We start from the raw sequence: 57478 nt of genomic DNA on the forward strand, positions 1-57478 counted from the left end.
GCCTGTTCGCTTTGCGATTCGGCGGTCAGCGTGCCGGCGATGGCGGCCCGCCCGGCAAGTTCGGGATGGGCGCGGATCACCGACACGCGTTCGTCCGGCGAGGCATCCGCCAGCACCGCGACGATCCCTTCGGCAAGATCGGCGAAGGGCCGCCGGGCCGCCGCGCGCTCGACCACCCAGGGCGAATGCTCGACCACGCAGGCATAGCGCGCGACGAACGCTTCGGACGACAGGGTGTTGAAGTCCTGATCGGTCATGATCCCGTCCCTTCGATCGAGACATGGGCGGCGACGACCTTCCACCCGTCGGCGAACCGGACCCAGGTCTGACTCTGGCGTCCGCGCCGGGCATCGCCGTCGCGGAAGAATTCGGCATTGGCGGTGGCATGATCGCGGCCGAACGCATGGATGGCGACCGTGCCCAGCCGCCGCTGCGGTGATCCGCCGCGCCCTTCACGAAACGCGCGGATCGCGTCCGCGCCGTACAGCACCTCGCCCACGCCGTAACGGATCGTGGTCGGATGGTCGTGGAACAGCCGGTCCATCGCCGGCACGTCATCGGCCATCAATGCCGCTTCATAGGCGGTGAAGGCGGCCATCACCTCCGCCACCACATCGGGTTCGTCGATGATCATTTCGGGTGTCATGCCGGGTGCACCTGTTGCCAGTGGTGGGCGATATCGATGCGGCGCGCGATCCACGCATCGCCGCTGGCGACCACATGATCGACGAAGCGGGCCAGTGCCGCCGCGCGGGCCGGCCGGCCGGCGATGCGGCCGTGCAAGCCGATCGACATCATCCGCCCCCCCTCGGCGCGCAACTGCTCGAACGTGTCGCGCAGGTAGCGGAAGAAGGGCTCGCCATCGGCAAAGCCGTTATAGGCGACGAACTTCATGTCGTTGGCATCGAGCGTATAGGGCACGACCAGTTGCGCCCGCCCGCCATTGGCGGCGGCATGGCGACGATCCCAATAGGGCAGGTCGTCGGCATAGCTGTCGGCATCATAGACGAACCCGCCCTCGGCAGCGACCAGCGCTGCGGTCGCCGGCGAGGTGCGCCCCTGATACCAGCCGAGCGGGCGCGTGCCGGTCAGCCGGGTGTGGAGCGCGATCGCCTCGGCGATGTGCGCGCGCTCCAGCTCGGCCGGGACATATTGATAATCGATCCAGCGCAGGCCGTGGCTGGCGATCTCCCATCCGGCGGACAGCATCGCATCGACCGCCGCCGGGTTGCCGGCCATCGCGGTGGCGACCGCAAAGGCCGTCACCGGCACCCGCCGCTCGGCGAACAGCCGGTGCAGCCGCCAGAAGCCGGCGCGCGCGCCATATTCGTACAGGCTCTCCATCGCCATCGCGCGCGCGGGGTGGCTGGCCGCGCCGACCATTTCGGACAGGAACGCCTCCGACCCGGCATCACCGTGCAGGACGCTATTCTCCGCGCCCTCCTCGACATTGACGACGAACTGGACCGCGACGCGTGCGCCGCCGGGCCAACGCGGATCGGGCGGCGACGCGCCATAGCCGATCAGGTCGCGCGCGGCGCTCACGCCGCATAGCTTTCGAGCGCGGCATCCACCCCGGCCCCCGAGGGCAGCGCCAGCCCCTCGGCGCGCAACACCGCCTCCAGCGCCGCCAGCGTCAGCAGCACCTTATGCTTCATCGCATTGTAGCCCATCGCGCCGATCCGCCAGACCTTGCCCTGCAAGGGTCCGAAGGCGGTGCCGATCTCGATCTCGAAATCCTCGCGCATCCGGGCGCGGACCCGCTCGCCGTCGACGCCGTCCGGAATGACGATGCCGGTGACGTTGGTCATGCGGAAACGATCGTCGCCGAACACCTCCAGTCCCAGCGCGCGGGCCCCTGCCACCACCGCCCGCCCCGCGGCTGCATGGCGTCCGAACCGCGCCGGCAACCCCTCGCCCAGCGCGACGCGGGCGCATTCGCGCGCGCCGTACAACATGGTCGTGGCTTCGGTATGGTGGTTCAGCCGCTTCTCCGACCAATAATCCATGATCATGGCGAGATCGAAATAGTTGGTGCCGATGCGCACGCCGGCGGCGTCGGTCAGGTCGGCGCGGCGGATGCCCTTTTCGACATGGCGGCGACCCAGGATGTGCTCGGCGGCGCGCGCAGAGATGGTGATCGGCGCCGACCCCGACGGACCGCCCAGGCATTTCTGCAAGCCCCCGGTGACGATATCCGCACCCCAGGAGTCGGTGGCGATCTCCATCCCGCCGATCGTCGCGGTCGCATCGACATAGAGATAGGCCCCCGCCGCGCGACACAATGCCCCGACCCCGTCGAGCGGCTGCGCCATGGTGGTCGAGGTATCGCCATGGACGCAGGCCACGACCATCGGGCCGGTCCGTTCGATCGCGTCGGCGATGACGTCGATCGGCACGGTCTGCCCCCAAGGCACCGACAGCCGCTCGACATGTGCGCCGATCCGTTCCCCAATCTCCTGCAGCAGCAGCCCGAAGCGCCCGAAATCGATCACCAGCAACCGGTCGCCGGGAGCCAGCAACGACACCAGCGAGGCCTCGATCGCTGCACGCGCGGTGCCGTCGACCAGGAAGGTCCACTGGTTTTCGGTCCCGAACACCGGCCGATACAAGGCCATCACCTGGTTCATATAACCGGTCATTTCCGGATCGAACTGGCCAAGCAGGTCGGCGCTCATCGCTCGCAGCACGCGCGGATGGGCGTTGACCGGCCCGGGTCCCATCAGCAGGCGCTGCGGCGGATCGATCTCGCCGAAAAAGTCAGGCGTCACGATATTCGTCTCCCAATCGGTCGATAAAACCGCGCATGGCGGCAAAGGCGGAGTCGGCGTCGGCCGGATCGACATGCTCGGCCGGATGATGGCTGATCCCGCCGGCGCAGCGGATGAACAGCATCGCGACCGGCCCCAGCGCGACCATCGCCATCGCGTCATGCCCCGCCCCCGACATCAGCCGTCGCGACGGCTGCCCCGTGGCGACCACCGCGTCGTCGAGCAGGTCCATCAGCCGGGGATCGCACGGGCATGGCGGCAGGTCGTGGATCGTCGCGACGGCCAGGGTCACGCTCCGCGCCCGCGCGATGGCCCGCATCGCCTGCCCGATCGCCGTGCCCGCCCGGTCGCGACGGTCGGTGGCTCCCGCGCGGATGTCGACGGTAAAGCGAACCTCGCCCGCGATCACATTGGCGGCCCCCGGCGCGACCTCGATCCGGCCGACCGTCGCGACCAGATCGGATGCGGCGGCGCAGGCGATATCCTCGATCGCCGACACCATGCGCGCAGCGGCGGCCAGCGCATCGCGGCGCAGGGGCATCGTCACCGTCCCGGCATGGCCCGCGACGCCGGTGACCGTCACTTCCAGGCGCAACTGGGCCGCGATGCCGGTGACGGTTCCCAGCGCCAGCCTGTCGGCTTCCAGGACCGGCCCCTGCTCGATATGCGCTTCCAGATAGGCGAGCATCGTGCCGGGCGCACGGCGCGCGGTGGCAAGCGTGGCGGCGGCGCTGCCGAACTCCCGCAACGCGGCGTCGACGCTGATCCCCGCCGCGTCGGCCATGTCGGCCGCGTCCGGATGCAGCGTTCCCGCCACCGCGCGGCTGCCCAGCATCGCGGCGGGAAAGCGCGACCCTTCCTCGTCGCCGAACCCGATCACCTCGATCGCGAAGGGCAGCCGGCGCCCGTCCGCATGGAGCGCGGCCACGCATTCGATGCCCAGCATCACGCCCAGCGGTCCATCATAGGCACCGCCGTCGCGCACGCTGTCGAGATGGCTGCCGATCACCAGCGCGGGTGCGTCCGGCCGCGTTCCTTCATACCGGCCGATCAGGTTGATCGCGGCGTCGCGGCGAACGGTCATGCCCGCCGCGGCCATCCATTCACCGACCCGGTCGATGGTCGCGCGATAGGCCGGTGTCAGCCAGCCGCGAAACAATCGGTCCGCCCGGTCGCTATAGGGTGACCGCGACAGTTCGAGGCAGCGTGCCACCGCGCGGGCACCGGATGCGGCCACCGTCACCATGTCGCCACCATCCCGTCGCTGCGCGGGTCGGCCGCGCCTTCGATCGCACCGTCCGGATGCCGCACGATCGCCCCGGCATGGCCCATCATCGACGACCAGGCCGACACGGGCTCGACGGCATGGCCCGCCGCCGCCAGTTGCGCGTAGAGCGCCAAGTCGAACCCCGCCTCGATCTTCAGCGTCGTGCTCTGGTCGCCCCAGGTGCGGCCCAGCAACCAGCGCGGCGCATCCACCGCCGCCTGCAACGGCGCGCCGAACAGCGCATAGCGGGTGAAGACCGCCGCTTGCGTCTGCGGCTGCCCCTCGCCCCCCATCGTGCCATAGGCCATGACGCGACCATCATCGAACCGCGCCAGCGCCGGATTGAGCGTATGGAACGGCCGCGCGCCGGGACGCAGCCGGTTGGGGCCGTCGCCGTCCAGCGCGAAGGAGCATCCCCGGTTCTGCCAGACGATGCCGGTCTGCGGCAGCACGATGCCCGATCCGAATTCGAAATAGGTGCTCTGGATGCAGCTGACGACCTGCCCCCGCGCGTCGGCGGCACCGAACCAGGTCGTGTCTCCCAGCGCCGGGGGATGGGGCCAGGGCGCGGCGCGGGCCGGATCGATCGCCGCCGCCATCCGGTCGAGCGCCGCGCCGTCGTCCAACAGGGCCTGCGCGTCAGCGACCATCGTGGCCGGATCGCCGACATGCGCGTCGCGCCAGCGAAACGCCTGTTTCGTCGCCTCCACCAGCCGATGGACATGGTCGAAGCCCTCGCCCTCGGCGGCACGCAGCCGGTCGAACAGCGCGAGGATCAGGAGCGACGCTACCCCTTGCGTCGGTGGCGGCAGGTTGAACAGGCGCGCCCCCTCGATCCCGACCGACAGTGGCGGGACGGTCCGTGCGGCAAAGGCGGCAAGGTCGGCGGCCGCGACAGGGCTGCCGACCGCAGCCAGATCGTCGGCGATCGCCTGCGCCAGTGCGCCGCGGTAGAACCCGTCCAGCCCCTCACCCGCCAGCCGTTCCAGCGTCGCCGCCAAGGCCGGCTGCCGCAGCAAATCGCCCTCCGCCAGCGGCCGCCCGTCCGGTTCGAAGATGTGGGCATAGTCGCCGGGAAGCGCGCGCAGCGCGGAAGAGACGGCCGAAGCGACCTGCGCGCCGCCGCTGGTCACGACCACGCCGTGGCGCGCATGATGGATCGCGTCGCGCAACAGCCGGTCGGGCGGCAGCGTCGCGTGGCTGTGCTCGAGCGCGGCCAGCCATCCCGCGACCGTCCCCGCCACGGTGTTCGCCGCCAATGCCCCGCGCCACGGGATCGTCGCAAGGTCGCGGTACAGCGCGCGATCGGCCGCCAACGCCGCCGCGCCGCATCCGTCGATCGCCCAGCTTCGCCCATCCGGCTCGGCGACCAGCCAGAAACCGTCGCCGCCGATGCCGGTCATGTGGGGATAGACGACCGCGAGGCAGGCGGCGGTCGCCACCGCCGCCTCCACGGCGGAGCCACCGTCGGCCAGCACGTCGCGGCCGGCCTGCGCCGCGAGATGATGGGGCGCGCTGACCATGCCGCGCAGCGAACGGGGGGTCGCGCGCATCATGCCGCCTCCGCCTCTTGCGGGGCGGGCGTGCAGGCGACCAGCCCCGCCGCGACCAGCGCCGATGCCGTTTCGAACAGCAACGCCTCCCGGCCCGGCGCGGCGATCAATTGCACCCCGATCGGCATCGCGTCCTCCGGCAGGGAGAGAGGCACCGACAGGATGGGCACGCCCGCCAGGCTCAGCGGCTGGGTATGCAGACCCAAATCGGCCCGGGCCGACAGCGTCTCGCCATCGACGACGATCGTCGTCGCATCGATGCGCGGCGCGGACATCGGTGTCGATGGCGCCAGCAACAGGTCGTGCCCGGCCAGTGCGGCCAGAAGCTCGGCGGTGAAGCGCTCCGCGACCGCCTCCGCCTCGCGCACCGCCGCCACCGGTTGGAGCGCGCCGGCGATCAGCCGGTCGCGCGTCGCCGGTTCGAACGCCACGGCGTCGCGGCGCAGGGCCGCCAGATGGCGATATCCCCCCTCGGCCCCGGTCAACACGAAGCCGGCGGAGCGCGCGGCGGCAGCGGAGGGCAACACGATCGGCGGCCCTGCACCCAGATGTGCGGCGATACGGTCGATCCCGGCCAGGACCATCGCATCGGCCCGCGCCGCGAACCAGCCGCCCAGCACCGCGACGCGCGACGCGGCTCCCGCGGGTCGGAGCGCCTGGCCAAGCATCACGGCATGGGCGATGGCGAGGTCCTTCGGCGACCGCGTGAAGCCGCCCACCGTGTCCAGCCGCTCGACGAAGGGATAGGCTCCCTCGACCGACACGGCGCCGAAGCTGGGGCGCAGGCCATAGACGCCGCACAGGCTGGCCGGCACCCGGATCGATCCGTTGGTATCCGATCCCAGCGCCAGCGGCACCAGCCCCGCGCCGACCAGCGCCGCCGCGCCGCCCGACGATCCGCCCGCCAGTCGTTCGGGATCATGGGGATTGCGGGTGGTGCCGTAATGGCTGTTCTCGGTCGAGAAACCATAGGCGAATTCGTCCATGTTGGTCGTCGCGACCAGCACCGCCCCCGCCGCGCACAAGCGCGCGACGACCTCGGCATCGCGGGATGCCGGCGGGGCCGCCGCGCGTTGGCGTGCGCCGGCGGTGGTCGTCTCCCCGGCAACGTCGAACAAATCCTTGACCGCAAAGGGTACGCCGGCCAGCGGCCCCGGATCGCCACCGGTGGCGACCACCGCATCGACCCGCATCGCATCGGCTAGCGCCCGCCGATGCAGCAGCCGGGTCGACGCGTTCATCCGGTCCTGCGTCGCGATGCGGTCCAGCGTCTCGGTCGCGATCGCCTGCGCGGACCGTCGTCCGGCCCGGACGTCGGCGGCGATGGCGCGGGCCGTTGCGGCGGGCCGGGTCATCGCCCCTCCTCCGCCAGCGCGTCGCGCACGACGCCATGATGCCGCGCCAGCAACCGCTGGTTGGCGATCACGCCGTCCAGCGCCGCTGCCGGGATGACCAGCCCGAGCCGCTCGGCCAGCAGGAGGGTGAGACGGCGTTCGTCGTCGCTCGACTGGGTCATGCTATCGTCGCTCCCTCGGCTCGCATCAGAAACTGTACCGCGCGCGGGCGATGACGGTGCGCGGTGGAATCAACTGGTCGAAGGTCGCGTTGACCCCGAACACATCGGTGAAGCGCGTGCTGATCCCGTCGCGATCGAACAGGTTCTGCACGCTCAGGCTCAAATCCCAGCCGCTGTCGAACCGGATGCCGCCCGTCAGGTTGACCTGCGTATAGCCCGGTACATGGTCGATCGCGGGATTGTTGAACACGCGCGCCTGCATCGCGCCGCGCCGGATCACCAGGGCGGACGCATAGCCGCTCAGCCCGGTGTCGAAGCGGTGGTTCCAGTTCGCGCCGGCCGTCGCGCTGAACCTGGGCGTCTTGGCTAGCTGATTGCCGTACAGGTCCTCGATGACCGCCGCACGGGCCAGCGTGACGGCGGGCGCGAAGATGCTGAGCCGCCGATTGACGACCAGGTCGCGTTCCGCCGCCACGGCATCGATGCTGTCGAGCGCGCGGACATGGCCGCTGATCCGGCTGTCGAGGAAGGTCAGTCCGGTCTGGAACCGCAGGTCTCGGCTGGCCGCGAAGGTCAGTTCCGCTTCCGCACCCAGGATCCGGCTGCGCGGAATATTCGCCACGCCGCTCGACCGGTTGCGCGGGTCGCTGGTCATATATTGCAGGTCGCGATAGTCATAGCCGAACCCGGCCAGATTGGCGCGCAGCCGCCCGTCGAGGAGGTCGGCCTTCAGCCCCAACTCATAGGCGTCGATATGCTCCGGACGGAAGGTGCGCAGCACCAGATCCTCCGCCACGTCGGCAATGCCGAAGGTCAGGTTGTTGCCGCCCGGCTTGAACCCCCGCGTATAGGAGGCATAGGCCATGCGGCCGCGCCCCAGCTCGAACTCCACCGCCGCGCGACCGGTCACGGCCGTCGCCTGCGACGTGATGTCGGCGGTCGGCCGGCCGGTCGACAGGGTGAAGAAGTTGAAGTTGCGGTTGGTCGCCCGGTCATCGGTATAGCGCAGGCCACCGGTCACCCGCAGCCGCTCGGTCGCGTGCCACGTCGCCTGCCCATAGAAGGAATAGGAGCGGCGTTCGGGGAAGAAATCGCTCTGGAAACCGATGTCCCCGGCGGGCGGCAGGCCGTTATTGGCGATCGGGTTGAACGGATCGAACACGCCGTTGCGATTGCGGTCCACCCGTTCGAGCGAATGCGCCTCGATCTTCTGCTGGAACCAGAAGGCGCCGAGCACCCAGTCGACGGAGCCGAACAGCGACTGCCGCGACACGAGGTTCAGCTCGGAGGTGTAGGAGCGGTGCGCCTGATCCTGCCGTTCGTAGAAGCTGCGCTCGACCGTCAGCGGGCTGACGACCGCGACGTTCGAGAAGTCGTTGTCGCGATATTTGCGAACATCCTCGCGCTGATGGCTGCCGAGATACTTGACCGTGAAGACGGGCAGATCCCAGGTCACGACCGCGCTGTACAATTGCGATCGCAGGAACAGCCGCGATGGCGAATCCTGCGACAATTGCCGGTGCCCGTCCGCAGCGCGGCGTGGGGTGGGATCGAATAGCCCGAAACGCGCCGGGCCGTTGGTGTCACTGCGAAACTGTTGCGCGGTCAGGTCGATGCGCAGGTTGTCGGCCGGCGCCCAGAGCAGCTGGAACCGCCAGGCCGCATCGTCGCGCTGGTCCAGCGCCTGGTGAAGGGCGACGTTGGTCGCGGTGCCGTCCTGCTTCAGCCAGCTTCCCGCTGCGCGGATCGCGATGGTCTGCCCGATCGGCAGGTTCACCGCCGACCGCAGGTTCCGGTAATCGAACGATCCATAGGCGGCATCGACATAGCCCTCGGTCCGCCCCAGCTTCGGCGCCGCCGTGACCAGGTTGATCGCGCCGCCGGTCGAATTCTGGCCGAACAGCGTCCCCTGCGGCCCGCGCAGCACTTCGACCCGACCGACATCGAGGAAGTTGCCGCCCAGGGCGAAGGGCGACACGATATAGACGCCGTCCTGATGATAGGAGACCGAAGGGGCGGCGACATCGTTCTGGTTCGCCTCCTGCCCGACGCCGCGGATCGAAATCGTCGTGCGCTCGCCTTCGGCATTGCCGACGGTCAGGCCGGGGGCCAGCGCGCTGAGATCCTGGAACGTATTGATGTTGTTCGCCAGCAAGGCATCACTGGTCAGCGCGGTGATCGCCTGCGGCACTTTCTGCAGCCCGGTCTCGCGCTTTTCGGCGGTGACGACGACTTCGGGGATATACTCGTCCTGCGCCGCATCGGTCGTCGCAGCTTGCGCTGTGACCTGCTGCCCCGCGCAAGGATAGGATATGAGTGCCGCGCACGACAGCAGCGGCCATTTCGTCCAGTTCATCACATGCCCCCACAAGCGATTTTGCGTGGGGCGGCGCGCCCTCCTCCGATCATCCGCCGGATGGCCCGGCCGTGCACCGCCCGCCTTCGAATGCCGTGTTAGCGGCGACGAATTGGCGATCAGAAGCACAATATTACGCTTCCGGTGCGCGCTTTTTTCGCTCGCTTCGTGCGGGTGTCCGATCAATCGAACGACTGCCGCTCGAACCGGTCGAAATCGCGTTCCAGCCGCGCCTCGAGCCGGGCTTTGGCATGGGTGGCGAGGAAGGTCCGGCAGGCGGCCGTGTCCAGGACGCGGCAGGCGGCGACCCGGGGGCCGCCGGCGCGATCCTGCCAGAGGCTCGCGCCGGGCAGGAACGCATAATGGAGGGAATCGCGGGCGATCTGCTTGAGGTCCCGGTAACGCAACTTCTGTTCGGTAACGGCGCGCAGATATTCGTTGGTCATGTCGGTGCGCGAGACGCCTTCGTCGTCGGTCGACAGCACGACCGGGACACCGGCCTGGCGATAGAGCGACAGCGGGTGATCGCGCCCCTTCACCCCCAGGATCACCGCATTGCTGGTCAGGTTGATCTCCACCGCCACCTGCTCGCGCGCCATCCGCGCCAGCAGCGCCCGGGCGTCGGTTTCATAAGGGATATCGATGCCATGCCCGATCCGGCGGGCACCGGCGACCACGACGGCATCGCGAATGTGGAAGCGCAAATCGCGCGGCGGCACCAGTCCCAGGGTCAGTTCGCCCGCGTGCAGCGACAACGGAATTGCGGGAAACCGGTCCTTGAGGAACCGCAGCATCCGCATGTGCAACGCATAGTCGCGCAAGGCGACCGGATGATGTTCCGGCGCGACGATGTTGACCGCGACGAAGCGCGGATCGCCCTGTACCAGCGCGAACCCCAGGGCGAGTTCGGCGAAGACCTGAGCCGGTGGCCGGGTGCGGAGGGCGGCGAACTGATACCGGATCTCGGTCGCGCAGGCGGGTTTCGGCATGGCGGTGCGACATCCGTCGATCGCCGCCATTTCCGCGTCATATCCGTCATATTGCGCCCGGGTCGCCCGCACCGCAGCGGGCAGTTCGGGAGCGATCCGGTCGTACAGGGCGGCCAAATCCTGCACATCGCCATCGCCGACCTTCGCCAGCAATGGCTGCGTCGCGGCCGAACCGGTACTCAGTTCGCCATAGGACACGCCGTCAGCCGCGGCTTGTTGCCGCGCGATCGCCATCACCTTGCCCCCGTGGCGGGCGACGATCGGCCAGAAGGCGTCGAAGGTCGAGAAGAAGCGATCATAGCCTGACACCTGCGGGTCACCCGTGCCCGCCTCGAAACCGCGCGTGGAAAAGGCGTCCACCAACGCCGCATAGCGCGGATAATCCTGCACCAGCGTGGCGGCGGAGATGCGGCCGGGGGCGTCGCAGGGTGCCGGTGCCAGGCCGGCCGGATTGACCGACAGACACAGCCCTTCCGCCGCCGCCCAACCGAGCATATCCTCCGCATAGATCGCACCGCCGGCGTGATTGTGGAGGTCGCCGCCCTTGGGCATGGTTTGCAGGAAGAGGCGCAGCCGCGGCGGGCTGTCGGCGATCCGGTCGAAATAGGCCGCCGTTCGGGCTTCGGCCGTCGCCGGCTCGGGCGGCGGCGTCGCCCCGCCCAGCATCGCGGCGACCAGCACCAGGCCGACCCCCGCCGCGCCGAAGCGCATGCGGGCGCGGCCGCCATTCCAACGGACGTTCATCGCTATCCCCCAGGTGATGGCCGCGGCTCGTGGCGCAGGCCCCCTGTCGGCCTGTCTATGGAAGGTCTGGCGGCTCGCCCATCGCAATATCCGGCACGTTGCGTTGCCGTAAACCGCGCGGTCAGGGGGCCGGCCGTTACACCACGCCGACCCTGGTGCGCTCATTTTTGCAACGGGGAATGCCGATCATTGCTGTAGATCGGGCGGCTGCCCGCTGGCATGACGAGCCTCAAGGCGGGTCCGGGGGATGACATGACACAGACGGCAGGAACGGAACGACCGGCCACAACCCTTTGGGAACGCCGGTTCGACCTGACCGCACGCGGCACCTCGGTCCGGACCGAGATACTGGCCGGAACCACCACCTTTCTGACGATGGCCTATATCGTGCTGGTCAACCCGGCGATCCTGGGACAGGCCGGGATGCCGGTCGCGGCGGTTGCGGCGGCGACCTGCTTTGCCGCCGCCTTCGCCTCGATCCTGATGGGTATGGTCGCCAATGTGCCGCTGGCCCTGGCACCGGGCATGGGCCTCAACGCCTATTTCAGCTTCACCGTCGTACAGCAGATGGGCATTCCCTGGCCGGTCGCGCTCGGCTGCGTGCTGATTTCCGGTTTCTGCTTCCTCATCCTGACGCTGACCGGTGTGCGACAGCTGATCGTGTCGGTCATACCACCGCATCTTTTCGCAGCGGTGGCGGGCGGGATCGGCCTCTTCATCGGCTTTATCGGCCTCCGAAATGCCGGCATCGTCGTCGCCAGTCCGGCGACGCTGGTCGCGCTCGGCCCGCTGACCACGCCCGGCGCGGCCTTGGCGCTGCTCGGGCTGCTGGTGATCGCGGTGCTGAGCGTCTGGAACATACGCGGCGCGATGCTGATCGGGATCATCGTCACCACCGCCGTCGCCTGGATGACGGGGCAGGTCACCATGATCCCCCAGCCCTATAGCCTGACCATGTTGACCGAAACGGCGTTCCGGGTCGACCTGGCCGGGGTGTTCGGCGCGGGCGGGCGGCACGGGCTGGGCCTGTTCGAGATCCTGTTCGTGTTCCTGTTCGTCGACCTGTTCGACAATATCGGCACGCTGGTCGCGGTGACCAAGCGCGCCGGGCTGGTCGACGCATCGGGTCGCATCCCGCGACTGAATCGTATCCTGCTCACCGATGCGGTGGCGACCATGGTCGGCGCGGTGGCGGGCACCAGCACCGTCACCAGCTATGTCGAAAGCGCGGCGGGCGTACAGGCTGGCGGACGCACCGGCCTGACCGCGATCGTCACCGGGCTACTGTTCCTGTTGGCCATGTTCGTCGCCCCCTATGCGCAACTCGTGCCGCTGGCTGCCACCGCCCCCGCTCTGATCGTCGTCGGCGGGCTGATGCTGTTGCCGCTGGTCGAGGTGCAGTGGGACGATCCGCTGGCGGCGATCCCGGCGTTCCTGACCGTGGCGCTCATCCCGCTGACCTTCTCGATCGCCAACGGGCTGGCGTTCGGCATCACCGCCCATGCCGTGTTGAAGGCGATGCGCGGACAGGCGACGCGGGCCGACTGGTTCCTGTTCGTCCTCGCCGCGCTCTTCATCGCCCGCTTCGCCTGGATGGGGACCGCGTAAGCCGATGACGACCCGTTTCCTCCTCGACGAGGCGATCGTCGAAATCGCCGATGCCGCGCCGACCGCGACCCTGCTCGACCATCTCCGCTATCGCCTGCGCCGCACCGGCACCAAGGAAGGCTGCGCCGAGGGGGATTGCGGCGCCTGCACCGTGCTGGTGGGCGAATTGGCGGGCGACGGCATCGCCTGGCGGGCGGTCAATGCCTGCATCCTGTTCCTGCCGATGATCGACGGCAAGGCGGTGCTGACCGTCGAAAGCCTGTCGCAGGGCGGCGCGCCGACCCCGCTCCAGTCGTGCATGGCCCGCAACGGCAGCTCGCAATGCGGTTTCTGTACGCCGGGCTTCGTCATGTCGCTCTATGGCCGGGCCGTCGGGGCGGCGGGCCATGCCCTGCCCGTCGCCGATGCGGTCGCCGGAAACCTGTGCCGATGCACCGGCTATGGCCCGATCCTCGCTGCCGCGCGCGACGTGTGCCGGATCGAACGCGACGACCGACCATTGGCCACCGCGTTGCGCGACCTGCGGGCGGCGGATGCCCCCGAACCGTCGCAAAACTGGTTCGCGCCCCGATCGGCCGACGCGCTCGCCGATCTGCTGATCGAACGACCGCACGCGCGGCTGATCGCCGGGGCCACCGATGTCGGACTATGGGTGACGAAGGGGCTGCGCGACCTCGATACGCCGGTCTTCATCGGCGACATTCCGGAATTGCGCACGATCGAGGAGGACGCCGCCGGGGTCACGCTGGGCGCGGCGGTCCGCTATGCCGAGGCGCATGACGTGCTCAACCGGCTGCATCCCGATCTGGGGGAGCTGGTGCGGCGGATCGGCGGGTTGCAGGTGCGCAATGCCGGCACCATCGGTGGCAATATCGCCAACGGCTCGCCGATCGGCGACGGACCACCCGCGCTGATCGCGCTCGGCGCATCGCTGACGTTGCGCCGCGGCGACCAGCGACGCACGCTGGCGCTGGAGGATTATTTCCTCGCCTATGGCCAACAGGATCGCGCACCCGGCGAGTTCGTCGAGTATGTCCACGTCCCCCGCCCCGCCCCCGACGCCATCGTCCACATCACCAAGCTGTCGCGCCGGTTCGACAGCGACATTTCGACGCTCTGCGGCGCCTTCCACCTGACATTGCGCGACGGGACCATTGAGGAGGCACGGGTCGCGTTCGGCGGGATGGCGGCGACGCCGCGGCGCGCCCCGAACTGCGAGGCGGCGTTGACCGGCGCGCCCTTCACCGACGCCACGATCGTTCGCGCCGCTACAGCCTTGCGGGAGGATTTCGATCCCTTGACCGATGTGCGCGGCAGCGCCGGCTATCGCCAGGAGGCGGCCGGCAATCTGTTGTGGCGGCTGTGGCACCGCGAACAGGGGGAGCCGGTATCGGTGCTGGGCGCGCTATGATGACCGACCGTGCCGCCGCCGCCCCCGCCGCACCGGTCGCTAAGCCATCGCTGCCGCATGACAGTGCCCTTCTGCACGTCACCGGGGCGGCCCGCTATATCGACGACGAAGCCGAGCCGGCCGACCTGCTCCACCTCGCCTTCGGCCAGTCGACCGAAACCCATGCCGGCATCGTCGCGGTCGACCTGTCGGCGGTGCGAGCCGCACCGGGCGTCGTGGCGGTCTTCACCGCCGCCGATATTCCGGGCCATAACGATGTCAGCCCGGTCGCGCATGACGACCGACTGCTCGCCGATGGCGAAGTGCTCTATCGCGGTCAGCCGATCTTTCTGGTGGCCGCGACCAGCCGGGGCGCGGCGCGGCGGGCGGCGCGGCTCGGAAAGATCAGCTATGCGCCGCGCCCCGCCCTGCTGACGATCGCCGATGCCCAGGCCGCCGCCTCGCTGATCGAGCCGACCCAGCGCATGGCCCGCGGTGACGCCGTCGCCGCGCTGGCGACCGCACCGCATCGCCGCTCCGGCGGCTTCGCCATGGGCGGACAGGATCATTTCTACCTGGAGGGCCAAGTCGCGCTCGCCCGTCCGCAGGAAGATGGCCAGGTCCATATCAGCAGTTCGACCCAGCATCCCAGCGAGGTGCAGCATCTGGTCGCCGACCTGCTGGGCGTCTCGTCAGCCGATGTGACGGTCGAGGTCCGCCGCATGGGCGGTGCGTTCGGCGGCAAGGAGACGCAGGCCGCGCCCTTCGCCGCGGCCGCCGCGCTGGTCGCGGCCAAGACCGGTCGGCCCGCCAAGTTCTGCTGCGACCGGGACGACGACATGGTCCTGACCGGCAAGCGCCACGACTTCGCCATCGACTATGATGTCGGCTTCGATGATGACGGCCATATCCTCGGCCTGGTCTTGCGTCTCGCCTCGCGGTGCGGCGCGACGGTCGACCTGTCGCCGGCGATCAACGACCGGGCGATGTTCCATGCCGACAACAGCTATTGGCTGCCGGCGGTCGAGATCCTGTCCGAACGGCTGAAGACCCACACCGTCTCCGCCACCGCCTTCCGGGGTTTCGGCGGTCCGCAGGGGATGCTGGCGATCGAACGGGTGATCGACGTCGTCGCCGCGTCGCTGGGCCACGATCCGCTCGATGTGCGTGTCGCCAACCTCTATGGACCGGGTCGTGACGTGACGCCCTATGGCATGACGGTCGCAGACAATATCGCCCCCGCCCTCATCGCCCGGCTGCGCCGGGACAGCGACTATGACGCCCGCCGCGCGGCGGTGCAGGGTTTCAACGCCCGCCACACGATCCTGAAAAAGGGCATCGCCCTTGCCCCGGTCAAATTCGGGATCAGCTTCACGACGACGCATCTGAACCAGGCCGGCGCGCTGGTGCATGTCTATGCCGATGGCAGCATCCAGGTGAACCATGGCGGCACCGAAATGGGTCAGGGCCTCTACATCAAGGTCGCCCAGGTCGTGGCGGACGTCTTCGCCGTACCGGTGAGCGCGGTGCGCATCACCGCGACGCGCACCGACAAGGTGCCCAACACTTCCGCCACCGCCGCCTCGTCCGGGGCCGACCTGAACGGCATGGCCGCGTTCGAGGCGGCGCGGACGATCCGCGACCGGCTGGCGGGCGTGGCCGCGTCGATCGGTGGCGGCGAACCGCATGAGGTGCGCTTCACATCGGCCGGCGTCGTCGCGGGGACGGAGGCGATCCCCTTCGCCACGCTTTGCCGCAAGGCGCATCTGGCGCGCGTCTCGCTGTCGTCGACCGGCTTCTACGCCACGCCGCACATCGCCTATGATCGCGCCGCCCATCGCGGCCGCCCCTTCTATTACTTCGCCTATGGCGCGGCCTGTGCGGAGGTGGTGGTGGATACCTTGACCGGCGAACATCGCGTGCTGGCGGCCGATATCCTCCATGACGTCGGCCGGTCGCTGAACCCGGCGATCGACCTCGGCCAGATCGAAGGCGGGTTCCTGCAGGGGCAAGGCTGGCTGACGACCGAGCAGCTGGTGTTCGCCGACGACGGCCGGCTGCTGACCCATTCGCCCGCGACCTACAAGATCCCGACCGCCGGCGACCGCCCGGACCGTCTGTCGATCGCGCTGTGGGACGGCGAGAATGTCGAACCGACGATCAACCGGTCCAAGGCGGTCGGCGAACCGCCGTTCATGCTGGCCCAATGCGTGCTGTCGGCGCTGGGCGCGGCGATTGCCGCCACCGCACCCGACCGGCGCGCCTTTCCGCCGCTCGACGCCCCCGCCACGCCAGAGGCGATCCTGCGGGCCATCGCCGCGCATCGCGCATGACCGTCCCCTGGATCGACCGGCTACGCATGGCCGCGCCGGACACGCCCCTGGCCCTCGTCACGGTCCTCGCGACCGAGGGCTCGGCCCCGCGCGGAGCCGGCACGCGGATGGTGGTCGACCATGCCGTGTCGGTCGACACGATCGGCGGCGGTGTGCTGGAGCATCAGGCGATCGAACAGGCGCGCGCGATCCTCGCCCATCCGCCGGGTAACTGGCGGATACAGGATTATCCGCTCGGCCCCCTGCTCGGCCAATGCTGCGGCGGGCGGGTCCGTCTGTTGATCGAGCGGGTCGACCCGGCGGCGCTCGACTGGATCGACGCGGCCGCGAACGGCACGACGCTGACCACGACGCTGCATCCGGCCGGCATCGCGCGCGCGCGCGATCCGATGGCAGCGATCCTGCCGCTATCGGCGCATGGCGAGCGCCCCGGCGTCGGCGCGACCTGGTCCGAACGGCTCGGCCGGGAACAGCGTCCGCTCTACCTGTTCGGGGCCGGCCATGTCGGTCGGGCGATTGCCCGCCGCGTAGGGGGATTGCCGCTGCGGCTGGCATGGTTCGACAGCCGGCCGGACCTGGCCGAGATGCCGGGTGTGACGGTCGTCGACGCGGATCGCCTGCCCGCCTGCCTGTCCGATGCGCCGGACGAGGCGGCCGTCGTGATCCTGACGCACGATCACGGCCTCGACTATGCGCTGACCAAGGCCGCCCTGCTCCGCCCGCCCCTCGCCTATGTCGGGCTGATCGGCTCGGCGACCAAGCGCGCCCGGTTCCTGTCCCGGCTGACCCGCGAAGCCGTGCCGGCCGACGCGCGCGCGCGGCTCACCTGTCCGATCGGGCTGGCGGCGATTCCGGGCAAGGAACCGGAGGTGATCGCCCTGTCGGTCCTTGCCCAGCTTCTCAGCCTCGGCCAAGCCGAGGCTGCGGCAACATCAGAGTATCCATGACCCTACGCCTTTTCCGCGCCGAACTGCTGTCGGTTTCGGCCGATCCCCGGGACGATCCGGGTGCCATCCGGTACGAGCCCGATGGCCTGCTCGCGGTGGAGGACGGGCTGATCGTGGCACGCGGCGATCATGCGACGCTCGCGCCGCGCTTCGCCGGATTGCCGGTCGAACGCCTGCCCGGCATCGTTGTCCCCGGCTTCGTCGACGCGCATGTCCATTATCCGCAGATGGACCGGATCGCGTCGCATGGCGAACAGCTGCTCGACTGGCTCGAACGCCATATCTTCCCGGCGGAGATGGCGTTCGCCGACCCGCTCCACGCGACCAGCGTGGCGGAGGCGTTCCTGACGGAGCTGCTCCGCAACGGCACCACCAGCGCGCTGGTGTTCCCGACCGTCCATCCGGGATCGGTGGATGCGCTGTTCGAGGCGGCGCTCGACCGGCGGATGCGGATCGTGTCGGGCAAGGTGCTGATGGACCTTGGCCCCCAAGGCCTGCGCGACACGCCGCACGATGCCCGCGTCGATAGCGAAGCGCTGATCCGGCATTGGCGGGGGCGTGGCCGGCTGGGCTATGCGGTGACGCCACGCTTCGCCCTGACCTCGTCCGACGCACAGCTGCACCAGGCCGCCGCCCTGCTGGACGCCCATCCGGACGTCCTCCTCCACACGCATCTGGCGGAGAACACCGATGAATGCGCGGCGGTGGCCGAACGCTTCCCGCACGCGCACGACTATCTCGACGTCTATGAGCGGTTCGGGCTGGTCGGCCCCCGCTCGGTCTTCGCGCACGGCATCCACCTGAACGATCGCAGCTGCGCCCGGATCGCCGAGGCGGGGGCCGGGATCGCCGTCTGCCCGACATCCAATCTCTTCCTGGGATCGGGCTTTTTCGACTTCGGACAGGCCGACGCCCATCGGATGCGGCTGGGCCTGGGCAGCGATATCGGGGCCGGCACGTCCTTTTCTCTGCTGCATACCGCCGGTGTCGCCTATCAGGCCGCGCTGGCCCGCGAAGTTCGGCTCGATCCGTTCCGGGCACTGTACTTGGCGACCGGGGGCAGCGCCGCGCTGCTCGGCATCGGCGACCGGGTCGGGACGCTGTTGCCGGGACAGGAGGCGGATTTCGTCGTGCTGGACGACGCGGCCACGCCGCTGCTGGCGCGGCGGACCGGCGGTGCCGATCTGGCGACGCGGCTGTTCGCGATGCAGGTGCTGGGCGACGACCGGGTCGTGCGGCGCACCTATGTGCTGGGCGAATGCGTCTGGGATCGGGAGACGGGATGATGCGGGTATTGGGCCTTCTGCTATGGGGGCTGGCGGCGGTGCTGGGCGCGGCGGCGCCGGTCCAGGCGCAGGCGGCGGAGGATCGCCGGATGGTGGTCGTCGACGACGAGGGCTTCGGCCTCGGCCATGTGATGCTGCTCGACGCCCCCGATGTCGAAGTGCTCGGCATCACCACCGTGACGGGCAATGTCTGGGTCAATCGCGCCACCGCCATGGCGCTGAAGGGGGTCGAGCGGATGGACCGGCATGTCCCCGTCGTGCCGGGCGCCACCTATCCGCTGGTCAATTCGGAGGTTCTAACCGAACGCTGGGAAAGCCTGTACGGCAAGCTGATCTGGAAGGGGGCGTGGATGCGCCAATGGGTCGAGCCGACCCAACAGAGCACGCCGCCCTATCACCGCGCCGACGATCCGGTCGACCTGCCCGGCGGCAATCCGACCGCCCGCCCCTCGCCCGAGATCGCCGCCAATTTCCTGCTGCGCATGGTCCACGAACATCCCGGGCAGGTGACGATCATCGCCATGGGACCGCTGACCAACCTCGCCCTGGCTCAGCGGCTCGACCCCGCATTTGCCGGGCTGGCCAAGGAACTGGTCTATATGGGCGGCAGCTTCAATCCGCGTCAGATGCGCGCGGGCGTATCGGCGGACCAGTTCGCGCGCGAGTACGTCCACTCCCCCCGCCGCGAATTCAATGCGCGCTTCGATCCCGAGGCCGCCAGCATCGTTTCGCGCAGCCCGTGGCGGCGCATCACCGTGGTGCCCGCCGATCCGGCAACGGCGACCGAGCTGACGCCGTCACTGATCGCCCGGCTGCGCGCCGTGTCGCCGCCCGCCGTCGCCGCCTGGATCGGTAGCCTCGAACCCGGCTTTCCGATGTGGGACGAGATCGCCGCCGCGATCTGGCTCGACCCGAGCATCGTCACCGGGCGGCAGAATGCGTTCGTCGATTACGATACCCAGTTCGGACCCGGTTATGGCGACACGCTGTCATGGAACGAGGGCTATCAGCCCGGTCTGGGCGAGCAACGCGCCGAGCTGGTCCGCACCATCGACCCCAACCGGCTGGAGGCGCTGATGCTGCGCCTGCTGGCGCGACCCGCCCGGCGTCAGGCCGGAGGGGGGATGTAGGCGAACTGGGTGAAGCGCGCCTCGATCTCGCGCAGCACCATCGCGGCGGCATAGGAGGGCGTCCGCGCCGTCGCCGTGCACAGCGCCAGCGTCATGGGGCGCAGCACCTTGTCGACGATCCGGGTGAAGGCCAGCGTCCCCGCCCGGACCTCGGTCGTCACGTCGAGCGAGGTGAGGATGCCCAGGCCGCCCCCCTGCTGCACCAGCGAGGCGATCATCTGGATATTGTCGGACGTCACGCGGCGGTGGAGCGTGACGCCGGACGTGCCCTCCAGCACCGCCACCTGCTGGTGCACCGCCAGCGGCGCGGCGGGCAGGATCACCGCCTCGCCGTCGCAATCGGAAAACCGGACACCCGCCCGGCCCGCCAGCGGATGGCCGGGTGGCGAAACGACGCCGAGCACCACATCGACAAAGGCGCGCACCGTCAGATCCTGATAGGATTGCGGATCGAACAGGATGCCGAAATCCACGTCGTTGGCGGCGATCGCGCGACGCACCTGCTCGTTGCCCAGCACGTGCACGCCGATGGTGATGCCGGGATAAGTCTGCTGGATCGCATGGATGGCCGCCGGCATATGGCCCTTCGAAAGCGCATCGATCACCGCGATGTCGACATGGCCGCGCTTCAGCCCGCGCAAATCCTCGATCTGCGACAGCGTATCGCCCAGCTGCTTCTGCCAGCGCCCGCCCGCCGCCATCATCACCTCGCCCGCCGCCGTCAGCCGCAGCCCGGTGGGCAGCCGCTCGAACAGCTGCACGCCCAGCCGCGCCTCGGCATTCAGGATCTGCCGGTCGATCGCCGAGGCCGAGACGGACAGTTCATCGGCGGCGCGCCGGATCGACCCCAGCCGCCCGACCGCCATGAAATACCGGATGAAGCGTGAGAGTGCTGGCATGCGCTAATTTTTGCAACGGATCATCGTGATCATTGCGTTTGAATGCAACGAAGGCGCGCCGTAGGTCAATCGCCAAGTCGGCCTGCCGCGCGCGCCAATCGGCGATCACCCCCCATGGAGGGGCGCGTGGCTTCGGACCGACCATGATCATGGGAGAGGCGGGGAACATTGGCGACGGACCGAGCCGGGGAAACGGATCGGACGTCGCAGGGGGGCTCACCATGACCATAGGCGCTTGCTCGCATTCCACCATTTCGGACGTCCCGAAGCCGCCGCGCGGTGCCGGGCTCGCCCTTGCCGCGTCGCTGCTGTGCGGGACGGCGCTGGCGACGCCGGCCTTCGCGCAGGACAAGGCGTCCGTGACGACGGCCGCCGATTCTACGACGCAGGAGGGTGGCGAGATCGTCGTCACCGGCTCGCTGAACGCCCTGCCGGTCAAGGATGTCGGCTCGGTCTTCGGCTTCGACAAGACGCTGGTGGAGACGCCGCGCTCCGCCTCGACGATCAGCGACGAACAGATCGAACGGTTCGGAATTACCGACATCTACGACCTGGTCGCCCAGTCGCCCGGCACCTTCACCAACTCCTTCTTCGGGGTGGGCGGCGCGCTCGACATTCGCGGGACGCCGGGCGAGACCTATTTCCGGGGTGTCCGACGCCTCGACAATGCGGGCAATTATCCGACGCCCATCGCCGCCGCCGATCGGATCGACATCGTGCGCGGTCCCGCCTCGCCCATCTATGGCCCGTCCAAGACCGGCGGCTATCTGAACTTCGTGCCGAAATCGGCGCGGGTCGCGGGTGGCGCGCTGCTGAGCAAGCCGACGGGCGAGTTGAGCTATACCGGCGGCAGCTGGGACCGGAACAATTTGCGTGCCGAAGTCCGTGGTCCGGCGCGGGTCCTGGGTGCCGATCTCGGCTACAGCCTCTATGCCGAAATCGAGGATTCCGGCAGCTATTACCGCAACATGTCGACCAAGCAGACGATCCTGCAAGGCGCGTTCGACCATCGGCTGACCGACCGGATCCGGGTCGAATTCGGCGGTCAGCACCAGAATTTCAAAGGGCAGCAGAATGGCGGCTGGAACCGCCTGACCCAGAAGCTGGTCGACGACGGCACCTATATCACCGGCACCGCCAAGCCGCTCGATACCAATGGCGACGGCCAGATCTCGCAGGGCGAGATCCGGGCGTCGGTGCCCAACGGGCTGTCGATCTTCGGCAACTTCACCTGCCACAACAGCAGCTTCAGCCCCTTCGCCACCGGCTTCACCAATGCCTGTTTCACCCAGACCTATCCACAGCTGAACCTGGTCGACACCGGCACCACCACGCTCAGCCGCCGCGACGTGCTGACCGGCGTCAACGACAAGCTGCACAACAAGCAGACGACGCTCTACTACGACATCACGTTCGACGGACTGGACGACCTGACCGTCAAGAACCAGCTGTTCTTCGACAACACCCGTAACATCAACAGCAACGATTACGGCTTCTCCCAGCGCGTCCATTCCTATGTGATCGAGGACAAGATCGTCCTGGCCAAGTCGGTCCAGACCAGCGCCGGCAAATTCTCGGCGCAACTTTCACCGTCGGTCCGCTACGTCAATTTCGACTATGGCGACGATTTCGACTTTGAGTATTTCCACCGCGTCGACCTGACCCGGGGTTATACCCCGGCATCGAACCGACTGCTCTCGACAGAGTGCAATTGCGGCTACACCGACCGCGTCTTCGGCCATACGACCGACTATGGCATCGCCGCGCTGGTCGACCTGGACTTCTCCTTTGGCCTCGATCTGCTGCTGGGCGGCCGCTACGACAAGGTCGATGCCGCGTCACGCTATGATCCGACGGTGATGGACCGGGCGCCGACCGTGACATCGGCCAAGGGCAGCGACGATGGCTGGTCGTGGACCGCCAGCGCGTCCTACAAGCTGCCCTTCGGCCTCATCCCCTATGCGACCGCGTCGCAGCAATCCACGATCGTCGTCGGCCAGGGTGCAGAAGTCCTGCCCGAGGCGGTGCAATCGGGCTTCATGTCGACCTCGCGCCTGTACGAAGGCGGCGTGAAGGGCAGCTGGCTGAACGACAAGCTCTATGCGGCGCTGTCGGTCTACAAGCAGAACCGGACCGACTTCAACATCCAGTCGATCACCGTCAACCAGGCGGTCGAGACGAAGGGCGTGGAGGCCGAGGCGCGCTGGGCGGTCGACCGCCATCTCCTGGTCACCGCTGCCTATACCCATACCGAGGTCGTCAACCTGACCGGACTGAGATCCGGCACGCTGTTCAGCTTCTTCGGCATCGAGGATCTGGTCAACGTCACCGATCCGACCCTGTATCTGGGCGGTCAGCCGACCGGCCTTATCCCGATCGGCAATCGCAATGCCGCGCGCCGGGCGGGCATTCCCGCCAACCTCTATTCCGCCACCGCCACCTATGGCTTCGACAACGGCCTGTCGGTCAGCGGCAGCATGGTGAAGGTGGACTCGGTCTTTTCGGGCCAATCCCAGGCGGTGCGCCTGCCCGGCTATACGCTGGTCGACCTGTCGAGTTCGTACCAGACCGGCCCGTGGCTGTTCCGCGTCGTCGTCAAGAACGCGACCAACGCACGCTATTTCCGCGCCAACTTCACGGAGTTGTTCGGCAGCACCATCGTCCTGCCCGAACGCCCGCGCAGCTTCCTGGCATCGGCCGTCTATAAATTCTGATGGTGCAGGCGGGGAAGCGGACACGCCGCCTCCCCCGCCCCGCCGGAGTATCGATCATGCATGCTTTCGTCACCGGCCTGCTGCTTGCCGCCGCCGCGCCCGTCCTGCCGCCCCAGGCCGCACCCGCACCCGCCGCCACCGCACCACTCTGCGCCATCGCCGCGCCGTGCGCCAAGCCGCTGCCCGTGCGGATGGTCGTCGTCACCATGTTCGAAATCGGCAAGGACGAAGGCGATACCGCCGGCGAATTCCAGTTGTGGAAGACGCGGCGCAACCTGCACCAGCGCATTCCCTTCCCCCACGGCTTCCACGACATCTATTACAACCCCGAAACCCAGATTTTGGGCATCGTCACCGGCGTCGGATCGATCCGGTCGGCGGCGGCGGTCACCGCACTCGGTCTCGACACCCGGCTCGACCTGTCGCGCGCCTATTGGCTGGTCGCGGGCATCGCCGGCATCGATCCCGCGGATGCCTCGATCGGTTCGGCTGCCTGGGCACGCTATGTCGTCGACGGCGATCTCGCGCATGAGATCGACGCGCGCGAAATCCCCGCCGACTGGAAGAGCGGCTATTTCCCGCTCGATCGCAAGGGGCCGAGCGACCCCGCGCCGCCGCGCACCGATGGCGGCGAGGTGTTCGCGCTCAATCCGCGCCTCGCCGAATGGGCGTTTCGACTGACCCGCGACGTGGCGCTGCCCGACGATCCCGGCATCGCCCGCGAACGCGCGCGCTATACCGACCATCCCAATGCGCGAAAGCCGCCCTTCGTGCTGATGGGCGATCAATTCTCCGCCATGACCTTCTGGCACGGCGCGCTGCTCAATCGCTGGGCGAACGACCACACGCGCTATTTCACGCGGGGCAAGGGCAATTTCGTGACCAGCGCGATGGAGGAAAGCGGGACGCTCCAGGCCATCGCCTATCTGTCGAAGATCGGTCGCGCCGACAAGGATCGCGTCCTCGTCCTGCGCACGGGCAGCAACTATACCATGCCGCCCCCCGGCGTCACCGCAGCCGATTATCTGCTGCGCGAGAATGAAGGCTATGCCGGCCTGAACGCATCGGTCGAAAGCCTGTACCGGGTCGGGGACCGGGTCGTGACCGAGCTGCTGGCGCATTGGGATCGCTACGGCACGACCCCGCCCCAATGACGCTGACCGTCCTGCATTCCGCCGCCGCACTCGTCACGATGGACGATGACGGGCGCGAGATCGTCGATGGCGCGATCGCGTGGCGCGACGGGATCATCACCGCCATCGGCACCACCGAGGCGCTCGCGCAGCTTCGGCGGAGTGCCGACCGCACGATCGACGCGCGGGACTGCGTGGTCACGCCCGGACTGGTCAACACGCACCATCATCTGTTCCAGTCGCTGACCCGCGCCGTACCCGGCGCGACCGACGCCTCGCTGTTCGGCTGGCTGCGGCGGCTCTATCCGATCTGGGCGCGCTATCGCCCCGACGATGTCCATGCCGCCGCGCGCCTTGGCCTGGCCGAACTGGCCTTGTCCGGCTGCACCCTCAGCACCGATCATCTCTATCTCTATCCGAACGGCGTCACGCTCGACGACACGATCGCCGCCGCGGGCGAGGTCGGCCTGCGCTTCCATCCGACGCGCGGCAGCATGAGTGTCGGCGAAAGTGCCGGCGGCCTGCCGCCCGACGCGCTGGTCGAACGCGAGCCCGCCATCCTGGCCGACACGATACGGGTGATCGACCGGTTTCATGACCCTGCCCCCGGCGCGATGGTCCGGATCGGGGTCGCGCCCTGCTCGCCCTTCTCGGTCAGCGAGGGGCTGATGCGCGATGCGGCGCTGCTCGCCCGCGACAAGGGCGTGATGCTCCACACCCACCTGGCCGAGGATGAGGACGACGTCGCCTTCTCCCTGGCGCGCTTCGGCTGTCGCCCCGGCGTCTATGCCGAACGGCTCGGCTGGACCGGCCGGGACGTGTGGATGGCCCATGCCGTCAAGCTGGATGCCGACGAGATCGCGCTGTTCGCTGCGACCGGCACCGGCGTCGCGCATTGTCCCTGCTCGAACTGCCGGCTCGGTTGCGGGATCGCGCCGGTAAGGCAGATGCTCGCCGCCGGCGTGCCCTTGGGGCTGGGCGTCGACGGATCGGCCTCCAACGACAGTGGAAACCTGTTGCAGGAGGCGCGGCAGGCGCTGCTGCTCCAGCGCGTCACCGGAGGCGCGGAGGCGCTGTCCGCCCGCGCGGCGCTCAGGCTGGCGACGCGCGGTGGCGCCGAGATGCTGGGACGCCAAGACTGCGGCGCGCTGACGGTCGGACGGCGCGCCGATCTGGCGGTGTGGGACGTGGCGATGGCCGCCAATACCGGCGCATGGGACCCGGTGGACGGGCTGGTGCTTTGCCCGCCCGCCGGCGTGCGCGACCTGGTCGTCGAGGGACGGACCATCATATCGGGCGGTGAGCTGCGGTGCGCCCCGCTCCCCGCGATCCTGGACCAGGCCCGCCATTCGATCGCGCGGCTTCGCGACCGCTGATCGCTACGCCATCGGGTCGTCCGTGCTGGCCCGGCCGGAGAAGAAGGCGTTCAGCCCGACCGCGCTGATCGACGCCAGCACGATGCCCGAATGCAGCAGCGGCGCCAGCGCATCCGGCATAGCCTGGAAGAACCGATCGGACAGGACGGGGATCAGTCCGACGGCGATCGACACCGCGATGGTCACCAGCCGCTCGAACGTCAGTTCGACCGACCCCAGGATGCGGATGCCGGTCGCCGCGATCATCCCGAACATGACCAGCGCGGCACCCCCCAGCACCGGCAGGGGCACCGCCGCGACCAGCGCCGCCAGCTTCGGGCAAAAGCCGAGCGTGAGCAGGATCACCCCCGCCCCCGCACAGACGAAGCGCGACCGGACGCCGGTGATGCTGAGCAACCCGATATTCTGGGCGAACGAGGTATAGGGGAAGGTATTGAACACGCCGCCCAGCAGCGTGCCCGCCGCATCACCGCGCAGGCCCCGCACCATCTGGCGACGGTCGACCGGTCGGCCGACCATCTGCCCGGCCGCCATGAACATGCCGAACGATTCGATCATCACGGTCATCATGACGAGGCACATCGCGATCGATGCGGGCAGTTGGAAGCTGGGCAGGCCGAACTGGAACGGCCGCACCAGCGCGAACCATGGAGCCTCCCGCACCGGGGTCAGGTCGACATGCCCCATCGCCCCGGCGATGATCGTGCCCGCGACCGTGCCGACCAGCACGGCGCCGCTCCGCACCAGGCCATGGCCGAACCGCATCAGGCACAGCACGACACCCAGCGTCAGCAGCGCCAGCAGCAGATGGGCCGGCGCGCCATAGCCGGGATCGGTCGGCTGCCCGCCCCCCGCCCAGTTGATGCCGACACGCATCAGGCTGAGGCCGATCGACAGGATCACCGTCCCCGTCACGGCGGGGGGAAACAGCCGCGACACCCGGCCGACGAACGGCGCGATGAAGAACCCGAACACCCCCGCGACGATGACCGCGCCGTAAATGCCGCGCAGCACCTCCTCGGCCGGCGCGCCATCAGCCTTGCCGGCGGCGATCATCGCCAGCATCGGGCTGATCGATGCGAAGGTCACCCCCATCACGATCGGCAGGCGAATGCCGACCAAGGGCAGCCCCAGCGTCTGGATCAGCGTGGCGAACCCGCAGGCGACCAGATCGGCGCTGATCAGCAGACCCAGTTGCGCCGGCGGCAGATCGAGCGCGCGGCCGACAACCAGCGGCACGGCCACCGCCCCGGCATACATGACCAGCACATGCTGCAAGGCCAGCGGGACCAGGCGCCGCGCGGGCAGAACCGCGTCCACGCCATCGTCGATCCGGTGGCCGGCGGGCGCGGCGGACGGCTCGGCCCCCGCCTGTCCTGCCAGGGGCAACTCCGTTGTCGCCGATTGCATGGGCTGGGTCTCCGTCGATCCGCTATGTGATGACGGTCATCGTATCGACATCGAACCTGTCGCCACCAGCACCGTTTCTGGAACGAAGCGATCGAGAAAAGGCATCACTCGCCATGGTGCGGCTTGGGGGCGCGGGTACGCGGGATGGTCGGACCGGCGGTGTTCGTGCCCGGAAAAGAAGCGCGCTCGTCGCGCCCCATCGGCAGTCCCGGTGCAAAGACGCTGAAATTCGGATGGAAATCCGACGGTCTTAGCGGGCGGTTAAATATTGGTCGGGCATGTAGCGCTGAACGTGGAGTGCTTGTGCCGGTGTCAGACGCTAGTTTTGAGACGGTCGCGATCGGCGACCTCGATGGAATGACCGCCGAAGAGCGGGATGCCCTGCCTTACGGGGTGGTCGGCTTCGACGCAGACACGATCGTCACCATCTATAACGCGACCGAAGCGCGCATGTCCGGTCTCGACCCGTCCACGGTGCTGGGCGTGCCCTTTTTCGAGGCCGTCGGCCAGTGCATGAACAACTTCATGGTAGCGCAGCGGTTCGAGGACGAAGCCGCGATCGACGACATCATACCCTATGTGCTGACCTTGCGGATGCGCCCGACCAAGGTCCGCCTTCGCCTGCTGGCTGATCGGGACGGGCCGCATCATTATATCCTGATCGAGCGATGAGGCGATCGTGATGAGCGAAAAGTCCAGCGAGGAGCAGCTTCTCGAATTCCTGTACGCCTGTCCGGTGGGCTTGATCGAATGCGACCCGACCGGCGAGATTGCGATGATGAACCCGCATGCGATGCAGCATCTGTTGCCGCTCGCCGGTCCGCGCAATGCCAGCAATCTCTTCGCCGCGCTGGAACAGCACGCCCCCGAGTTGCGAAGCCTGGCAGCGGCCTATACGCCCGCCACCGGCAAGATCTGCGACGGGCACCGCATCTTCGTCGATCTGGGCTCCGGACGACGCAAACAGGCGCCGCAGGTTCTCTCGTGCACGATGGTGAAGCTCGGCGCCGATCGTCTGATGGTGACCCTGTCGGACATCAGCCAGCAGGTGGTGCAGGAGGACCGGCTTCGCCAGGCCGATACCTGGTTTGCGACGCTGCTGGACGGCGTCAACGAATATGCCGCGCTGGCCATCACCCCGGCCGGACATATCGCCTCCGCCAACCTGTGCTTCACCCGGCAAACCGGTCATGACTGCACCGCGGTGATCGGCCAGAAGCTGGCGGAGGTCCTCCATTCGGACAGCTCGGGCGGTGACCTGCGTCTCGAGGAGCAGGTGGAGATCGCGCAACGGGACGGCTGGCATCTTCAGGAAGGCTGGCAGCAGCGCCGCAACGGGACACGCTACTGGTGCCAGCGTCTGGTGGTCACACGGGCCGATGGCGGCTCGCCGAGTCCCACCGGCTTCTCCGTTGTGCTTCGCGACGTGCCCCGGCGTGAGGCCGCTGCCGAGGACCTACGTCGCCTGCTCACCTGCGATCACCTCACCGGAGCCTCGAACCGGCGGCATTTCAGCCAGGCGATGGAACGGGAGCAGGCGCACTGGCGGGAGCTGCGCCATTCACTGGCGCTGGTGATCCTCGACCTCGACCATTTCAAAGCCGTCAACGATACCTATGGGCATCCCGTCGGTGACGCGCTGCTGTGCCAAGTGGCGCAAGCCTGTACGGAAATCCTGCCGCCGCGTGGGATTTTCGCCCGCTTGGGCGGTGAGGAATTCGGCGTGCTGCTGCCGCGGTTCGACCTCGACCAGGCCTTGAACCTCGCCGAAGAGATGCGCGTCGCCGTGGCGGGCCTGTGTATCGATACGCCGACGGGCCAGCTGCGTGCGACGGCCAGTCTCGGCTGCGCCACGCTGGAGGAAGCCGATGGTTCGATCGACGCGCTGATCGCCCTGGCCGATCGCCGTCTCTACGCGGCCAAGCGGAGCGGCCGGAACCAGGTCCACCAACCCCAGGCCTGTGCCGCATGAGCCTGAAACTTCCGCGCTCGGCGGCGCGGCGGATCGCCTGTGCCGTCGTCACGGCGGAAGTCGGCCGATTGCGCGAGCGCGACCGGCCCAACCTGCCAACGGATAGCTGGCCGGAGGCGATGCCGATCGGTGACGATGGCCTGGGCCTCGACTCGCTGGAGCAATTGGGGGCCCTTGGCGCGCTGGCGGAGACGTTCGGGCTGGACGACCGGCTGCTCGCGCCCGAGCCGCCCCGCACGGTCGGAGACTGGGTGGACTGGATCATGTCCAGCCACGAGGATGGTCATGGCGAACTGACCGTGATGACGTCCGGTTCGACCGGTCGGCCTCGGCCCTGCGTCCATGCCGTCGCGGATCTCCTGGCAGAGGCGCGGTTCCTTGCCACGCAGTTGGACGGGCGTCGCCGCGTGGTGTCGTTGGTGCCCGGCCATCATCTCTATGGCATCGTCTGGACGGCCTTGCTGCCTGTCATGCTCGATGTCCCGGTGGTCGCGCGCCTGATCGGCGGCCCTCTCGAACTCGCGCCGGGGGATCTGGTCGTTGCCGTTCCCGATCAATGGCACGCCATGCGCCGGTTGGTCCGGTCGTTCCCGGAGGACGTGGTCGGGTGCAGCTCGGCCGGCCCCCTGGACGATGTTCTTGCCGAGGAGCTGCTCGCCTCCGGCCTCAGCCATCTCCTCGACATCTATGGGTCGTCCGAGACCGGGGGGATTGCCATTCGCCGCCTGCCCGCCGATGCCTATGATCTCCTGCCTCGCTGGCGGTTGCTGCCGGAGGGGGACGATGATTGGCGACTGGGCGATGCCGGGGGGAACAGCCACGACCTGCCCGACCATGTCGAGGTCATCGGAGAGCGCCGGCTCCGGCCGCTCGGCCGACGCGACGGGGCGGTTCAGGTCGGAGGCCGGAACATCTGGCCCAGCCATGTGGCCGACACGTTGCGGCAGATCGACGGGGTCACCGATGTCGCGGTCCGTCAGCATGCGAATGGACGGCTCAAGGCCTTCATCGTGCCCGACGGCAGCCTGGAGGCCGCCGACCTCGCCGCCCGAATTGACCGCGTGTGCGATGATCGGCTGTCGCCGCTCGAACGCCCCCGCAGCATCCGCTTCGGCAATGCACTGCCCCGAAACATGATGGGTAAACTGGAAGACTGGGTATGATACACGCTCCTATTTCGACCAAGGATGTCGAACGGTCCATGCCCATGACCTTGCACGATGCCTGTCACGGCTGCCGTACCGGCGCCCCCTTGCCCCTCGCCATCACCATGGCGTTCCAGCCGATCGTCGATGTGACGACGGGTTCGGTCTTCGCCTATGAAGCGCTGGTCCGCGGTGTCGGCGGAGAGGGCGCGGCCACAGTTCTGGCCGGCGTCGAGCCGGACATGATCTACAAGTTCGACCAGGCCTGCCGGGTCAAGGCCATCGAGCTGGCCGGTCACCTGTTCCGACCCGACGATGGGGCCAAGCTGTCGATCAACTTCATGCCCAATGCCGTCTACGAGCCGGACGCCTGCATCCGCGCGTCGCTGGCGGCCGCCCGACGGGTCGCGTTCGATCCGACCCGGCTCATGTTCGAGTTCACCGAGAACGAACGCATGCAGGACGTGGCGCATGTCCGGCGCATCGTCGAGGCCTATCGCGCGCGGGGTTTCACTACGGCGATCGACGATTTCGGCGCGGGCTATGCCGGCTTGGGACTGCTTGCCGACCTTCAGCCGGATATGCTGAAGCTCGATATGGCCCTGATCCGTGGAATCGATGGATCGGCTGCGCGGCGCACGATCGTGGCCGGCGTGGTGCAGATTGCCGATGCTCTGGACGTCCGATGCATCGCCGAAGGGGTCGAGACCGCAGCCGAGCTGGAAATTCTCCGGACGATCGGCATCGAGCTGTTCCAGGGATATCTGCTGGCGCGGCCCGAACGGGAAGCCTTGCCACAGCCGGCGTTCAACGCGGTTTGACCAGTCCGGCCCGCTACTCGGCGACCGGTAGACCGAATGCCGTCACCATTGCCGGCGAAGCGCGCGGATCGCGCTGACGCTGGTCCGTCGCGCTTCTGCTCGACCTGGGGAGTCCCCGGCTACAGCAACGGCGTCCATCGATCGCCTGGCGGGCTTCGCGACCGCCATATCCGTGTCCGTCAGGTCTGCTGGCGGTTGAGCGGCGGCCATAAATCGGGGGGCATCGATCGACGCCGGTATCGGCTCGATCGACGGGGCTACAGCATCCGGATGCAGCCGGGCGGGACGTATCGTTTTGACCTGTCGCAGGGTTTCCAGTTTGGATGGCGCATCGGCCAGCCTTGCCCCTTCCGCTGATATGCGACGCGACCTTTGAGGGACCGGCATCGACGACGCAAGGACATCGGGCGATGGGGCGCTGGCCGAGCCGGATAGGACAGGCGGCTGCGATGGGACCGAACTCCGACCGTCGCGCAGCGATGCCAAGGCCGGCGTTTCGTCGCGCGAAACGGTCGTCGCGCCGTTCCTATGATCGAACCGATCGACGGAACTGGCATTCAGATAAAGGACCGCGAACCCGCATGTCATAGCCGCCAAGGAAGCCGCCACCGCAGCCGATGCCTTGCGGGAGGATCGCAGGCCGGCGGGTATGGGCGACCATCCACGAAAATCTTTGGCGGGCTTGGCGGAAAGAGTCTCCTGCTCAAGCCCCAGGATCGTAACCAGGGACGCATTCAGGCGCGCATCCTCGAAGGCAACAAGCTGGTTCATCATATTCCATCCTGTCCGGCTGACGTTCCTCCCAAACCGGTCGGCAAGGGGTAACGCTCGGGATCCTCGGAAGAGCCTTTGGTGTCAGCAGCCGTGCTCAATATCCAGTGGGACGGCCCTTCGATGCCGAGCGCGGTCAGCCGTTCGGATCGATAGGCCCCGGTATCGATGCCGATCCGATTGGCGCGGACGACGGGCCCGCCCTCCGCGATCGAATGACCGTGCACCACGGTCACACCATGACCGACGTCGGAATCGAGGAAATCCTCCTTGATCCAGAGCAGATCACTCGCCTTCTGCCTGCGAAGCGGCACACCCGGGCGGATGCCGGCATGGACGAACAGATAATCGCCGTGCTGATGATATAGTGGCAGCTTGGACAGCCAGGTGATGGCCTCGCTTCCGACGGCCTCGGCCGCCCGATGCAGCGTTCCCATGGTGGGTGGATCGGTCAGCTCCGCTTCGGACATGCCCCAGCTCAGCAGCGTTTGCGTGCCACCAAAGCGCAGCCATGCGGCAAACGCCTCCATGTTGCCGGTCAGCGCCTCCACCATCATCTCCTCATGATTGCCCTTCAACACCATGAAGCGGTTACTGAGCGCGGCGAGCTTCATGCAGCCACGGACCATGTGCGCGGAGTCCGGCCCGCGATCGACGATGTCGCCGAGAAGGATGATCTGCGTGGATGCGGGAGGCCGCCGGGCGTGATCCTGCTCCACGATGGCGATCAGCTGTTGAAACAGGTCGAACCGGCCATGCACGTCACCGATCGCGTAGACGCGTTCGATCGGCTCATTGGAACGACGATGGCTCACGGAAAATGCGTCTCCCTCATGCTGCTTCATCCTGGATCAGCGTCGTTGCCGAGGTCCAAGGCCGGCAGAGATCGCGATCCCCGCCGATGCGCCCGCTGCGCCATGCGACAGACCCGCCGTCGTGAAGCCCGTCAGTCGCATCGACGTGCCGGCGATACGCGTCGAGGCTCCGGCGAAAAGTTCGTGGGCATCCGCGACCTGGCGGGTCGCAGCGCGCGCATAATGGTAGGAGACCAACAGGAACGTGTCCGTCCCCAAGGCATAGGACGCACCTGCCGATGCCGCAGGGCCATCCCGCAACGTATAAGTCGCGGTGTTTCCCAGGAACCGATAGGTGAATGACGTGAACGGCGTGATCTTGCCGAGCGGAAGCGACAAGTCCGCGCCCACCGCATAGTCATTCTCACCGCTCGACAAGCCGCTGCGCTTCGATGCCGTGTTGAGCTTCGCCCGTCCCGACAGTTCCAGCTCGACGGGCGACGAGGCAGGCGCGATCGTATAGGCGGCCCCGAGGGTCAGGTCTCCGAAACCGTCGATCGTCCGCTTGTCCGCCCGGGTGTTGGGCGCCACCAGCACCGGCGTCGCGTCGATGCCGGTGAAGATGGTCGAGCGGCTCCGGATGCGCATCCAGGGCAGTGATGCCGTCAAAGTAAAGTCATTGTGGCGCAGTCGCGCACCAACTGCCGAGCTCCAGATGCTTGTGTCGGAGCCAGTCCCGAACGTACCGCTGGCGTAGATCGTGCCGAGCGAAAGCTCGGCTACTGCCCCGTCGGGAGCGAGCTTGTCCATCGCTTGAGGAACGCTGCTGGGTGATATGGTCGATGTGGCACTGGATGGTGAGATCAGACCGGTGGCGTCATAGCCTATGTCCCGGACCGTGGCCGAATCAGTTTCGCCCGTTTGCTGACACGCCGCAGGCTGGGCCATGTTCGCGGTGATGATGGTGCCGCACAGGCATGCCAGCAATTTCATCTCTGTCTCCCTTGAGACTCGATTTACCATATTTTTCTGGTTGTTAGCGCCCGTAAATTCTCCGCAGTTCGGCAAGTCACGCAGTGACGCAGGATTGATGCTTCACATCATATTGCCGTGTTAGGCGGATCGGTGACGAACATGCCGCCCAGCACCCTTGGCTGGAGGGGTGCCAGAGCTACCGTCATGATTTTTGTCAACAAACGACAGTTTGCGACGTTCCGGCTTGGCTTGTCGGCCCGCACGGCATAGAGGCACGGGCCTGAACCTAATTTCCGTCCCTGTTGGAATCGTCACCCACCATGCAGATCATCGTCCGCGAAAACAATGTCGACCAGGCGCTGCGCGCGCTCAAGAAGAAGCTGCAGCGCGAGGGCGTCTATCGCGAGATGAAGCTGCGCCGGCATTATGAGAAGCCGTCCGAGAAGCGCGCACGCGAGCGAGCCGCCGCGATCAGCCGCGCCCGCAAGGCCGACCGCAAGCGCGCCGAGCGGGACCGCTGATCCTTCGGCCGCAGCCCGGATCGAGCCTGCCAGGATTTAGACGATGCTGAAGACACGGATGCGCCGCTTGGCGGCTCAGACCGACTCTGCCATAGAGCGGCTGGCCCAGATCGAAATGTCGGTCACGGGCCTGGCCGACGAGGACCTTCTCGATCTGGCCGATATCTTCCAGGCCACGTCGGGCAGCCCCTTGGGAGCCATGGCCCGGAGCGAGATGACCAGGCGCAATATCCGCCTGTAATCAGCCCGGGCTTCAAGGCGCGACCGCAACAGCATCTGGGCCAACGCCTTTGACGTATCCGGACATTGGCCGGAGGCGCGGGAGAGTGTGTCGACTGAATACCGGGACCGCTATCCAACGCTGACGGATCACGTGACAGCATGATCTACACCCCCGTGTTAGGTTGAGGCCATGGCGACGCAGAAACGGACGGTCGACGATTTCCTCGAACAGACGGTCGGCGCGGGCGCGGTGTCCGCCAAGCCGATGTTCGGTGAGTATGGCGTCTATGTCGACGGCAAGATGATCGGCTTGATCTGCGACGACCAGCTCTATGTGAAGCCGACGCCATCCGGTCGCCGCCATGCCGAGCCGGTCACGGATGCCCCGCCCTATCCGGGAGCCAAGCCGCACCTCCTGATCGCGGCCGATCGCTGGGACGATGCGGCGTGGCTCGGTGAACTGCTGCGCCTGACAGCGGCGGAACTGCCGATGCCGAAGCCTCGAAAGCCGAAGAAGGACGCGTAAGCGACCGCTCATGGCGGCCTATCGGGATTGGCCGTCATGGATTCCCCGTATCAGTCGCGCGGGCCGCGAGGCAGCGCGCCCGTCACCATCCCATGCTGCCCGGCACGCCCTTGAATGGCCCGGTGAGATCGGACGTGATCCATCCGCCGTAGAAACCGCCGGGCTGCGGGACCACCTGCTCGCCATCGACCGTACAGCTATCGAGTGGAGCAGCGTAGAAGGCGACATGGTCGCGCAACGCTGCAAAGGCCGGAGACGGCTCGGGATAGCTCCAGGCCACGTCGCGCAGCAGTTCTCCGCCGATGCGAAGGTGCCAATAGGTCGCATGGCCCTTCCATTCGCAGAATGAGCGCCGGTCCGAACGAAGCAGCAGGCCGGGCGTCAGGTCGGCCGGCGGCAGATACCAGCTTGGCGGATGGCTGGTCTCCAGCGTCCGCACAGCCGCACACGTATCCGCGACCAGGATGCCTCGGTGCTGAATGCGAATCCGACGATCGCTGGGTTCGGCAACGGCCGGACGGGGATAGCGCCACACGCTCTCCTGCCCGGGCGCAACGAGATCGGGCGTCGGCCTCATGCCCGTGCCCCCCGCCGGGACAGCCATCGTTGCAGATATGGTCGGACACGCAGGAAGCGCAGGTACAGATGCTCAAGCGCCGACAGGACCAGCCGGCTCCGCGCCGCCTCGCCAAGCGGCCGCAACACCGGAATGGCACGCCACATCGCGGCGAAGGCGGCCGCTCCCGACAGCAAGGGTCCACCCGCCTCGCGTGCGTGGAACCGTGCCAGCATCTCGGCGCGGTCGAGCGGGCATGTGGCCGGACCGGCGACGTCGACGAACTCGATGGCGCCCGTACGGTCCAGCCGGCGCATCAGGGCAATCTCTCGCCGGCAAAGCGGGCAATCGCCGTCATGCCAAACCGTGACCCGCCTCATTGCCCCTCTCCCGGATTGTCGCGCCAGATGCGCCCGGCCAGCAGCGTCGCGAAGCCGAGCCAGGCGACGAACGGGATCGCCATCGCGGCGGCCGGCCGGTCCACCTTGGCGGCGGTCGCCACATAGGCGGCGCCGGTGACGACCATCGCCCCCGATGCCGCCGCACTGGCGCCCAACCGCTTTTCGCGGAAGAACAGCTGCGTCCAACCACCGACCATCGCGCTATTGACCAGCCACAGACCGACCGCCGCGTTGCGCGTCCGCCCCGATGGCTGTCGAAGCAGGCGATATCCTCCGACGGCAAGGCCGGTTTCCAAGACAGGCCAGACCGCGCCGAATGCCGCGTCGGGCGGGGTGTAGCCGGGCTTGTGCAAGCGGTGATACCAGCGGCGGATACCGGGATGCGACGGGTCGGGTGCGTTGCGCCGGCCGACGATCGCGCTGGCGCCGAGCACCACGCCGAGCGCGCCGAGCGCCAGCAGCGGCGACAGGCCGGTGGGTGCCGGTGCGCCCGGGGCAACCGCCAGTCCATCGGACGCCACCATGTCGTAGCGCGAGAGGTCGACGTCCTTGGAACGGCCACCGAACAGCTTGCCGGCGACGCCACGCACCGCGGGGCGGCTCGCCACGCTCAGCGCGGTGTGCAGCAACCGGATGCCGATCCTGCTATGGGGATTGGCCAGCCGCGGCGCGATCTTGGGGATGCCCTGCGCATCCTCGACCATCGGCCGCATCGCCTGCTCATAGGCCGCCAAGGCCGCACGCACGCACGTCGATCGGATGAGCTCCTGCGCCAGGACATAGGCGCCGGTGATCGCCAGCGTCGTGCCATAACCGGCGATCGGCGTCGCACACCAGGCTGCGTCGCCGGTCAGAACGACCCGGCCCGTCGACCAGCGGGGCATCCGCACCTGTCGAAGGACGTCGAAATAGAAATCGCCGGTCCCCTCCAGCCCATCCAGCACGCGGGCGCTCTGCCACCCCGCATCGGCGAAGCGCTCGCGCAGCCATGCCTTCTGCCGATCCGCGCCCCAATCCTGCTCACCGCCGGGCGGCTGCTGCACCGACAGCATGGCGCGCGCGGTGCCGTGCCGATCGGGGCGAAGCGACACGCTACGCCCCCCAGGCGCATTGTACCACCGCCACAACCGGTCATCCTCGGGCCGGCGCGGGATGGTGAAATAGGCGATCGTCAGGTCCATCCAGCGGGGATCATTCTCGCCCGGAAAGACCAGTTCACGCGTTCCGGACCCCACGCCCTCGGCGATGATGACCGCGTCATAGCGTTCGGTGATCCCTCTCGCGAAGGTGACGGTGGCACCATCCTCGTCCTGGTCGACCCTGGCGATCGCATCGCCGAACCGATAAGCCGCATGCTCGCGGGCAGGCTCGTACAGCAAGCGGGCCAGGTCGCCGCGCAGGATCTCCATCTCGGCGGTCGGCCCGTCAGCGCCCGTATCGCCGGCGAGGAACTGCGCCGCGATCGTGCCATCATCCTTGATCCACGCGGTACCCTCCTCCCCGGTTCCCTGCTCCAGCGCGACCTGCTCCAGCCCCATGCGGCGCAGCACCTCACGCCCGACGCCGCGCACATCGATATTCTGGCCGCCGGTGCGAAATTCGGGCGATCGTTCGACCACGGTGACGTCGAAGCCAGCACGGCCAAGCCACCATGCCGCGATATTGCCGGCGATGCTCGCGCCGGTGATCAGGATGGTACGAGACATGGACTTGCTTCTCCTTGCCTGCCCAACGAACGAACGCGCATAAGTCGCGCAACCAATGCCCTTCGCGGCTGAGCCTGCGCGAAAAAGCGCCCTCCCCGAAACCGTGTTGCCGTGACGACACAGGCTGATGTCAAAAATCCGTCACACCGGCGGCCACCTTGCCGGGCTTCGCGATCCTCATACACTGGTTGCCGATCGGGGGCTCGGGAAGGCCCTCGAAACAGGGGGATCTATGAAACACGGGAAGCTGCTCGCGGGCCTGTCGCTGTCTGTCTCAAGCCTGGCGCTCGCCTGTCCGGCTGATGGCCAGACGATCCAGTCGGCACCCAGCCGGGAACCCGCGTCGGAGACGCCGGCCGCATCGGACGCGGACGCGGGCAACCAGATCGTCGTGATCGGCAGCCGCGTGTCGAACCGCACCGTGTCGGACAGCCCGGTGCCGATCGACGTGATCTCGGAAAGCGCGTTGCAGGCATCGGGAACGGGCGAACTGAACAAGACGCTGAACCAGCTCGTCCCGTCCTTCAACTTCCCGCAGCCGTCGATCGCCGACGGGTCCGACGTGACCCGCCCCGCGACGTTGCGCGGGCTCAATCCGGACCAGACGCTCGTCCTGCTGAACGGCAAGCGCCGCCACGTATCGGCGCTGCTCAACATCAACGGCACGGTCGGGCGCGGCGCGGCGGCCGTCGACATGAACATGATCCCGGCCCTGGCGATCCAGCGGATCGAGGTGCTGCGTGACGGCGCATCGTCGCAATATGGCTCGGACGCGATCGCGGGCGTGATCAACGTCCAGCTCAAGACCGCCAGTTCGGGCGGCCGGGCCCAGGTGAGCTACGGGCAATATGTCACGACGCTGGATGGCGTGTCGGATTTCGACGGTCTCGTCACCTCGGGCGGCCAGCCGGTGCTGGGCACGGCGGACACGCGCTATCTGCAGGCCAACAGCTCGGGCGAGCGCAAGGCCCGCGACGGCGGCTACACCACCTTCGGCGTGAACGTCGGCCTGCCGGTCGGCGATGGCGGCTTCTTCAACTTCACCGGCGAATATCGCGACCGGAACTACACCAACCGGCAAGGCTATGACCTGCGGCCCAATTACATCCGGCCGACATCGACGACCTTCGACGCGCGCGAGACGACGTTCGACCGGCTGAACTTCCGCTACGGCGACGCCAAGACGGAGGACTTCAATTTCCTCATCAACACCAGCGTGCCGCTGGGCGCGGCCGAATTCTACGGCTTCTTCACCTATGGTCATCGCGACGGGCAGTCCGCCGCGAATTTCCGACAACAGTCGGCCGCCACCAACCGCGACTTCTCGACGCTGACGCCCTCGACCGTCCCCAATAATGGCAATTTCGTCGGACTGACCCCGGACGGTTATCTGCCCAAGATCCAGTCGAACATCGACGACGTCTCGGCGACCGGCGGCGTCCGCGCCGACATCGCCGGGTTCAAGGGCGATTTCTCGCTCGGCTTCGGCCGCAACGAGTTGAGCTACCGGACCGAGGACAGCATCAACGTATCGTTCGGGCCGCAGAGCCAGCGATCGTTCGATGCCGGTCATCTCGCCTTCTCGCAGATCCTGGCCAATGCCGATCTGGCGCGGCAGTTCGACCTCGGCCTGGCCGGGCCGCTGTCCTTCGCCTTCGGCGGCGAGTATCGTCACGAGATCTACCAGATCCGGCCGGGCGATCCGCAATCCTATCAGACCGGGCCGTTCTTCACCCCGGCGCGCGCGACCAGCGCGGAGAACTGCACCGTGATCGGCGGCGTCTTCGCCAACGGCATCTGCTCCTTCCCCGGCCGGGCGGCGGCAGCGGGGGCGCAGGGCTTTGGCGGGCTGCCCGCATCGGCGCGGACCGATGTGAACCGGGACAGCTTCGCCGGCTATCTGGAGTTCGACGCCGACCTGTTCACCGGCCTCACCGCCACGGCGGCCGGCCGCTACGAACATTATAGCGACTTCGGCGACACGCTGAACGGCAAGCTGGCGCTGCGCTACGAACTCGCGCGGGGCTTCGCGCTGCGCGGGTCGGTGTCGAACGGGTTCCGTGCGCCCTCCCTGCACCAGCAATTTTTCACCACCACCTCGACCAATTTCCTGGCGGGCGTGCCGGTCGACGTATCGACGGTGCCGGTCAGCAGCCCGGTCGCCCGCGCGCTGGGATCGCAGCCGCTCAACCCGGAAAAATCGTTCAACCTGTCGGGCGGCGCGACCCTGAACCCGTTCCGGGGCTTCAACCTGACCGTCGATTATTTCCGGATCAAGATCAGCGATCGCATCGTGCTGTCGGAGAATCTGGGCGCGGCCGGCGTCGGCACCGCCACGCAGAATGCCGCGGTCCAGGCGATCCTCTCCGCCAACGGCTTCAGCAATGTCGGCGCGGCGCGCTTCTTCATCAACGGCCTGGATACGACCACCCAGGGCGTCGATGCGGTCGCGACCTATCGCGCCAATCTGGGCGGACTGGGCATGTGGAACCTGTCGGCCGCGTATAATTATACGCAGAACAAGATCGATCGCCGGCTCAACAATCTGGGTCCGCTCGCCCAGATCCCCGGACTGGTGCTGTTCGGCCGGGTCGAGGGCATCCGCTTCGAACGGGGCCAGCCGCGGACCAAGGCGGTGTTCGCCACCGATGGCAAGATCGCGGGGATCGGCATATCGGCCCGGACCACGCGGTACGGCTCGGTCATCTCGCCGGAGACGACCGCGCCGCTCGGCGCCAATGCCACCAGCCTGACCGCACTGGGTCCGGACGACCAGCGCCTGCGCCCCAAATGGATCACCGACTTCTCGCTGAGCTACGAGCTGCACGGCGTGCAGTTGACGCTGGGCGTCGACAACGCGTTCGACGTCTATCCCGATCGCCGGCCCTTCGGCCCGCGCCCGGCCAGCGTCGGCGGGGTCTATCCAGCGACTTACCAGTTCCTGCCCTATAGCGGCTTCTCGCCGTTCGGGTTCAACGGCCGGTTCCTCTACGCCCGAGCCGCCGTCAATTTCTGATGGTTCGAGGATGGGGGCGCTGCGCCCCCGTCCTCAACCCATATCGACCCGGTCCCGGTCCTCCACGGCGTCCACCGACCGGCCGAAAGGGGACGTCGGCCCATCCGGCATATCGGACGCGTTCCCGACCGCTGAAACGAGTCGAACACGACAAGTCGCTGCCCGAGACGGCCGTTTATCGCCTGCTGCCGATCACCTGACCGATGCGGAACGCCGATCCGCCGTCGCGCCGAATCCCGTCCACGATACCGAGCCGCCTGCCCCCCGGTCGCAGGCGACCACGACCGGACAGCCGCGACGCCCTGCCGCGTTTCGAATTCCTAGTCTGCCGGCAATTTCATGGACATCGTCCCTAGCCGATCTGCGCAAACGGCCGCATGATGCACCCTCGAACCGGGCGACGACGAAAAGGTATGCAAATCATGTGGTTACGAACCTCCGCGGCGCTCCTTCTGGCTGCCGCCACGCCGACCGCCCTGCCTGCGGAAGACCCGGCCCCGGTGCAGCAACCGGTGCAGAAAGGGCATCCACTATGGCCGGATGGGGCCCCCGGTTCGAAAGCCCGGCGCAACGAACCGGAGGTCGGGCGGGACTATTGGCTGCGCAACATCCACGATCCCTCGCTGACCGCCTTCCCCGCCGACCCGAAACACCGGAATGGCGTGGGCATCATCATCTTTCCCGGCGGCGGTCACCGCCTGCTGGTCTGGACCAATGAAGGCACGAAGGTCGCGACGGCGCTCAACCGGATGGGCATTACCGCCTTCGTGCTGAAATACCGTCTCGCGAACGAGCCGGGCTCGACCTACACCGTCGCCGGCGACGCCGCCGATGACGCGCGTCGCGCCGTGCGGTGGGTCCGGGCCAATGCGGCGGCCTATGGCGTCGATCCCGCGCGACTGGGCGTGATGGGATTCTCGGCGGGGGGAGAGCTGGTTTCGCTCATCGCGGACAATCCCGAACCGGCGGGACGGCCGGTCACCGACGCGACCGACCGGATCAGCGCGCGGCCGGACTTCCAGATCCTGGTATTTCCCGGCCCCGGGGGATTGCCGGCGCGCGATGCGGCCCATGCGCCGCCCGCCTTCATCACCGCGGGATCGCTCGACCAATGTTGCGCCGCGCCGTCGGTGGCGCTGTACCAGCAGCTCCGCGAGGCGCATGTCCCGGCCGAGCTGCATATGTATGCCGGAGCCGATCACGCCTTCAACCTCGACGAATCCAACCGCATCTCCATCCTGCACTGGCCCGACCGGCTGGCGGATTGGCTCGCCGATGAAGGCTGGCTCGACGGGAGCGCATCGAAGCGCCCGCCGGCCCGGTAGCGGCTGACTTCGTTGTGGAGCATGGGCCGCCGATCCGTCCTTCAGCAGGTGGAACCTAGAAGCCCATGTGGCCACCAACAAGCCGATCGCGCGTTGAGCGGCCAGCAAGGAGTAGGCGATGCCGCAGCTTGAAGGTGTTCTGGAGACCGCGCTCTATGTCGACGACAAACCCAGGTCCGTCGCATTCTTCCGCGACGTCATGGGCATGACCATCGTCCGTGACGAAGATCGCCTGACCGCTTTCGATGCGGGCGGTCAGAGCATTCTTCTCGTCTTCGCGCGACAGGCGTCGCTGGACGGAGAGGATACGCCCGGCGGCCACATCCCCGGTCACGACGGTGCGGGGCCGTTGCATATGGCGTTCAAAGTCGCGGCTGGAGACTATGAGGCCTGGCGCGATCACCTGCGGAGCGCTGCCGTCCCGGAGCTTAGCGAAGTCACCTGGCCGACCGGGGGCCGGAGCTTTTATTTCAACGATCCCGATGGCCATGTCCTCGAGATCGCCACGCCCGGACTTTGGCCGAGCTATTAGCACGACACGCGCCGCCGACAGGCCCGGCCGCTTCACGTCCCGTTCGAGGAGCCGCCGGGTCGATGCAGGACGGGGCCACTCGGCGCCGGCCGCACCTTTGCTCCAAGCCTTTGAAAAAAGGGCGTACGTCAACGAGCGATCTTCCGCATTGGGCGAGAGGATGCTCTTATCCCCGGATGACGACCCTTCACCGATCCGCCGTGGCAGCGTTGCTTGTCGGCTTCGCCGCGACGGCGCTATCTGCGCAATCCACGTTCGAGCAGGTCGATCCGATGATCGGCACCGGCGGGGAGGGCCACACCTTTCCAGGAGCGGTTGCGCCGTTCGGCATGGTGCAATTCTCGCCCGATACCGATACCGGTTGCATCCTTCGCGCATGCTACGGCCATGCCGCCGGCTATCGGTATGACGATCCCACGATCCAGGGATTCTCGCTGACCCACTTCTCGGGCGCCGGGCATTCGGACCTCGGTGACTTTCTGATGATGCCCATTGCCGGAAACGACGTGCCGCTCGAACCGGGCGATGCGGGCAAGCCCGGATCGGGGTACCGGTCGCGCTACGATCACGCCGCGGAGACGGCGCGGCCGGGCTATTATTCGGTCGTGTTGCAGGACCACGGCGTCCGCGCCGAACTCACCGCCGGTACGCGGGTCGGGATGGCCCGCTACCGTGCGGCGTCATCCACCCAGCCGATGCACCTGATCCTCGACCTGCGCAGCTCGCTGTACAATTATCCGGGCAAGATCCTGTGGTCGTCGATCCGACTGCGCCCCGACGGCACCGTGACCGGCTGTCGGCAAACCCGTGGCTGGGCGCCGGATCGGACGCTCTGCTTCGCCCTGCGCTTCTCGGTGCCGCTCCGGGGGCACGCCTTCGTGTCGACCGAGACGGACGTCGCCTATAAGGGTTTCCAGGGACCGGGGCGCGGCAGCGACGCAGTGGCCGAACGCGCCGGACGGGCCCTGGTGGCGCGCTTCGATTTCGGCGCGGTCGACCGCCCCATCGAGGTGAGGAGCGCGATCTCGTCGGTCGACGAGGCGGGCGCGATCGCCAATCTTGCGAGCGAGCCCGGCGACTTCGATGCCATTCGCGCGAAGACCATGGCGGCGTGGCGCGCCGCGCTCGACGTGCTGAAGATCGAGGCGCCTGCCCCGATGCAGACATCGGTGGCGACGGCGCTCTATCATGCCTTGCTCGCGCCCGCCGTCGCCGGCGATGTGGACGGCCGCTATCGCGGGCCCGACAATCAGGTCCATCACGCCCAGGGTTACACCTTCCGCTCGACATTCTCGCTCTGGGATACGTTCCGGGCCGAGCATCCGCTGCTCACCATCGTTCAGCCGCCGAGCACGTCGAGCGACATCGTCCGATCGCTTGTCGCGAGCCGGCAACACAGCCCCGATGGCATCCTGCCGGTCTGGCAGTTCCAGGGACGCGAGACCTGGACGATGATCGGCTATCATGCCGCGCCGGTCATCGCCGACGCCTATCTCAAGGGCATCCGGGGATTCGACGCGGATGCCGCGCTGGCGGCGATGGTGGCGAGCGCGACCTATGCGCCATATGGCGGCCTCGGCGACTATATGAAACGCGGCTATGTGCCGATCGACCGCGAACCGGAAGCGGCCTCCAAGACGGTCGAATATGCCTATGACGACTGGACGATCGCCCGGATGGCGCGCGCGATGGGCCGCACCGACATCGCGGCCAGGTTCGGACAGCGCGCGGGCAACTGGCGCAACAGCTTCGACGCCAGGACCGGCTTCATCCGGGCGCGCAAGACCGACGGGACGTTCCGCGTGCCGTTCGATCCGACCGCGATCAATTACGGATCGGACTATACCGAGGGCAATGCCTGGCAATATGGCTGGTTCGTGCCGCAGGATCAGGCCGCGCTCGTCCGCGCGCTCGGCGGTGACGCGGCGACCATCGCCAAGCTGGATGCGATGTTCGAATTCGACAATTCGAAGCTCGACTACAGCCATGCCGAGGATATCGCCGGGCTGATCGGCCAGTATATCCATGGCAACGAACCCAGCCACCATGTCGCCTATCTCTACAGCTATGCCGGCGCGCCGTGGCGGACGCAGGCACGATTGAAGCAGATCGTCGAAAGCCAGTACCACCCGACGCCCGACGGGCTGTCCGGCAACGACGATCTTGGCCAGATGTCGGCATGGCTCGTCTTCACCGCCCTGGGCTTCTATCCGGTCACGCCGGCCAGCCTGGAATATGTCATCGGACGGCCGTTCGTGAACCGCGCGATGCTCGCCCTGCCCAATGGTCGGCGCCTGACCATCATCGCCGATCGGCTGGACGACGGGCATCCCTATGTCGGGACGGTCATGCTGAACGGCAGGCCCGTCACGCGGGCCTATCTACGGCACGACGAGATCATGGCTGGCGGTGAACTGCGTTTCACGATGCAGAGCATGCCCAACACGGCGTGGGCAGCGGGACGCGCGGATCGGCCATATTCCGCCAGCATGGTGCGAACGCCTGCGAAGCCGGTGAAGCGCGAACTGGCCAAGCGCCTCGGGTGATGGCGGCACCGCCACCCGATCATCGCTGCCAGCCACATTGACTAAGAAAGCGTTCGGATTTCATCAACGAACGTCTTCACCGCACCGCCGGTGGCAACTGCCGGCCGCCCCGACCATTGAGCAGGCAGCGTTCGGATCGGAGATATGACATGAAGACCCGCAAGCTCGGCCGGCAGGGCCTGGAAGTTTCGACCATGGGGCTTGGCTGCATGGGCATGTCGGATTTCTACGCCGGTCGCGATGAGGCGGAGTCGATCGCCACGATCAACCTCGCGCTCGATCGCGGGGTCACCTTCCTGGACACGGCCGACATGTATGGCGTCGGCGCCAATGAGGAGCTGGTCGGACGCGTGGTGCGCGAACGGCGCGAATGGGTGGTGGTCGCGACCAAGTTCGGCATCGTCCGCAGCCCCGATGGCGACGCGCGCGGCATCAACGGCCGGCCGGACTATGTACGCCAGGCCTGCGACGCCAGCCTGAAGCGCACCGGCCTCGACATCATCGACCTCTATTACCAGCACCGTGTCGATCCCGACGTGCCGATCGAGGAAACCGTCGGCGCGATGGCCGAGCTCGTCACCGCGGGCAAGGTGAAGTATCTCGGCCTGTCAGAGGCGGCGCCGGACACGATCCGCCGCGCGCATGCCGTGCACCCGATCACCGCCTTGCAGACGGAATATTCCCTGTGGACGCGCGACCCGGAAGACACGATCCTACCGCTGGTACGGGAACTCGGCATCGGCTTCGTGCCCTATAGCCCGCTCGGACGCGGGTTCCTGACGGGGCAGATCAGGACGCCGGACGATCTGGCTGCCGATGACACCCGGCGCAATCATCCCCGCTTCCAGGGCGAGGCGTTCCGGCGCAATCTCGACCTGGTCCGCGAGATCGGCACCATGGCCGCCGACAAGGGCTGCACGCCCGCACAGCTCGCGCTCGCCTGGGTGCTTGCGCAGGGTGAGGACATCGTGCCGATCCCCGGCACCAAAAGGCGCACCTATCTGGAGGATAATCTCGGCGCGATCGACGTGGCGTTGCAGGCGGCCGACCTGGCGCGGATCGACGCCGTCCTGCCACCCGGCGCGGCGAGCGGCACGCGCTATCCCGCCGCGACGATGGCGAGCGTCAACCGGTGATGACGTCCCCTTGCGCTCCGATCGCGCCGGGCGGGCATTCCAGTCATGCGGCGCAGTTCGCCGACCATCGGGAGGAAGGCGCATGAAGATCGGCTTCATCGGGCTGGGCCAGATGGGCAGCGCCATGGCGGCCAATCTCCTCAAGGCCGGTCATGCGGTAACGGTCTGGAACCGTTCGGCGGCGAAAGCCGATGCGCTTGTCGAGGCTGGTGCGACCCGGGCCAAGCGACCGATCGACGCCGCCCATGGCGATGTGGTGATGACCATGCTCGCCGATGACCAGGCGGTGGTCGACACGGTGTTCGGCGAGGGAGGCATTGCCGGCGCCCCCGCGCTCCATATCGGGCACAGCACGATCAGCGTCGCGCTTGCCGACCGACTGGCCGCGGAAAGCGGCACGGGCGGATATGTCTCGGCCCCGGTCTTCGGCCGCCCGCCGGCGGCGGCGGCCGGTACGCTGTTCGTCGTCGCTGCGGGGCCGGCGGCGGCGCTGGACCGCTGCGAGCCGATCCTTGATGCGATCGGTCAGCGCATCTTCCGGATCGGCGACATGCCGTCCGCCGCGAACCTGGTCAAGCTCAGCGGCAACTTCATGATCATGGCGGCGGTGGAAGCCATGGCCGAGGCGATGACCCTGGCGGAAAAAGGCGGCGTCGATCGCCGCACCCTGTTGGAGGTGCTGACGGGAACGCTGTTCGGCGCGCCGGTCTATCAGACCTATGGCGAAATCCTGGTCGAGGACCGGTTCAGGCCGGCCGGCTTCGCGGCACCTTTGGGGCTAAAGGACATGAGCCTGGTCGATACCGCCGCCACCACGTTCGGCGCGTCGATGCCGCTGCTCGGAATCGTTCGCGACCATCTCCGCACGGTGATCGCGGTGGAGGGGCCGGAGGTCGACTGGGCGGGCATCGCCCTCGCGGTGCGTGCCAGCGCCAAACTCTGACGGCCGAACGCCTGGATGATGGGGCACCGTGCCCGAGGTCGCGGCGATCCGCCGATCAGGATCGACGCTCTTCTTTAGCCGCGTATGTTCTTCCTGGACCGAAGGCGTCACCAAACCGTTCCGTGACGATGCAAGCGATCGAGACACGGGCATTGGCGAAGACGGTCGGTCGCGACCGCCGGCTCTTTCACGACCTAGCCATGTCGGTGTCGCCGGGTGAGCTGGTGGCGATCACCGGGGACTCCGGCGTCGGCAAGTCGACGCTGCTCAACATCCTCGCCGGCCTCGACGACGCCGATGCGGGCGAGGTCCTGATCGAGGGAACATCGCTCGCCCCCCTTTCCGAGGCGGCCCGCACCCGGTTGCGACGCGAACGCATCGGCTTCGTTTTCCAGGCCTTCCACATCCTGCCCTACCTCACCCTCGAACAGAATGTGGCCCTGCCCCTAGCGCTGATCTCGTCCGATGGCGCCGCGGCGCGGTCCCGTGCGGGCGCAATGCTGGCGGAGGTCGGGCTCGCGGATCGCGGCCGCGACTATGCGCGCGACCTGTCGGGTGGCGAGTTGCAGCGGGTGGCGATCGCCCGCGCGCTGGTCCACCGCCCGGCCGTCATCCTCGCCGACGAGCCGACGGGGAACCTCGATCCCGACACTGCCACCCGTGTGCTGCATCTCCTCGCACGCGCAGTGCGGTCGCGCGGGGCGGCGGCGGTGATCGTCACGCATTCCGCCGCCACCGCCGCAATCGCCGACCGGGTGCTTCGGCTGACCGCGAATGGACTGGTCGAACAGGTGCCGATGCCAGCGCATGGCTGAGGCAGGACTGTTCCGCTCGCGCCTCGCGCTGGCCTGGCTGGTGCTGGGCGAGTGGCGTTCGCATCCGGGCCGCTTCGCCGCCACGGCCCTGGCGATCGCCGTCGGCGTGGCGCTCGGCTTCGCCGTCCACCTCGTCAACGGGTCGGCGCTCGCCTCGTTCGAGGCGGCGGTGACCGGCTTGAACGGCGCCGCCGACCTCCAGGTCAGCGCCCGCACCCCGCTCGGCTTCGACGAGCGGCTTTACCCGCGCGTCGCCACCGCACCCGGCGTCGCCGATGCGAGCCCCGTCATCAGCCTGCCCGCGCGCGCGGGCAATGGCCGCTTCACCCTGCTGGGTGTCGACGTAATCCGCGCCGGCGCGGTGACGCCCAGCCTGGTCGGCGCGCGGCCCGCCGGGCCGGATGCCCGGAGCGATGACATCTTCGCCGAAGATGGCCTGTACCTGTCACGTGCGGCGCTGGCGGCGGTCGGTGCCAGCGTCGGCGACCGCGTTGCCGTCAAGGCCAATGGCCGCACCGCCCGCCTCAGGGTCGCCGGAACCCTTCCCGGCGCCCCGGCGGGCCAGGCGCTGGGCACGATCGACATAGCGGCGGCTCAGTGGCGCTTCGGCCGGCTCGGCCGGATCGACCGGCTCGACCTGAAGCTGGGCGACCGCGCGGTCGCGGAACGCGCCCTGCTCGATCTCCTCGGTGCGGATGCGACCATCCGATCGGGTGAAAGCCAGGCACGGCAGGGCGATGCGCTCAGCCGCGCCTACCGGGTCAATCTCGACATGCTCGCGCTCGTCGCGCTCCTCACCGGCGGCTTCCTGGTCTTCTCGGCCCAGACGCTGTCGGTGACCCGCCGGCTGCGCGCCTTCGCGCTGGTGCGGACCCTCGGACTGCCCCGCGCCGGCATCGTTGCCGCCGTGGCGCTGGAGGGGGCCATCATCGGCATCGTCGGCGCGGCCTTGGGGCTTGCGGCCGGCTACGCCATGGCGGTGGCAGCGCTGCGGCTGCTCGGCGGTGACCTGGGCGGCGGCTATTTCGGAGGCGGCGCGGCGCACATCGTGTTCCAGCCGGTCGCCGCCGCGACCTTCTTCGCCCTTGGCGTGGCGGCCGCGCTTCTCGGCAGCGTCCTGCCGGCGCGATCGGCGGCGCGCGCGGCCCCTGCGGCCGCGTTGAAGAACGCCGGCGACATACTCGATCCGCGAGCGCCGGTGCCATGGCGGCCGGCGTTGGTGCTGCTCATCGCCGGCGGCGGCGCGGCGCTCCTGCCGGCGATCGGCGGCCTTCCCCTGTTCGGCTTCGCCAGCATGGCGCTTTTGCTGGCGGGCGGTATCGCCGGCGTGCCGTGGCTGGTGCGGTGGCTTCTCGGACCATGGCGGGGACGCGATATCGCGTCGGTCCCCCGGCTGCTGGCCATCCGCCACGTCCAGGGCGCACCGGGCCAGGCGGCGATCGCGTTGTGCGGCATCGTCGCATCCACCGCGCTGATGATCGCGATGGCGACGATGGTGACCAGCTTTCGGGGCGCCGTCGACGACTGGTTGGGCCAGGTCCTGTCGGCCGATCTCTACCTGCGCGCCGACAGCGGCGATCTCGACTCCGCGACGCAGCGCCGAATCGCCGCCGTTGCGGGGATCCGGGGCGCGGCGTTCAGCCGACAACTGCCGCTGACGATCGTTGCGGATCGCCCGCCGGTCACGCTCATCGTCCGGCCGGTCCGTGGTGACGTGGCGGACCCGCTGCTCGTCCTGCTGGAGCAGGCGAAGGTTCCCGCCGGCGCGACGCCGATCTGGGCGTCGGAGCCGGCCGCCCGCCTCTATGGCTGGTCCCCCGGCCGCTCGGTCATGCTCCCGGTCGGAGGGCGATCGACCCGCTTCGTGGTCGCCGGCGTGTGGCGCGACTATGCCCGCCAGCAGGGCGCGGTGGTGATCCGTGATGTCGACTATGTTCGACTGACGGGGGATCGCGGCCGTGACGAGGCGGCGATCACTCTCGCGCCCGGCGCGGATCCCGCGACCGTGCGCCGCGCCGTGGCGGCGATGCTACCGCCGGGCATATCGGTGGCGGAACCCGCCACGCTCCGCCGCTTCGCCCTCCAGCTTTTCGACAGGAGTTTCGCCATCACCTATGGACTGGAGGCGGTGGCGATCCTCGTCGGCCTGGCCGGGGTGGCGGCGACGATGTCCGCCCAGACGATCGCACGATCGAAGGAGTTCGGCATGCTCCGCCATCTCGGCCTGACCAGGCGACAGGTGACCGCGATGCTCGCGAGCGAGGGCGCGCTGCTCGGGCTGATCGGCGCGGTGGCGGGGGTGGCGCTCGGCGCCCTGCTGGGCCAGGTGTTGATCCATGTCGTCAATCCGCAGTCGTTCAACTGGACGATGACGACGATCTGGCCGTTTGCAACGATCGCCGGGGTGACGGCGGCGCTGACCGTCGCCGCGGCGGTGACGGCGATGCTGGCCGGCCGGCGGGCGACCGCCGCAGACGCCGTCGCCGCCGTTCGGGAGGATTGGTGATGCGTGCGCTTCTCGCGCTGGTCGCGGCTGCGGGACTGGCCGCGCCCTCCCCCTACCCCGTGGTACGCCCCGGCATCCGGCTGTCCTTCCCCGCGGATCACGGGGCGCATCCCGCATTCCGGACCGAATGGTGGTACGTCACCGGCTGGCTAAAGGGCGAGGACGGCCGCGATATCGGCTTCCAGATCACCTTCTTTCGCGTCAATCCGCACGCCACCACCGACAATCCCAGTCGCTTCGCCGCCCGCCAGGTCATCTTCGCCCATGCCGCGCTGTCGGACTCACGGATCGGACATATCCTCCATACCGAGCGCGCCGCCCGTGCGGGTTTCAGTCTGGCGGGCGCGGCGACCGGTGACGCCGACGTACGGCTGAACGGGTGGACCTTCCGCCGGCTTCGTGACGGACGCTTCGCCAGCCGGGTGGGTGGTCGCGACTTTACGCTGGACCTCAGCTTCCGTCCCACCCAGCCGCCACTCGCGCAGGGGGCGAATGGGTATAGCCGCAAGGGTCCGAAGCCGGCGCAGGCGAGCTACTATTATTCGATGCCGCACCTCGCCGCGTCGGGGACGCTCATCCGCGCGGGCCGGAGCGAACGCCTAAGCGGGGAGGCATGGCTCGATCGGGAATGGTCGTCGGACTATCTCGCTACCGATGCCGCCGGCTGGGACTGGACCGGGCTCAATCTCGACGATGGCGCCGCGCTGATGGCGTTCCGCATCCGCGGCAAGGGTGGCGGGGTGCTCTGGTCGGGCGGATCCTATCGCCGCCCCGACGGACGCATCACCCGGCTGTCGCCTCGGGATGTGGCCTTCTCGCCCAAGGCGACCTGGCGGTCGGCGCGCACGGGCGCGCGCTATCCCGTCGCGCAACTGTTGCGGATACGCTTGCCCGAGGGCATCCGCGCCTTCCCGCTTCGGCCAATGTTCGCCGACCAGGAGGTCGATGCCCGCGCCGCCGGACAGCCCGTATATTGGGAGGGCGCGGTCCGGACCAACAGCGGGAGAGGCTATCTGGAACTGACCGGCTATGCCGCTCCCCTGCGTATGTGAGGGGCGCATCCCGCTGGAAATCCGCTGACTTTGGAACGCCGCGTCGCCGACCATGGCGTCGCTTGAATGTCTGGCTTCGAGAAGGCTTTACACTAGGCTGGGATGTCGGCCTGGCCACATGTCCAATGGCGTCGGCCTATTCGAGCGAAATGGATGCGGACCCCATATGGTGCGTTCGAGAACTGGGAGACAATCATGTCGGTGAAGATAGTCGCATTCGTCAGCGTCAAGCCAGGTCGGGAGGAAGCGTTCGTCGCGGCGGCACAGACCTGCATCGCCGCCTCCCGGGCCGAGCCGGGCGTGCTCTACTACGACCTGTGGCGAGAGAAGGACGGGGACCGACGGTTCGTCTTCAACGAACTCTATGTCGACGACGCCGCCGTCCAGGCGCACATGGCGTCGGACCATTTCAAGGCGTTCGGCATCGCCGCACGCGACCTAGCTGTGGCGCGACCGAGCATCACCATAGCCCAAGCGGTCGACGTGGCCGGCTGACGGGGAGACCCGCCCCGGAATGCCATCTCCGGCACCGGGGTCACCTCCCCTGCCGACGACGTCGCATATCGGGCATCATGCCCGCGCGCCCCGCCGAGCAGCTGTATCGGACACCCGGTCGTTTCAGGAGCCTTTCGGTTGGTTGTCGCGCCATATCCGCTCGGCGAGCAACGTTGCAAACCCCAGCCAGGCGACAAAAGGCACCCCCATGGCGGCGGCCGGCCGGTCGACCTTCGCGGCGGCCATGACATAGGTCGCACCGGTGGCGACCATCGCGCCAGAAGCGGCCGCGCTGGCGCCAAGCCGCTTCTGGCGGAAGAAGAGTTGTGTCCAGCCTCCCACCATCGCGGTATTGGCCAGCCACAGGCCGATCGCGGCGTTGCGGGCACGCCCGGCCGGATGTCGCAACAGACGATAGCCGCCGATCGCGAGGCCGGTTTCGAGGACGGGCCAGACCGCGCCGAAGGCTGCGTCGGGCGGCGTATAGCCCGGCTTGTCCAGTCGCCGATACCAGCGGCGGATGCCGGGATGCGAGGGATCGGGCGCGTTACGTCGCCCGACAAGCGCGCTCGCGCCAAGCACCACACCGACCGTCGCCAGCGCCGCCAAGCGCGGAAGGCCACCGGGTGCAAGGGGGTCGGGCCGCGCCATGGGCTCAAGCCTGCCCAAGATAGCGTTCGAGTTCGTCGCTACCGCCGATCCGCTCGCCATCGATGAAGATTTGCGGCGTGGTGGCGACCTCCTGTTCCGCCTTGAAGGCATCGACCTCCTCACGCGTTCGGAGAAGTCGATCGTCGACGGTGAAGCCCGCCCCCTCCAGCATCTGCTTGGCACGGACGCCGAACGGACAGGTATGTTCGGGCAGCACCATACGGTAAAGGGTCGCCATCCTGCTATCCGCCATCACATATCTCCGCGAGCCTGAACGCTCATGGGGCTATAGCGACCGGCACCGCGCGACGTTCCGGGCTCGGCTTCCAGGACAGCCTAGATCCCCTGCGATATAGGGAGAGGCTGCATTCCTCTTTCCCGGCGGAACGAGCCCCCGCAATCGAGCGGCGGGGGCCAATCCTTGCGATGACAATGGTCGAGCCTGATCGGTATCGGCTCCGCTCAATCCGCGGCGATCGGGCCGGAGGGCGCGTTCGGGCGGCGCGTGAACCACACGATCGGGATCATCACCGCGCACAGCCAGGCCGACAGGCGGAACAGGTCGGTCGAGGCGAGCAGATAGGCCTGCCCCACCATCTGCCGCGTCACCGCGGCGGCCGCCCGCGTCTCGTTCAGCCCCAGCCTGGCGAGGCCGTCGCGCGCCATCTGCCACGGCACCCCCTGCCCGATCGCCTCGGACAGCCGGCTCTGGTGCAGCGCCTCGCGCCGGTCCCAAGCGGTGGTGATGATCGAGGCGGCGAACGACCCGGCGACGATGCGGGTGAAGTTCGACAAGCCGGTCGCGGACGGCAATCGCTGGGCCGGGATGCGGTCGAGCGAGATGGTGAGCATCGCCAGGAAGAAGGTGCTCATCGCCACCCCCTGCACCAGCACCGGCAGCATGATCTGCCCGAAACTGGCATTGGCGGTCAGCAGCGAGCGCATCCAATAGGAGGCGGCGAAGGACACGAACGCCACGGTCGCCAGCCAGCGCGCATCGATCTTGCCCGACATCCGCGCGACGAAGGGCGTCAGCAGCACCGCGACCACGCCGCTCGGCGCCGCGACCAGTCCGGCCCAGGTCGCGGTATAGCCGATCTGCGTCTGCAGCCACAGCGGCAGCAGCAGCGTGTTGGCGAAGAACACCGCATAGCCGAGACAGAAGGCGACCGCGCCGATCGTGAAGTTGCGGCTCTTGAACAGCGACAGGTCGACGATCGGATTGGCGTCCGTCATTTCCCAGATGATCCAGGCGATCGCACCGACCACCGCGACGGCGCCGAACACGACGATGCGCGGCGACTGGAACCAGTCGTCATTCTTGCCCAGGTCCAGCATGCATTGCAGCGACCCGACCCACAGCACGAGCAGGAACAGCCCGACCTTGTCGATCGGCAGCTTGCGGGTCGGCGTCTCGCGATCCTTCAGCCCGCGCCAGCACAAAGAGGCGCAGATCAGACCGAAGGGCACGTTGATCAGGAAGATCCAGCTCCAGTGGTAATTGTCGGAGATGTAACCGCCCAGGATCGGGCCCATGATCGGCGCGACGAGCGTCGTCATCGACCAGATGCCGAGCGCGGTGGACCGCCGGTCGGCCGCGAAGATCGAGATCAGCAGCGCCTGGCTGCCCGGCATCATCGGCCCCGACACGGCGCCTTGCAGCACGCGGAAGAAGATCAGCGACGACAGGTTCCAGGCGATGCCGCACAGGAAGGAGGCGATGGTGAACAGCAGCACCGACAGGCAGAAGGTCCGCACCACGCCGAACCGCCCCATCAGGAAACCGGTCAGCGGCACGCCGATGCCGTTGGCCACCGCGAAGGCGGTGATGACCCAGGTCGAATTGTCGCTCGATACGCCGAGATTGCCGGCGAGCGTCGGCAGCGACACGTTGGCGATGGTCGAATCGAGCACCTGCATGAAGGTGCCGACCGCCAGCGCGATCGCGATCACCGCCAGCTTGCCGCCGGCGAGCGGGGGCGGCCCCTCGCCGGCCGCCGGGGCCGGGCCGGCCATCAGCGGTTCGCCGCGATGATCTGGCGGATACGCGCCTCGACCGCCGGATCGTTGGCGTCCTTCGCCGTCGCGCCGTATGCTTGCGCCGCCGGCAGGCCCAGCCGCTGACCCGACTTGCTGGCGGTATCGACCGTGGCGGCCACCGACAGTCCGACGCGCAAGGGATTGGCGCGCAGCTCGCGCGGGTCGAGCGCGATGCGCACCGGCACGCGCTGCACGATCTTGATCCAGTTGCCGCTGGCGTTTTGCGGCGGCAGCAGCGCGAAGGCGTTCCCACTGCCCGCGCCGACGCCGATCACCTTGCCGTGATAGACCACGTCATCGCCGTACACGTCGCTGACCACGGTGGCCGGCTGGCCGATGCGCAGGTCCTTGAGCTGGGTCTCGCGGAAGTTGGCGTCGACCCACAGCCGATCGAGCGGCACCACCGCCATCATCGGCGTGCCCGCCGCGACCTGCTGGCCCAACTGCACCGTACGCTGCGCCACCACGCCATCGATCGGTGCGGCGACATGCATGTGGCTCGCCGTGATCGCCGCGCGGCGATAAGCCGCCGCCGCCGCCAGCACCGCCGGGTTCGTATTCACCTCAGTGCCCTGCACGGCGGTGCGCGACTGGGTCTGCTGGCTGAGCGCCAGTTGCAGATTGGCGCGCGCCACCTTCACCGCATCGGCGGCATGGGCCAGTTCCTCGCCCGAGATCGCGCCCTCGGCCGCCGCACCCCGGCGGCGGCGGTAATCGTCGCTCGCCCGTGCCAGCTCGGCCCGTGCCTGCACCACCTGCGCCCCCGTTTCCGACAGGCGCGAGAAGGTGGCGCGGGTCGAACGCACCGCGCGCGCCAGCTCCGCCTCGGCCGAGGCGAGCCCGACATCGGCGGTCGCAGGGTCGAGGTCGATCAACGGCTGGCCGGCCTTCACCATCTGGGTGTTGTCGGCATGGATCGCGGTCACCTGACCCGGATCGCGCGCGGTGATCGCCACCACGTCGCCCGCGACATAGGCGTCGTCGGTCTCCTCCTCCGGCTTGGCGAGCAGGAAGTGGAACACCGCCCAGACGATCACGCCGATCAGGACGATCACGCCCAGGATCAGCAGTGCCTTGCGCCGCCCGCCCGGATTGCCCCGGGGCGCAGGCGTGGTCTGCGGTACGGCCTGCTCTGCGGAGTCGGCACGGTTGTCGGTCATGGCTGGACACTTTCGGCAGAGAAGCCGCCGCCCAGCGCCAGCACCAGCGCCACGCGCTGGCGGGCCGCTTCGGCGGCGAGGTTGGTGGCGGTCAGGCGGGCGTCGAGCAGGCGCACGTCATTGTCGACCAGATCGAGTTGCGAGTTGAGTCCGCTGGACACGCGCACGGCGTTGAGCCGCCCGGTCTCCGCGAAGCCGCGCACCACCTGCTCGGCACGCTGGCGCTGGGCTTGGAGGTTGGTGGAGAGGGCCAGCGCATCGGCCGCCTCGCGCACCGCGCCGACCACGCGCTCGTTATAGGCGGCATTGGCGAGGTCGACCTGCGCGGTCGCGCTCTGCAGTCCGGCGCGCAACCGCCCGCCCTCGAAGATCGGCAGGTGGATCGCGCCGCCGCCCCCGGCGGTGCCTGCATCGAGCGAGAAGAGATTGCCGATGCCGATCGCCTGGAGCCCGGCGAGCGCCGTCAGGTTGACATTGGGGTAATAGGCCCGCCGCGCGACCTGCTGCCCCGCCGCCGCAGCCGCGATCCGCGCCTGCGCCGCCGCGATGTCGGGCCGGCGGGCGAGCAGGTCGGCGGGCAGCACGGTCGGCACCGGCAGGCCGGCGTCGAGCCGGGCGGCGGTCGGACCGATGCCCGCGCCATAGTCGCTCCCCCGCCCCGCCAGCGCCGCCAGCGCGTTGACCGCCAAGGCCCGCGATCCTTCCGCGGCCGTCAGCGCCTCGCGCGCCTGGGCGAGCAGCGTCGCCGCCGCTGTCGATTGCACCTTGCTGGCCAGCTGGTTGCGGACCTGCGCCTCGACCAGCCGCAGCGAGCGTTCGCGCTCGGTGATCGTCGCGCGGGCGATCGCAGCCTGCGCATCGGCGCGGACCAGGTCGAGATAGGTCTGGACCACCGATCCCGCGATCGCCAGCCGCGCCGCCGCCACATCGTAGCGCGCGGCCTGGGCGCTTTGCCGCGCCTCCAGGATCGCGGCCTGCTGCCGCCCGAACAGGTCGAGATTATAGCTGAGATTGACGACGCCGGTACCGACGAAACGGACGCTGCCGCCATAGGGGGGCGGGATGATGTAGCGGCCCGACAGGCGCTGCACCTGCGGCGACAGATCGGCGCTGACGTCCAGGTTGCGCTCGGCCTGCTGCCGCTCCAGCCCCGCCTGCGCCTGCCGGACGCGCGCCAGCGCGGTGGCGAGCGACGGATTGCCGCCGGTCGCATCCGCGACGATCCGGTCGAGCTGCGGATCGCCGAAGCTCCGCCACCAGGCCTGGTCGATATAGGGGGCGGGTCCACCCGCCAGCCCCATCTGCATCGGCGCGACCGGCGTCACCGACTGATGCGTCGCGGGGGCCGCGCAACCGGCGAGCAGCACGGCCAGCGTGCCCATCGCCCAGACAGCCCGGCTCATGCGCAGCCTCCCTCGTTCACGGCATT

The 57478-nt window shown here is 68.3% G+C and carries 50 protein-coding genes (2 of these 50 running past the window's edge); 26 read left to right on the forward strand and 24 right to left on the reverse strand.

Annotation, left to right across the window (positions count from 1 at the left end; translation table 11 throughout):
* The 10 genes from uraD to BRX43_RS07375 form a co-directional block, all read right to left on the reverse strand.
* Window positions 1-257 carry the 5' portion of a 2-oxo-4-hydroxy-4-carboxy-5-ureidoimidazoline decarboxylase gene (uraD, locus tag BRX43_RS07335; protein ID WP_125994208.1) on the reverse strand. Its footprint begins 235 nt before the window's first position, so the window shows 257 of its 492 coding nt (coding positions 1-257); it begins with the start codon at window positions 255-257; its stop codon lies off the left edge, out of view.
* Window positions 254-634 (reverse strand): oxalurate catabolism protein HpxZ, encoded by a 381-nt coding sequence (hpxZ, locus tag BRX43_RS07340; RefSeq protein ID WP_125994276.1) that lies wholly within the window; start codon window positions 632-634, stop codon window positions 254-256. The genes uraD and hpxZ overlap by 4 nt, the downstream gene beginning before the upstream one ends.
* A gap of 8 nt (window positions 635-642) precedes the next feature.
* Window positions 643-1545, reverse strand: a complete 903-nt coding sequence (gene puuE, locus BRX43_RS07345) for an allantoinase PuuE (protein WP_125994209.1) — start codon at window positions 1543-1545, stop codon at window positions 643-645.
* Window positions 1542-2723, reverse strand: coding sequence for an alanine--glyoxylate aminotransferase family protein (locus BRX43_RS07350; RefSeq protein ID WP_206433143.1), 1182 nt, complete (start codon window positions 2721-2723; stop codon window positions 1542-1544). Before BRX43_RS07350 ends, puuE begins: the two co-directional genes overlap by 4 nt.
* Window positions 2724-2760: 37 nt before the next feature.
* Window positions 2761-4017 carry an allantoate amidohydrolase gene (locus BRX43_RS07355; RefSeq protein ID WP_125994211.1) on the reverse strand — a complete coding sequence of 419 codons (1257 nt, stop codon included), beginning with the start codon at window positions 4015-4017 and terminating at the stop codon, window positions 2761-2763.
* The gene (locus BRX43_RS07360; RefSeq protein WP_125994277.1) at window positions 4011-5591 is read right to left on the reverse strand and encodes a gamma-glutamyltransferase; all 1581 of its coding nucleotides are present in this window, start codon (window positions 5589-5591) and stop codon (window positions 4011-4013) included. Before BRX43_RS07360 ends, BRX43_RS07355 begins: the two co-directional genes overlap by 7 nt.
* Entirely contained in the window at window positions 5591-6946 is a 1356-nt protein-coding gene (locus BRX43_RS07365) for an AtzE family amidohydrolase (protein WP_125994212.1), read from the reverse strand. The genes BRX43_RS07360 and BRX43_RS07365 overlap by 1 nt, the downstream gene beginning before the upstream one ends.
* Entirely contained in the window at window positions 6943-7107 is a 165-nt protein-coding gene (locus BRX43_RS20250) for a hypothetical protein (protein ID WP_164523555.1), read from the reverse strand. Before BRX43_RS20250 ends, BRX43_RS07365 begins: the two co-directional genes overlap by 4 nt.
* A gap of 25 nt (window positions 7108-7132) precedes the next feature.
* Window positions 7133-9463 (reverse strand): TonB-dependent receptor, encoded by a 2331-nt coding sequence (locus BRX43_RS07370; protein WP_125994213.1) that lies wholly within the window; start codon window positions 9461-9463, stop codon window positions 7133-7135.
* Window positions 9464-9645: 182 nt separating this feature from the next.
* Window positions 9646-11196, reverse strand: a complete 1551-nt coding sequence (locus BRX43_RS07375) for an adenosine deaminase (protein ID WP_241214834.1) — start codon at window positions 11194-11196, stop codon at window positions 9646-9648.
* Window positions 11197-11448: 252 nt separating this feature from the next.
* On the opposite strand from BRX43_RS07375, the gene BRX43_RS07380 reads away from it, so the two are divergent.
* Genes BRX43_RS07380 through BRX43_RS07405 form a run of 6 tightly spaced genes read left to right on the forward strand, consistent with a single transcriptional unit; the run spans window position 11449 to window position 19890 of the window.
* Complete coding sequence (locus BRX43_RS07380) at window positions 11449-12804, forward strand: NCS2 family permease (protein ID WP_125994214.1); 1356 nt, start codon at window positions 11449-11451, stop codon at window positions 12802-12804.
* A gap of 4 nt (window positions 12805-12808) precedes the next feature.
* The gene (gene xdhA / locus BRX43_RS07385; RefSeq protein ID WP_125994215.1) at window positions 12809-14215 is read left to right on the forward strand and encodes a xanthine dehydrogenase small subunit; all 1407 of its coding nucleotides are present in this window, start codon (window positions 12809-12811) and stop codon (window positions 14213-14215) included.
* A complete protein-coding gene (gene xdhB / locus BRX43_RS07390) occupies window positions 14215-16527 on the forward strand; it encodes a xanthine dehydrogenase molybdopterin binding subunit (protein ID WP_125994216.1) in 2313 nt (770 codons plus the stop codon). The genes xdhA and xdhB overlap by 1 nt, the downstream gene beginning before the upstream one ends.
* Entirely contained in the window at window positions 16524-17474 is a 951-nt protein-coding gene (xdhC, locus tag BRX43_RS07395) for a xanthine dehydrogenase accessory protein XdhC (protein WP_125994217.1), read from the forward strand. Before xdhB ends, xdhC begins: the two co-directional genes overlap by 4 nt.
* Complete coding sequence (gene guaD, locus BRX43_RS07400) at window positions 17471-18760, forward strand: guanine deaminase (protein ID WP_125994218.1); 1290 nt, start codon at window positions 17471-17473, stop codon at window positions 18758-18760. The genes xdhC and guaD overlap by 4 nt, the downstream gene beginning before the upstream one ends.
* The gene (locus tag BRX43_RS07405) at window positions 18757-19890 is read left to right on the forward strand and encodes a nucleoside hydrolase (protein WP_346962854.1); all 1134 of its coding nucleotides are present in this window, start codon (window positions 18757-18759) and stop codon (window positions 19888-19890) included. Before guaD ends, BRX43_RS07405 begins: the two co-directional genes overlap by 4 nt.
* Here the strand turns inward: BRX43_RS07405 and BRX43_RS07410 are convergent.
* Window positions 19869-20789 carry a LysR family transcriptional regulator gene (locus BRX43_RS07410; RefSeq protein WP_125994219.1) on the reverse strand — a complete coding sequence of 307 codons (921 nt, stop codon included), beginning with the start codon at window positions 20787-20789 and terminating at the stop codon, window positions 19869-19871. The genes BRX43_RS07405 and BRX43_RS07410 overlap by 22 nt on opposite strands.
* A gap of 221 nt (window positions 20790-21010) precedes the next feature.
* On the opposite strand from BRX43_RS07410, the gene BRX43_RS07415 reads away from it, so the two are divergent.
* Genes BRX43_RS07415 through BRX43_RS07425 form a run of 3 tightly spaced genes read left to right on the forward strand, consistent with a single transcriptional unit; the run spans window position 21011 to window position 26012 of the window.
* Entirely contained in the window at window positions 21011-23503 is a 2493-nt protein-coding gene (locus BRX43_RS07415) for a TonB-dependent receptor (protein ID WP_125994220.1), read from the forward strand.
* Window positions 23504-23559: 56 nt separating this feature from the next.
* Window positions 23560-24657, forward strand: coding sequence for a purine nucleoside permease (locus tag BRX43_RS07420; protein WP_125994221.1), 1098 nt, complete (start codon window positions 23560-23562; stop codon window positions 24655-24657).
* A complete protein-coding gene (locus BRX43_RS07425) occupies window positions 24654-26012 on the forward strand; it encodes an 8-oxoguanine deaminase (RefSeq protein WP_125994222.1) in 1359 nt (452 codons plus the stop codon). Before BRX43_RS07420 ends, BRX43_RS07425 begins: the two co-directional genes overlap by 4 nt.
* Window positions 26013-26015: 3 nt before the next feature.
* Here the strand turns inward: BRX43_RS07425 and BRX43_RS07430 are convergent, their stop codons facing one another.
* Entirely contained in the window at window positions 26016-27422 is a 1407-nt protein-coding gene (locus BRX43_RS07430; protein WP_125994223.1) for a nucleobase:cation symporter-2 family protein, read from the reverse strand.
* A 144-nt stretch (window positions 27423-27566) separates the two neighbouring features.
* On the opposite strand from BRX43_RS07430, the gene BRX43_RS20810 reads away from it, so the two are divergent.
* The 4 genes from BRX43_RS20810 (at window position 27567) to BRX43_RS07450 (ending at window position 31360) form a co-directional block, all read left to right on the forward strand.
* Window positions 27567-28094 carry a hypothetical protein gene (locus BRX43_RS20810; protein ID WP_241214835.1) on the forward strand — a complete coding sequence of 176 codons (528 nt, stop codon included), beginning with the start codon at window positions 27567-27569 and terminating at the stop codon, window positions 28092-28094.
* Window positions 28095-28104: 10 nt separating this feature from the next.
* On the forward strand, window positions 28105-29394 hold the full coding sequence (locus BRX43_RS07440; protein ID WP_125994224.1) for a sensor domain-containing diguanylate cyclase: 1290 nt from the start codon (window positions 28105-28107) through the stop codon (window positions 29392-29394).
* Entirely contained in the window at window positions 29391-30557 is a 1167-nt protein-coding gene (locus BRX43_RS07445; RefSeq protein ID WP_125994225.1) for an AMP-binding protein, read from the forward strand. Before BRX43_RS07440 ends, BRX43_RS07445 begins: the two co-directional genes overlap by 4 nt.
* 107 nt (window positions 30558-30664) lie before the next feature.
* Window positions 30665-31360, forward strand: a complete 696-nt coding sequence (locus BRX43_RS07450) for an EAL domain-containing protein (protein ID WP_206433140.1) — start codon at window positions 30665-30667, stop codon at window positions 31358-31360.
* Window positions 31361-31402: 42 nt separating this feature from the next.
* Here the strand turns inward: BRX43_RS07450 and BRX43_RS20815 are convergent, their stop codons facing one another.
* The 3 genes from BRX43_RS20815 to BRX43_RS07465 are packed head-to-tail and all read right to left on the reverse strand — an operon-like array spanning window position 31403 to window position 33918.
* Window positions 31403-32134 (reverse strand): hypothetical protein, encoded by a 732-nt coding sequence (locus BRX43_RS20815; RefSeq protein ID WP_241214836.1) that lies wholly within the window; start codon window positions 32132-32134, stop codon window positions 31403-31405.
* Complete coding sequence (locus BRX43_RS07460) at window positions 32131-32976, reverse strand: metallophosphoesterase family protein (protein ID WP_125994227.1); 846 nt, start codon at window positions 32974-32976, stop codon at window positions 32131-32133. The genes BRX43_RS20815 and BRX43_RS07460 overlap by 4 nt, the downstream gene beginning before the upstream one ends.
* 6 nt (window positions 32977-32982) lie before the next feature.
* The gene (locus BRX43_RS07465; protein WP_125994228.1) at window positions 32983-33918 is read right to left on the reverse strand and encodes a hypothetical protein; all 936 of its coding nucleotides are present in this window, start codon (window positions 33916-33918) and stop codon (window positions 32983-32985) included.
* A gap of 302 nt (window positions 33919-34220) precedes the next feature.
* Here BRX43_RS07465 and rpsU point away from each other — a divergent pair, with 302 nt between their 5' ends.
* From rpsU to BRX43_RS07480, 3 genes are all read left to right on the forward strand, one after another.
* The gene (gene rpsU / locus BRX43_RS07470) at window positions 34221-34421 is read left to right on the forward strand and encodes a 30S ribosomal protein S21 (protein ID WP_125994229.1); all 201 of its coding nucleotides are present in this window, start codon (window positions 34221-34223) and stop codon (window positions 34419-34421) included.
* Between the two features lie 43 nt (window positions 34422-34464).
* Window positions 34465-34662: a hypothetical protein gene (locus tag BRX43_RS07475; RefSeq protein WP_241214837.1), complete on the forward strand. Its 198-nt coding sequence runs from the start codon at window positions 34465-34467 to the stop codon at window positions 34660-34662.
* 171 nt (window positions 34663-34833) lie between these two features.
* A complete protein-coding gene (locus BRX43_RS07480; RefSeq protein ID WP_125994230.1) occupies window positions 34834-35169 on the forward strand; it encodes a TfoX/Sxy family protein in 336 nt (111 codons plus the stop codon).
* A gap of 82 nt (window positions 35170-35251) precedes the next feature.
* Here BRX43_RS07480 and BRX43_RS07485 read toward each other — a convergent pair whose 3' ends face one another.
* From BRX43_RS07485 to BRX43_RS07495, 3 genes are read right to left on the reverse strand one after another with little or no spacing between them, the layout of a single operon-like run.
* The gene (locus BRX43_RS07485; RefSeq protein WP_125994231.1) at window positions 35252-35746 is read right to left on the reverse strand and encodes a DUF427 domain-containing protein; all 495 of its coding nucleotides are present in this window, start codon (window positions 35744-35746) and stop codon (window positions 35252-35254) included.
* Complete coding sequence (locus tag BRX43_RS07490) at window positions 35743-36105, reverse strand: DCC1-like thiol-disulfide oxidoreductase family protein (RefSeq protein ID WP_125994232.1); 363 nt, start codon at window positions 36103-36105, stop codon at window positions 35743-35745. The genes BRX43_RS07485 and BRX43_RS07490 overlap by 4 nt, the downstream gene beginning before the upstream one ends.
* Window positions 36102-37832 carry a tryptophan-rich sensory protein gene (locus tag BRX43_RS07495; protein ID WP_125994233.1) on the reverse strand — a complete coding sequence of 577 codons (1731 nt, stop codon included), beginning with the start codon at window positions 37830-37832 and terminating at the stop codon, window positions 36102-36104. The genes BRX43_RS07490 and BRX43_RS07495 overlap by 4 nt, the downstream gene beginning before the upstream one ends.
* A gap of 232 nt (window positions 37833-38064) precedes the next feature.
* On the opposite strand from BRX43_RS07495, the gene BRX43_RS07500 reads away from it, so the two are divergent.
* From BRX43_RS07500 to BRX43_RS07545, 10 genes are all read left to right on the forward strand, one after another.
* Window positions 38065-40848 carry a TonB-dependent receptor gene (locus BRX43_RS07500; protein ID WP_125994234.1) on the forward strand — a complete coding sequence of 928 codons (2784 nt, stop codon included), beginning with the start codon at window positions 38065-38067 and terminating at the stop codon, window positions 40846-40848.
* Window positions 40849-41270: 422 nt separating this feature from the next.
* Window positions 41271-42173 (forward strand): alpha/beta hydrolase, encoded by a 903-nt coding sequence (locus BRX43_RS07505; protein WP_125994235.1) that lies wholly within the window; start codon window positions 41271-41273, stop codon window positions 42171-42173.
* Between the two features lie 118 nt (window positions 42174-42291).
* Window positions 42292-42705, forward strand: a complete 414-nt coding sequence (locus BRX43_RS07510; protein ID WP_125994236.1) for a VOC family protein — start codon at window positions 42292-42294, stop codon at window positions 42703-42705.
* Between the two features lie 176 nt (window positions 42706-42881).
* Window positions 42882-45251, forward strand: coding sequence for a GH92 family glycosyl hydrolase (locus BRX43_RS07515; protein WP_125994237.1), 2370 nt, complete (start codon window positions 42882-42884; stop codon window positions 45249-45251).
* 149 nt (window positions 45252-45400) lie between these two features.
* Window positions 45401-46387, forward strand: a complete 987-nt coding sequence (locus tag BRX43_RS07520) for an aldo/keto reductase (protein ID WP_125994238.1) — start codon at window positions 45401-45403, stop codon at window positions 46385-46387.
* An 82-nt stretch (window positions 46388-46469) separates the two neighbouring features.
* Window positions 46470-47330 (forward strand): NAD(P)-dependent oxidoreductase, encoded by an 861-nt coding sequence (locus tag BRX43_RS07525; RefSeq protein WP_125994239.1) that lies wholly within the window; start codon window positions 46470-46472, stop codon window positions 47328-47330.
* Between the two features lie 128 nt (window positions 47331-47458).
* A complete protein-coding gene (locus BRX43_RS07530; protein WP_125994282.1) occupies window positions 47459-48145 on the forward strand; it encodes an ABC transporter ATP-binding protein in 687 nt (228 codons plus the stop codon).
* Window positions 48138-50651 (forward strand): FtsX-like permease family protein, encoded by a 2514-nt coding sequence (locus tag BRX43_RS07535; protein WP_125994240.1) that lies wholly within the window; start codon window positions 48138-48140, stop codon window positions 50649-50651. The genes BRX43_RS07530 and BRX43_RS07535 overlap by 8 nt, the downstream gene beginning before the upstream one ends.
* Window positions 50651-51703, forward strand: a complete 1053-nt coding sequence (locus tag BRX43_RS07540; RefSeq protein WP_125994241.1) for a carotenoid 1,2-hydratase — start codon at window positions 50651-50653, stop codon at window positions 51701-51703. Before BRX43_RS07535 ends, BRX43_RS07540 begins: the two co-directional genes overlap by 1 nt.
* 195 nt (window positions 51704-51898) lie before the next feature.
* Window positions 51899-52198, forward strand: a complete 300-nt coding sequence (locus BRX43_RS07545; RefSeq protein WP_164523556.1) for a putative quinol monooxygenase — start codon at window positions 51899-51901, stop codon at window positions 52196-52198.
* Window positions 52199-52321: 123 nt separating this feature from the next.
* On the opposite strand, the gene BRX43_RS07550 is transcribed toward BRX43_RS07545, so the two are convergent.
* The 6 genes from BRX43_RS07550 to BRX43_RS07575 all read right to left on the reverse strand — a co-directional run.
* Entirely contained in the window at window positions 52322-52807 is a 486-nt protein-coding gene (locus BRX43_RS07550) for a TspO/MBR family protein (RefSeq protein ID WP_241214838.1), read from the reverse strand.
* Window positions 52808-52853: 46 nt separating this feature from the next.
* Window positions 52854-53087, reverse strand: a complete 234-nt coding sequence (locus BRX43_RS07555) for a glutaredoxin domain-containing protein (protein ID WP_241214839.1) — start codon at window positions 53085-53087, stop codon at window positions 52854-52856.
* 224 nt (window positions 53088-53311) lie between these two features.
* A complete protein-coding gene (locus BRX43_RS07560) occupies window positions 53312-54865 on the reverse strand; it encodes a DHA2 family efflux MFS transporter permease subunit (RefSeq protein ID WP_125994245.1) in 1554 nt (517 codons plus the stop codon).
* The gene (locus tag BRX43_RS07565) at window positions 54865-56049 is read right to left on the reverse strand and encodes an HlyD family efflux transporter periplasmic adaptor subunit (protein WP_125994246.1); all 1185 of its coding nucleotides are present in this window, start codon (window positions 56047-56049) and stop codon (window positions 54865-54867) included. The genes BRX43_RS07560 and BRX43_RS07565 overlap by 1 nt, the downstream gene beginning before the upstream one ends.
* Window positions 56046-57452, reverse strand: coding sequence for an efflux transporter outer membrane subunit (locus BRX43_RS07570; protein WP_125994247.1), 1407 nt, complete (start codon window positions 57450-57452; stop codon window positions 56046-56048). Before BRX43_RS07570 ends, BRX43_RS07565 begins: the two co-directional genes overlap by 4 nt.
* A protein-coding gene (locus BRX43_RS07575) for a MarR family transcriptional regulator (protein ID WP_125994248.1) crosses the window boundary here: on the reverse strand, window positions 57449-57478 show its final stretch. 444 nt of this gene lie beyond the right edge of the window; the window shows 30 of its 474 coding nt (coding positions 445-474); its start codon lies beyond the right edge, outside the window — the gene reads right to left on this strand; its stop codon occupies window positions 57449-57451. Before BRX43_RS07575 ends, BRX43_RS07570 begins: the two co-directional genes overlap by 4 nt.

The organism is Sphingomonas sp. S-NIH.Pt15_0812, assembly GCF_003951315.1.
Classification (GTDB): Bacteria; Pseudomonadota; Alphaproteobacteria; order Sphingomonadales; family Sphingomonadaceae; genus Sphingomonas.

Excerpts from the sequence above, each read along its gene's own strand:
- hpxZ (WP_125994276.1), bottom strand. The coding sequence starts at position 634 with ATGATCATCGACGAACCCGATGTGGTGGCGGAGGTGATGGCCGCCTTC.
- BRX43_RS07350 (WP_206433143.1), bottom strand. The coding sequence starts at position 2,723 with ATGGGACCCGGGCCGGTCAACGCCCATCCGCGCGTGCTGCGAGCGATG.
- BRX43_RS07355 (WP_125994211.1), bottom strand. The coding sequence starts at position 4,017 with ATGGTGACGGTGGCCGCATCCGGTGCCCGCGCGGTGGCACGCTGCCTC.
- BRX43_RS07360 (WP_125994277.1), bottom strand. The coding sequence starts at position 5,591 with ATGCGCGCGACCCCCCGTTCGCTGCGCGGCATGGTCAGCGCGCCCCAT.
- BRX43_RS07365 (WP_125994212.1), bottom strand. The coding sequence starts at position 6,946 with ATGACCCGGCCCGCCGCAACGGCCCGCGCCATCGCCGCCGACGTCCGG.
- BRX43_RS20250 (WP_164523555.1), bottom strand. The coding sequence starts at position 7,107 with ATGACCCAGTCGAGCGACGACGAACGCCGTCTCACCCTCCTGCTGGCC.
- BRX43_RS07370 (WP_125994213.1), bottom strand. The coding sequence starts at position 9,463 with ATGAACTGGACGAAATGGCCGCTGCTGTCGTGCGCGGCACTCATATCC.
- BRX43_RS07375 (WP_241214834.1), bottom strand. The coding sequence starts at position 11,196 with ATGAACGTCCGTTGGAATGGCGGCCGCGCCCGCATGCGCTTCGGCGCG.
- BRX43_RS07380 (WP_125994214.1), top strand. The coding sequence starts at position 11,449 with ATGACACAGACGGCAGGAACGGAACGACCGGCCACAACCCTTTGGGAA.
- xdhA (WP_125994215.1), top strand. The coding sequence starts at position 12,809 with ATGACGACCCGTTTCCTCCTCGACGAGGCGATCGTCGAAATCGCCGAT.
- xdhB (WP_125994216.1), top strand. The coding sequence starts at position 14,215 with ATGACCGACCGTGCCGCCGCCGCCCCCGCCGCACCGGTCGCTAAGCCA.
- xdhC (WP_125994217.1), top strand. The coding sequence starts at position 16,524 with ATGACCGTCCCCTGGATCGACCGGCTACGCATGGCCGCGCCGGACACG.
- guaD (WP_125994218.1), top strand. The coding sequence starts at position 17,471 with ATGACCCTACGCCTTTTCCGCGCCGAACTGCTGTCGGTTTCGGCCGAT.
- BRX43_RS07405 (WP_346962854.1), top strand. The coding sequence starts at position 18,757 with ATGATGCGGGTATTGGGCCTTCTGCTATGGGGGCTGGCGGCGGTGCTG.
- BRX43_RS07410 (WP_125994219.1), bottom strand. The coding sequence starts at position 20,789 with ATGCCAGCACTCTCACGCTTCATCCGGTATTTCATGGCGGTCGGGCGG.
- BRX43_RS07415 (WP_125994220.1), top strand. The coding sequence starts at position 21,011 with ATGACCATAGGCGCTTGCTCGCATTCCACCATTTCGGACGTCCCGAAG.
- BRX43_RS07420 (WP_125994221.1), top strand. The coding sequence starts at position 23,560 with ATGCATGCTTTCGTCACCGGCCTGCTGCTTGCCGCCGCCGCGCCCGTC.
- BRX43_RS07425 (WP_125994222.1), top strand. The coding sequence starts at position 24,654 with ATGACGCTGACCGTCCTGCATTCCGCCGCCGCACTCGTCACGATGGAC.
- BRX43_RS07430 (WP_125994223.1), bottom strand. The coding sequence starts at position 27,422 with ATGCAATCGGCGACAACGGAGTTGCCCCTGGCAGGACAGGCGGGGGCC.
- BRX43_RS20810 (WP_241214835.1), top strand. The coding sequence starts at position 27,567 with ATGGTCGGACCGGCGGTGTTCGTGCCCGGAAAAGAAGCGCGCTCGTCG.
- BRX43_RS07440 (WP_125994224.1), top strand. The coding sequence starts at position 28,105 with ATGAGCGAAAAGTCCAGCGAGGAGCAGCTTCTCGAATTCCTGTACGCC.
- BRX43_RS07445 (WP_125994225.1), top strand. The coding sequence starts at position 29,391 with ATGAGCCTGAAACTTCCGCGCTCGGCGGCGCGGCGGATCGCCTGTGCC.
- BRX43_RS07450 (WP_206433140.1), top strand. The coding sequence starts at position 30,665 with ATGGCGTTCCAGCCGATCGTCGATGTGACGACGGGTTCGGTCTTCGCC.
- BRX43_RS20815 (WP_241214836.1), bottom strand. The coding sequence starts at position 32,134 with ATGATGAACCAGCTTGTTGCCTTCGAGGATGCGCGCCTGAATGCGTCC.
- BRX43_RS07460 (WP_125994227.1), bottom strand. The coding sequence starts at position 32,976 with ATGAAGCAGCATGAGGGAGACGCATTTTCCGTGAGCCATCGTCGTTCC.
- BRX43_RS07465 (WP_125994228.1), bottom strand. The coding sequence starts at position 33,918 with ATGAAATTGCTGGCATGCCTGTGCGGCACCATCATCACCGCGAACATG.
- rpsU (WP_125994229.1), top strand. The coding sequence starts at position 34,221 with ATGCAGATCATCGTCCGCGAAAACAATGTCGACCAGGCGCTGCGCGCG.
- BRX43_RS07475 (WP_241214837.1), top strand. The coding sequence starts at position 34,465 with ATGCTGAAGACACGGATGCGCCGCTTGGCGGCTCAGACCGACTCTGCC.
- BRX43_RS07480 (WP_125994230.1), top strand. The coding sequence starts at position 34,834 with ATGGCGACGCAGAAACGGACGGTCGACGATTTCCTCGAACAGACGGTC.
- BRX43_RS07485 (WP_125994231.1), bottom strand. The coding sequence starts at position 35,746 with ATGAGGCCGACGCCCGATCTCGTTGCGCCCGGGCAGGAGAGCGTGTGG.
- BRX43_RS07490 (WP_125994232.1), bottom strand. The coding sequence starts at position 36,105 with ATGAGGCGGGTCACGGTTTGGCATGACGGCGATTGCCCGCTTTGCCGG.
- BRX43_RS07495 (WP_125994233.1), bottom strand. The coding sequence starts at position 37,832 with ATGTCTCGTACCATCCTGATCACCGGCGCGAGCATCGCCGGCAATATC.
- BRX43_RS07500 (WP_125994234.1), top strand. The coding sequence starts at position 38,065 with ATGAAACACGGGAAGCTGCTCGCGGGCCTGTCGCTGTCTGTCTCAAGC.
- BRX43_RS07505 (WP_125994235.1), top strand. The coding sequence starts at position 41,271 with ATGTGGTTACGAACCTCCGCGGCGCTCCTTCTGGCTGCCGCCACGCCG.
- BRX43_RS07510 (WP_125994236.1), top strand. The coding sequence starts at position 42,292 with ATGCCGCAGCTTGAAGGTGTTCTGGAGACCGCGCTCTATGTCGACGAC.
- BRX43_RS07515 (WP_125994237.1), top strand. The coding sequence starts at position 42,882 with ATGACGACCCTTCACCGATCCGCCGTGGCAGCGTTGCTTGTCGGCTTC.
- BRX43_RS07520 (WP_125994238.1), top strand. The coding sequence starts at position 45,401 with ATGAAGACCCGCAAGCTCGGCCGGCAGGGCCTGGAAGTTTCGACCATG.
- BRX43_RS07525 (WP_125994239.1), top strand. The coding sequence starts at position 46,470 with ATGAAGATCGGCTTCATCGGGCTGGGCCAGATGGGCAGCGCCATGGCG.
- BRX43_RS07530 (WP_125994282.1), top strand. The coding sequence starts at position 47,459 with ATGCAAGCGATCGAGACACGGGCATTGGCGAAGACGGTCGGTCGCGAC.
- BRX43_RS07535 (WP_125994240.1), top strand. The coding sequence starts at position 48,138 with ATGGCTGAGGCAGGACTGTTCCGCTCGCGCCTCGCGCTGGCCTGGCTG.
- BRX43_RS07540 (WP_125994241.1), top strand. The coding sequence starts at position 50,651 with ATGCGTGCGCTTCTCGCGCTGGTCGCGGCTGCGGGACTGGCCGCGCCC.
- BRX43_RS07545 (WP_164523556.1), top strand. The coding sequence starts at position 51,899 with ATGTCGGTGAAGATAGTCGCATTCGTCAGCGTCAAGCCAGGTCGGGAG.
- BRX43_RS07555 (WP_241214839.1), bottom strand. The coding sequence starts at position 53,087 with ATGGCGACCCTTTACCGTATGGTGCTGCCCGAACATACCTGTCCGTTC.
- BRX43_RS07560 (WP_125994245.1), bottom strand. The coding sequence starts at position 54,865 with ATGGCCGGCCCGGCCCCGGCGGCCGGCGAGGGGCCGCCCCCGCTCGCC.
- BRX43_RS07565 (WP_125994246.1), bottom strand. The coding sequence starts at position 56,049 with ATGACCGACAACCGTGCCGACTCCGCAGAGCAGGCCGTACCGCAGACC.
- BRX43_RS07570 (WP_125994247.1), bottom strand. The coding sequence starts at position 57,452 with ATGAGCCGGGCTGTCTGGGCGATGGGCACGCTGGCCGTGCTGCTCGCC.